The organism is Pseudomonas sp. B7, from assembly GCF_016735645.1.
Taxonomy (GTDB): domain Bacteria; phylum Pseudomonadota; class Gammaproteobacteria; order Pseudomonadales; family Pseudomonadaceae; genus Aquipseudomonas; species Aquipseudomonas glycinae.
Genome location: NZ_JAERRE010000004.1, coordinates 400,888 through 458,558 on the forward strand (window position 1 = coordinate 400,888; position 57,671 = coordinate 458,558).

The 57,671-nt window shown below is 62.1% G+C and carries 35 protein-coding genes (2 of these 35 only partly in view); 14 read left to right on the forward strand and 21 right to left on the reverse strand.

Annotated elements, in window-relative coordinates; all coding sequences use genetic code 11:
• From JKA62_RS12780 to JKA62_RS12790, 3 genes are all read right to left on the reverse strand, one after another.
• Window positions 1–1,528 carry the beginning of an Ig-like domain-containing protein gene (locus JKA62_RS12780; protein WP_442962199.1) on the reverse strand. The gene continues 5,693 nt to the left of window position 1, outside the view, so the window shows 1,528 of its 7,221 coding nt (coding positions 1–1,528); it begins with the start codon at window positions 1,526–1,528; the stop codon falls past the left edge of the window.
• 139 nt (window positions 1,529–1,667) lie between these two features.
• Window positions 1,668–2,513, reverse strand: a complete 846-nt coding sequence (locus JKA62_RS12785; RefSeq protein WP_201818016.1) for a sulfotransferase family protein — start codon at window positions 2,511–2,513, stop codon at window positions 1,668–1,670.
• A gap of 137 nt (window positions 2,514–2,650) precedes the next feature.
• Entirely contained in the window at window positions 2,651–4,246 is a 1,596-nt protein-coding gene (locus JKA62_RS12790; RefSeq protein ID WP_201818017.1) for a glycosyltransferase family 39 protein, read from the reverse strand.
• 242 nt (window positions 4,247–4,488) lie between these two features.
• Here JKA62_RS12790 and JKA62_RS12795 point away from each other — a divergent pair, with 242 nt between their 5' ends.
• The 7 genes from JKA62_RS12795 to JKA62_RS12825 all read left to right on the forward strand — a co-directional run bounded on the left by JKA62_RS12795 (window position 4,489) and on the right by JKA62_RS12825 (window position 12,323).
• On the forward strand, window positions 4,489–5,076 hold the full coding sequence (locus JKA62_RS12795; RefSeq protein WP_011331870.1) for a phage tail protein: 588 nt from the start codon (window positions 4,489–4,491) through the stop codon (window positions 5,074–5,076).
• Between the two features lie 56 nt (window positions 5,077–5,132).
• A complete protein-coding gene (locus JKA62_RS12800) occupies window positions 5,133–5,444 on the forward strand; it encodes a DUF6916 family protein (RefSeq protein WP_011331869.1) in 312 nt (103 codons plus the stop codon).
• A 161-nt stretch (window positions 5,445–5,605) separates the two neighbouring features.
• Complete coding sequence (locus JKA62_RS12805; RefSeq protein ID WP_201818018.1) at window positions 5,606–7,675, forward strand: type VI secretion system Vgr family protein; 2,070 nt, start codon at window positions 5,606–5,608, stop codon at window positions 7,673–7,675.
• The gene (locus JKA62_RS12810) at window positions 7,672–8,520 is read left to right on the forward strand and encodes a DUF4123 domain-containing protein (RefSeq protein ID WP_201818021.1); all 849 of its coding nucleotides are present in this window, start codon (window positions 7,672–7,674) and stop codon (window positions 8,518–8,520) included. The genes JKA62_RS12805 and JKA62_RS12810 overlap by 4 nt, the downstream gene beginning before the upstream one ends.
• Window positions 8,517–9,290, forward strand: coding sequence for a hypothetical protein (locus tag JKA62_RS12815; RefSeq protein ID WP_011331866.1), 774 nt, complete (start codon window positions 8,517–8,519; stop codon window positions 9,288–9,290). The genes JKA62_RS12810 and JKA62_RS12815 overlap by 4 nt, the downstream gene beginning before the upstream one ends.
• 12 nt (window positions 9,291–9,302) lie before the next feature.
• Window positions 9,303–10,127: a hypothetical protein gene (locus JKA62_RS12820; RefSeq protein ID WP_011331865.1), complete on the forward strand. Its 825-nt coding sequence runs from the start codon at window positions 9,303–9,305 to the stop codon at window positions 10,125–10,127.
• Between the two features lie 12 nt (window positions 10,128–10,139).
• Window positions 10,140–12,323 carry a lipase family protein gene (locus JKA62_RS12825; protein ID WP_201818024.1) on the forward strand — a complete coding sequence of 728 codons (2,184 nt, stop codon included), beginning with the start codon at window positions 10,140–10,142 and terminating at the stop codon, window positions 12,321–12,323.
• Between the two features lies 1 nt (window position 12,324).
• Here JKA62_RS12825 and JKA62_RS12830 read toward each other — a convergent pair whose 3' ends face one another.
• From JKA62_RS12830 to JKA62_RS12900, 15 genes are all read right to left on the reverse strand, one after another.
• On the reverse strand, window positions 12,325–12,816 hold the full coding sequence (locus tag JKA62_RS12830) for a GNAT family N-acetyltransferase (protein ID WP_011331863.1): 492 nt from the start codon (window positions 12,814–12,816) through the stop codon (window positions 12,325–12,327).
• Between the two features lie 11 nt (window positions 12,817–12,827).
• Complete coding sequence (locus tag JKA62_RS12835) at window positions 12,828–14,924, reverse strand: HlyD family efflux transporter periplasmic adaptor subunit (protein ID WP_108558990.1); 2,097 nt, start codon at window positions 14,922–14,924, stop codon at window positions 12,828–12,830.
• Entirely contained in the window at window positions 14,925–16,244 is a 1,320-nt protein-coding gene (locus JKA62_RS12840) for an efflux RND transporter periplasmic adaptor subunit (RefSeq protein ID WP_011331861.1), read from the reverse strand.
• On the reverse strand, window positions 16,241–17,020 hold the full coding sequence (locus tag JKA62_RS12845) for an efflux RND transporter periplasmic adaptor subunit (RefSeq protein ID WP_011331860.1): 780 nt from the start codon (window positions 17,018–17,020) through the stop codon (window positions 16,241–16,243). The genes JKA62_RS12840 and JKA62_RS12845 overlap by 4 nt, the downstream gene beginning before the upstream one ends.
• A gap of 83 nt (window positions 17,021–17,103) precedes the next feature.
• Complete coding sequence (locus JKA62_RS12850; protein WP_201818027.1) at window positions 17,104–18,555, reverse strand: efflux transporter outer membrane subunit; 1,452 nt, start codon at window positions 18,553–18,555, stop codon at window positions 17,104–17,106.
• Window positions 18,552–19,622, reverse strand: a complete 1,071-nt coding sequence (locus tag JKA62_RS12855; RefSeq protein WP_201818030.1) for an HlyD family secretion protein — start codon at window positions 19,620–19,622, stop codon at window positions 18,552–18,554. The genes JKA62_RS12850 and JKA62_RS12855 overlap by 4 nt, the downstream gene beginning before the upstream one ends.
• Before the next feature lie 19 nt (window positions 19,623–19,641).
• Entirely contained in the window at window positions 19,642–21,177 is a 1,536-nt protein-coding gene (locus tag JKA62_RS12860; RefSeq protein ID WP_201818032.1) for an MFS transporter, read from the reverse strand.
• A gap of 102 nt (window positions 21,178–21,279) precedes the next feature.
• Complete coding sequence (locus JKA62_RS12865) at window positions 21,280–22,197, reverse strand: LysR family transcriptional regulator (RefSeq protein ID WP_201818034.1); 918 nt, start codon at window positions 22,195–22,197, stop codon at window positions 21,280–21,282.
• A gap of 58 nt (window positions 22,198–22,255) precedes the next feature.
• Window positions 22,256–23,122 (reverse strand): ABC transporter permease, encoded by an 867-nt coding sequence (locus JKA62_RS12870; protein WP_201818035.1) that lies wholly within the window; start codon window positions 23,120–23,122, stop codon window positions 22,256–22,258.
• Between the two features lie 20 nt (window positions 23,123–23,142).
• Entirely contained in the window at window positions 23,143–24,003 is an 861-nt protein-coding gene (locus JKA62_RS12875) for an ABC transporter ATP-binding protein (RefSeq protein ID WP_201818036.1), read from the reverse strand.
• A gap of 5 nt (window positions 24,004–24,008) precedes the next feature.
• Complete coding sequence (locus JKA62_RS12880) at window positions 24,009–25,034, reverse strand: ABC transporter substrate-binding protein (protein ID WP_007957722.1); 1,026 nt, start codon at window positions 25,032–25,034, stop codon at window positions 24,009–24,011.
• An 18-nt stretch (window positions 25,035–25,052) separates the two neighbouring features.
• Window positions 25,053–25,949 (reverse strand): TauD/TfdA dioxygenase family protein, encoded by an 897-nt coding sequence (locus tag JKA62_RS12885; protein WP_011331852.1) that lies wholly within the window; start codon window positions 25,947–25,949, stop codon window positions 25,053–25,055.
• A gap of 287 nt (window positions 25,950–26,236) precedes the next feature.
• The gene (locus JKA62_RS12890; RefSeq protein WP_085733431.1) at window positions 26,237–27,604 is read right to left on the reverse strand and encodes an HlyD family type I secretion periplasmic adaptor subunit; all 1,368 of its coding nucleotides are present in this window, start codon (window positions 27,602–27,604) and stop codon (window positions 26,237–26,239) included.
• Window positions 27,594–29,750, reverse strand: a complete 2,157-nt coding sequence (locus JKA62_RS12895) for a type I secretion system permease/ATPase (RefSeq protein ID WP_201818037.1) — start codon at window positions 29,748–29,750, stop codon at window positions 27,594–27,596. The genes JKA62_RS12890 and JKA62_RS12895 overlap by 11 nt, the downstream gene beginning before the upstream one ends.
• Window positions 29,751–29,784: 34 nt before the next feature.
• Window positions 29,785–31,137: a TolC family outer membrane protein gene (locus tag JKA62_RS12900; protein ID WP_011331849.1), complete on the reverse strand. Its 1,353-nt coding sequence runs from the start codon at window positions 31,135–31,137 to the stop codon at window positions 29,785–29,787.
• 358 nt (window positions 31,138–31,495) lie between these two features.
• Between JKA62_RS12900 and JKA62_RS12905 the strand changes: the two genes are divergently transcribed.
• Window positions 31,496–46,531 (forward strand): retention module-containing protein, encoded by a 15,036-nt coding sequence (locus JKA62_RS12905; protein WP_201818048.1) that lies wholly within the window; start codon window positions 31,496–31,498, stop codon window positions 46,529–46,531.
• 146 nt (window positions 46,532–46,677) lie between these two features.
• The gene (locus JKA62_RS12910; protein WP_007960236.1) at window positions 46,678–47,016 is read left to right on the forward strand and encodes a hypothetical protein; all 339 of its coding nucleotides are present in this window, start codon (window positions 46,678–46,680) and stop codon (window positions 47,014–47,016) included.
• Between the two features lie 40 nt (window positions 47,017–47,056).
• Here JKA62_RS12910 and lapD read toward each other — a convergent pair whose 3' ends face one another.
• Together lapD and lapG are read right to left on the reverse strand one after the other, a co-directional pair.
• The gene (gene lapD / locus JKA62_RS12915) at window positions 47,057–49,003 is read right to left on the reverse strand and encodes a cyclic di-GMP receptor LapD (protein WP_201818053.1); all 1,947 of its coding nucleotides are present in this window, start codon (window positions 49,001–49,003) and stop codon (window positions 47,057–47,059) included.
• A gap of 14 nt (window positions 49,004–49,017) precedes the next feature.
• Window positions 49,018–49,710 (reverse strand): cysteine protease LapG, encoded by a 693-nt coding sequence (gene lapG, locus JKA62_RS12920; protein ID WP_007960234.1) that lies wholly within the window; start codon window positions 49,708–49,710, stop codon window positions 49,018–49,020.
• Window positions 49,711–49,904: 194 nt separating this feature from the next.
• Here lapG and JKA62_RS12925 point away from each other — a divergent pair, with 194 nt between their 5' ends.
• The 5 genes from JKA62_RS12925 (at window position 49,905) to JKA62_RS12945 (ending at window position 56,963) form a co-directional block, all read left to right on the forward strand.
• Window positions 49,905–50,615: a GntR family transcriptional regulator gene (locus tag JKA62_RS12925; protein ID WP_011331845.1), complete on the forward strand. Its 711-nt coding sequence runs from the start codon at window positions 49,905–49,907 to the stop codon at window positions 50,613–50,615.
• 754 nt (window positions 50,616–51,369) lie between these two features.
• Entirely contained in the window at window positions 51,370–52,143 is a 774-nt protein-coding gene (locus tag JKA62_RS12930) for a DUF3050 domain-containing protein (protein WP_011331844.1), read from the forward strand.
• Entirely contained in the window at window positions 52,140–53,069 is a 930-nt protein-coding gene (locus tag JKA62_RS12935) for a diiron oxygenase (RefSeq protein ID WP_011331843.1), read from the forward strand. The genes JKA62_RS12930 and JKA62_RS12935 overlap by 4 nt, the downstream gene beginning before the upstream one ends.
• A 13-nt stretch (window positions 53,070–53,082) precedes the next feature.
• Entirely contained in the window at window positions 53,083–56,472 is a 3,390-nt protein-coding gene (locus JKA62_RS12940; RefSeq protein WP_201818056.1) for a non-ribosomal peptide synthetase, read from the forward strand.
• Between the two features lie 23 nt (window positions 56,473–56,495).
• Entirely contained in the window at window positions 56,496–56,963 is a 468-nt protein-coding gene (locus tag JKA62_RS12945; protein WP_201818059.1) for an SRPBCC family protein, read from the forward strand.
• A 58-nt stretch (window positions 56,964–57,021) separates the two neighbouring features.
• Here JKA62_RS12945 and JKA62_RS12950 read toward each other — a convergent pair whose 3' ends face one another.
• Window positions 57,022–57,671 carry the 3' end of a methyl-accepting chemotaxis protein gene (locus JKA62_RS12950; RefSeq protein ID WP_011331841.1) on the reverse strand. It continues 1,231 nt past the right edge of the window, so the window shows 650 of its 1,881 coding nt (coding positions 1,232–1,881); the start codon falls outside the window, past its right edge — the gene reads right to left on this strand; it ends in the stop codon at window positions 57,022–57,024.

Genomic DNA, 57,671 nt, shown 5'->3' on the forward strand with positions numbered 1-57,671 from the left:
GGTTATTGCTACCCTGGCCACTGCCACCACCGCCACCGCCACCCGCGCCGATGTTGTTGCTGATGACCGAGGTGCCGACGATTTTCAGCGTGCCGGTGGAAGCGTTGTAAATGCCACCGGCGGCATTGCCGCCGGCGCCGCCGACCTTGTCCCAACCGGCGCCGCCACCGCCGCCACCGATGGAAATCGTACCGTTGCTGGCCGTGCCGCCATTGCCGCCGTTGCTGTAATAGGACACGCCCACACCGCCCGCGCCGCCAGTGGTCGAGCCGCCGCGCCCGCCCATGTGCGTCGCGTCGTAGCCACCGCCGTAGCCGCCGACACCAGCGCTGCCGGCCTGGCCGCCCAGCGTACCGGTGCCCGGCCCGGCCGTACCGCCATGACCACCGCCCTGACCGCCAAGACCACCGCCACCACCACCGGCACCGCCGTAGAACGCACCGGTGACACCACCGCCACCGCCGCCACCGGCCGCCGCGTTGCCGGTGACCGAGACGTTGTTCAGGGTCAGGATGCCGGCGTTGAAGATCCCGCCGCCCATGGCGCCGGTTGCGCCGTAGCCGCCATTACCGCCGTTGCCCGAAACCAGGCCACGGGTAATGACCAGACCATCCAGGGTCACCGTGCTGCCGGAGGTTATTTCCACCACTCGGGTCCGGTATTGGCCATCGAGCGTGACGTCGGCAACCCCGTCGTTGTTCAGGTCACCATCGACGGTGACGTTCTTGTTGATCAGCAATTCCGAGGTGAGCTGCACCGTCATCCCGGAGCTGAAGGTCACGATGTCGCCGTTCTGCGCAGACGCCAGCGCTGCGCGCAGCGAGCCGACCCCGGTGTTGGCATTGTTGGTGGCGGTCCAGGTGGCCAGGCCCCACTGGTATTCGCTCATCGCCTGGGTCGACAGCACGTTGGCGCTTTCGATGTTGCCGGTGGCGATCTCCAGATCCCAGTCGCCGCCCAAGCCCGTGCGGTTGCTGGAGGCGGCCACGTCGCGGCCGGTCAGCTGCGCCAGCGAGTCGACGAAGCTCAGGCCACGACCACCTTCGGCGGTGTAGCAACCGTAAATCAGGATGTCGCCACCGACGTTCATGTCCTTGCCGATTTCCGCCAGGATCGCACTGCGCTGTGCGACGTTGTCGGCCGACAGATAACTGTTGCCCAGCCACAGGTCGCCGGCATTGCCGTGGGCAATGATCTGCACCGAGCTCACGCCCTGATGCTGATCGAGGTAATCGGCGATCTGCTGCAAACCGTCCTTGCCCGCATCGAGCTTGACCACTTGGGTGCCGGGGGCCACGCCCTTGAGCAGGCTGTCGGTATCCTTGACCCGGGAATCGACGAACACCACGCTCTGCCCCGGCACCGCGACCGGGCTGGCAGCGGGCGTGGCGTCGGCCTGGCCATGGGTGTCCTTGCTGGCGCTCGGGTGGTCGGCGGCCGGTGCTTTCGCGGCATCGGCGGTGGCATGGCTGTCAGCCTGGGCGGCGGTGTCGGCGACGGTGGCCGCGACGGCGCCGTCGAACAGCATGCGCGGTTCGAGCGACATGATCATGGGCGCCGCCAGCGCCCGTTGGCCTTCGGTAACCCGCGACTTCTGCTTGCTCCACCACATGTTGCTCACCCGGACTCGAACACAGTTGTTGACGCATCAATGAAAAACGCCGCGATCAGCTGATCGCGGCGTCGGACTTCATACGAATGACATTGGCAGCGCTGGCTGAGCCATCGAGCCAGAAGGACAGATCGGCGTATTGCTTGAACAGGTCCGGCGGCAGGATCGTGCGCCGCGACTGCAGGGCGACCTTGGGTTTGACCTTGTGCAGGCCAGCCACACCGAGGGCCTGGTCGAACTCTGGCGCGTCATAGGCCAGGTGCTCGAAATCGTGCTCGAACCAGGGTTCGCCGATGAAGTCGTAGACCAGCCGCAGCACCCGCTCCGGGGCCTGGGTCAGCAGGTCATAATCGACGATCAACAGCGAATCGGCGTGCTCGCCGTAATAGGCTTCCTTGAGCGCCGCCCAGGCAAAACCCACCAGGCGATTGCGCTGGGCCAGGGTTTCGCAGCGGCTGTAGACGGTGTTGCGCTCGACCGCATCGCCGAACAGCTTGGTGTTTTCAAAAGGATTGGCGCGGTACAGCCGCTCGAGGCTGTCCATCACCCAGGCGACGTTGCGCACACAGGCGATGACCTTGGCTTGTGGGAACAAATCGTTGATGGCCGGCAGTCGCGCAGACCACTGGCGGTTGGTGTCGAACACCACCGGTTTGTCGGCCTTGTCGGCGTAGTAGGAATCGAACAGGCCGCGCAACAGGCGGCGGCGCATGTCGGTATCGATCACCGCGCCGAATTCGCTGCCGGCACTGCATTGTTCAAGGACACCGGAGAACAGCGCGCCGACCGGACTGGTCATGCCGGCATGAAAACGCGGGTTCTGCAGGAGGATTGCAGAAAGGAGGGTAGAACCTGAGCGCGGCAAGCCGGAGATAAAGTGGAACTGCTGCAATTCCTTCACCGTAGTTGTAAGTCCTTTTGTCTGATGAGCGTAATCCAACAATACCCATTCGACTAGTAGTGTTTTGATATCAGAAAAGAGCAAAACGGACTTAAAAACTTCGTATTTATCGCGAATAAAATGGTGAAGCGTTTAAGTCAGTTTTCTCCCGCTCCATTGGGCGTCTGCAACGAAAAAAGTCGCGCTTTCGCACCACCCGCCTGCATCTGATCCCGCAGGTGCCAGGCCGCTGGCAAGGGCAGAAATGGATCGGGTACTTCCACGTCCAGATCACCGATCAACCAGACCCGGGCACTGTCCTTCGGCAGGTCGCCCAACCGATCAAGGTAAACCTCATCGGACACCAGCGTGCCGAAACCGTAATGGTTCGGGCGAGTCGAGCGTCCCTCGGCAGTGGGCGGCGTAAACAGCCGGACTTGAGCCTCAGTGCGGTTGTAATAGACGTAACTGAGGTACCAGAGCATGTCGCTGGTGACGATGCGGTCGCCGCTGGCGAAGTGGCGGTTGACGTAATCGACCATGACGTTGAACTGGTCGTTGCGGTCGACCGTGGCGTTGTTGTTCACCCCGATCATCTCGACCCCGACCAGCGACAGCAGCACCGCCATCGCCAGCACGCGCACGCTGCTGTAGAGACGGTCGATGGCCAGCGCCGCCAGCATCGGCAACCCCAGCGCGTAGGCAGTCAGGTAACGCTCGATAAACACCGGCGTAATGAAAGACACGGCGAACACCAGCAACAACGGCATGCCGGTGTAGACCGCCAGCAGCACGCTGCCATGGTTCACGCTGCGATCACGGGCAACGGCGACCCCCGCCAGCACCAGCAAAGCCAGGGGCACACCGCCGAACAGCAGCAACGGGAGATGTTCGCCCTCGTCCTGAATCAACCAGAGCCAGATCATCGACGGCAGCGAAGACAGGGTCACCGGATCTTCCCAGCCTACATCGCCGCCGGCCTTGAGCGCGTCCATGTGTTGCAGCAGGTCGATCAGGTTCGGTAGCCACGGCAGGTAGAGCACGACGATGGCGAGATTGGCCAGCCACCAGTCCTTGCGCTGGAGATGCTTCAGGCGATAACCCGGCAACAGGCGGATCAGCCCCAGATACAGCCAATGGCTCAGCGCCGCCAGCACGGCGAAGTAGTGGGTGTACAACGCCGCCGTCATCAGCAGCGCGTAGATCAGCAGATAGCGGTGACGCTGCGGGCGCCGGATCCACTTGACCAGCACCAGCGTCGCACCGATCAGGAGCAAGCCAAGCAACGCGTACATGCGCACTTCCTGGCTGTAGCGTACCGCCGTCGGCAACAGCGCCAGCAACACCCCGGCGATGATCGCCGCGCGGCGAGTGGCCAGCCGGTCGACCAGGCTCACGCCGAGTCCGACCGTGGCGATGCCGGCCAGCGCACTGAAACTGCGAATGGCCAGGAGGCCGTCGCCGAACATCCCGATCCAGCCGTGCAGCAACATGAAGTACAGCGGCGGATGCACATCGAACGCGGCATGCGTCCAGATCACGCCCGGCGAATAGCGCGCCAGCAGCAGGCTCGAACCTTCATCGCCCCAGATCGCGGCAGCGGTCAGATCATAAAAGCGCACCACCGCGGCCAGCAGCAGGATCGGTATCAACCAGTGCTCGCGCGCCCAGCGCAACAGGCGCCGGACACCGGCATTCGGTGCAGCGAACGGGTCCTGGGTATCCCCCAGCGGCGTCTCGCGAAGGACCTCCATCAACCTCCCCTCAGCGTTTTTTGCGAACTCGATTTGCGTCATTGACTGCGAACACTGTAGGCCAGCGCCGAAGTCGATGCGCGGCCGTGACGACGTCCGGCAAGTCCGTCGATCCGGGTCTACGCTACGGCGTGGCGTGACCTGCCCGCGCAAAAGGAAGGAGTCAGCACAACGTTTCGACCGGCCCGACAACAAGGGCGACCGCGCGGCGCGCCGACCACACAACAGAAGGATGAGGAACCATGGAAGTCTTTATGGGTACGATTCAACCGTTTGCCTTCAACTTCGCCCCGAGTGGCTGGGCCTTGTGCAACGGGCAAATCCTGGGCATCTCGCAATACCAGGCGCTGTTCGCCTTGCTGGGCACTTACTACGGCGGCAATGGCACGACCAACTTTCAACTGCCCAACCTGCAAGGTCGCGTGCCTGTCGCACAAGGCACCGGACTGGGCCTGACACCGCGCGTCATCGGTCAGGTGTACGGCACCGAAAACGTCACCGCCACCATCGCCAACATGCCCAATCACACCCACGCCATGACCGGCCTGACGGCCAACACGGCCCTTTCGCTGGCAGTACCCGCCAGCAATCCGGCGACTGTGCCCACCGCCACCAATTCGTACATCGGCGCGTCCGGCGGCGGCCCTGGTTCGGCGAATATCTATTCCGACGCCCAAGGTGCCACACCGGTACCGCTCAAGGGTGTGACCACCACCGTCACCGGGGACATTTCCTCCACCGGCGGCAGCCAGCCACTGCCGATCCTGAACCCGGCCCTGGTCCTTAACTTCAGCATTGCCCTGAACGGTCTGTTCCCGTCGCGCAACTGAGTAAACGCCGGGGGCTTGATGGCCCCCGGCCGTTCTTTTTTCACTGGAGTCAAACCATGCTGCAAGCGGTGCAGATCCAACATGTCCAGCCGTTGCTGGGACAGCAACGCACGCTTTACCTGCCCGATGGCACGGCCTTGCCGATTCGGATCGAATACCTTGATGAGGTTCCCGCGGCGAAAACCCGCTACAGCGAACGCATGCCCTTCTGCCTGGAATTCAACAGCCTGGTACCGACCGAGTTTGTCGACGGTTTGTGCGCGCTGGACCTGCCGGAACTCGGTCGGGTAGAGGACATCTTCGTGTCGCGGGTGCCGGCGCTGGGACGGGATCCGCAGTTGGGTTATTTCTGCATTTCCTTCAACTGATTCGACAAAGTGTAAAACCACGTAGGACATGTCAGTAGGATTAGGCCGCAGTCCTTGTAGGCTGTGTTTTTAAACCCATTTTCTTGGGAAACGTCCGACATAAATTCGCTGGCCATCTTGTTAGCGTTGTTCCGAATCTGTCACAGGACAAGGAACAACGGATGTTCAATGCCAATGCTCGTTTGCGCCTCAATACCGACGACCTCGATCACGATCTGCAGGTGCTGTCCTTCACCGGCACCGAATCCATCAGCCAGCCATATTGCTTCAACGTCAAACTGGTCAGCTCGAGACCGGACATCGATCTTCCCGACCTCATGCACCGGCAGGCCTTTCTGGCCTTCGATGACAACGGGCATGGCGTCCATGGACAGATCCAGCACATTGGCCGGGGCGATATCGGGCACCGGTTGACCCAATACCACCTGACCCTCGCGCCATGCCTGGCGAACCTGGGCCATCGTTTCAATCAGCGGATTTTTCAGAACCTGAGCATTGCGCAAATCATCGGGCAAATTCTTCAGGAACATGGCATCCACGCAGATGGCTATCTGTTTCAGATCGGCCAGGCCCTGCCGGATCGCGAATATTGCGTTCAATACAACGAGTCCGATCTGCATTTCATCCAGCGCCTGTGCCAGGAAGACGGCCTGCACTATCACTTTCGCCACAGCCTCGACAGGCACCTGCTGGTATTTGGCGATGATCAGACCGTATTTCCCAGACTGGCCCGGCCGACACCATTCAAAAAGCGCAACGCGATGGTGGCCGACAGGCCGGTGATTCACCGTTTCGAGTGTGGGCGAAATACCCGCACCAATCGCACCCGTCGGCGCGCCTACGATTTCAAAAAGGCGCACCTCGTGCTGGAGTCCGAGGCGCGAATACCGAACGAACCCCGCCAGCCTGATCTGGAGGACTACCTGTATCCGGACCGGGTCCTCAACCGTGAGCACGGCAAACTGCTGACCCGGCGGGCTCTGGAACGCCATCGCAGCGATGAGCTCACGGGCGAAGGCGACAGCGACGAACCAGCGCTGGTGTCGGGGCATTTTCTGTCGCTGTCAGAACACCCCGACCCCGCGTTAAATGACCTCTGGCTGCTGACCGGAATCCGTCATGAAGGCAAGCAGCCTCAAGTACTTGAAGAAAGCGGTAGCGACATCGCCGTGAAGGATCAAAGCGACTTCGTCCAGGGCTATCGGAACCATTTCGAAGTCACGCCATGGGATGCGATCTATCGCCCGTCATTGCGCTACGACAAACCTTCCATCGGCTGTACTCAGACTGCCGTGGTTACCGGCCCGGAAGGCGAAGATATCCATTGCGACGCCTATGGCCGGGTCAAGGTGCAGTTTTTCTGGGACCGCGAAGGCCGGCACAACGACAAGAGCAGTTGCTGGTTGCGGACCACCACGAACTGGGCCGGCAACGCCCATGGCAGCGTGATCATTCCGCGCGTGGGCATGGAGGTGCTGGTGACGTTTCTCAACGGTGATCCCGACCATCCGGTGATCAGCGGTTGCCTGGCCAACAGCGCCAACCCGGTGCCCTATGAATTGCCGGCGCACAAGACCCGCAGCGTGTTCCGGTCCCGCAGCACGCCCGACAGCAATGGCTTCAATGAGCTGATGATCGAAGACCGCGCCGGTCAGGAGCTGATCTATCTGCGCGCCCAGCGTGATCTGCAGCAGAAGATCGAGCACGACAGTCACCTGGAGGTCGGCAACGAACGTCGGGAAAGCATCCGTGGCAACAGCGTCAGCGTGCTGCACGCAGAAGAACACCGCACCCTCACCGGTCATCGCAAGACCCATCTCAAGGCCAGCGATCATCTGCACGTCAGCGACAGCAGTCACACCCGGATCGGGCAATCACTGACGATGGAAGTCGGGCGGCAGCTCTGTTTCAGTGCCGGGGATCATTTGGTGCTGGAGGCCGGAAAGAGCATCAGCCTGAAAGTCGGTGGCGAGCATTTCGTGCTCGATCACGGCGGTCTTTTCGGGAGCAGCGACCTGCTGATCGGCGGCGTGCCCATACCGTTCCTGCGCGCCCGATTGTTGCAGCCCGAAGACATTGAAGACTTGTCGGCGCCCGCGCCCTTGCCGCCACTGGTGGCGCCCTCACAACAGGCATTGATGGCCGCGAGCAAAAGCCTGGGCGCGGATTTCTGCCCGATCTGCGAAGCCTGCCGCGCGGGCGAGTGCGCCATTGCGGAGGCCGCTGCATGACCGACTCGGTTGTACAACGCTGGCTGTTTGAACAGCACCATGCCGATCGTCTCCTGTGCCTGGTGCTCGACTCGCAGAACGAACGCGACATGCGCCAGCGCTGGCTGAAGAGCAGCCGTTACGAACAGTACGCCAGTGTCTACGGTGAAACCGTGGTCGCCGAACTGGCGGACACCGGCCCGTTCCTGTTCACCTTCGACCAGCCCGACGACCGTCGCCTCGACGCCCTGCTCGACAGGCCCGACAGCCATTGGGGCTGGCTCGCCAGCCTGGGCCAGGGCGAACTGAACGCATGGGTCAGGCACTGGCAGGAGCGGCTGCTCGTCGGCACCCGTCCGCATCAGGCGCTGTACCGCTTTCACGACAACCGGGTACTGGCCCGAGCGCTGGAGCATCTGCCGTCCGAGGCGCTACCGGCGTATCTCGGGCCGGCGATCAGTGTGTGTTACTGGCAGGGTTCGCACTGGCAGAGCACTGACAATCCTGCGCCCGGCACTTACCCGCTGCCGGACTCGCCGCCTTGGCTGCACCTGCCGATGCCCGACGAGCAAGCCATGGAAATCCGGCTGGCCAACGCCCACCGCTTTCTGCTGGCCGAGCATGTGCAGGCCTACGCCGGATTGGCGTGCACGCAGGATCCGCACATCTGGCTACGTGAGCGACTGGCTCAGGCCCAGGCCTGGGGCTGGCTGGCGCCGGAGCGGCTGGAATTTCTGCTGATCCAGAGCCTGCACACCCCGACCATCGTGCCTCACTGGCAACCCCGACCGGACGAAACGCCGGATGAACACTTTGATCGGGTTTACCTGCTTTCGAAGAGCTGGAGCGGGGAGATGCCTTCATGAAGATTCAGCTCAAGAGCATCGTCCTGATCAGCGCCTTCGCGGCACTGGGGGGTTGCCAGGGCAAACCGCCCAACACCTTCAAATTCACAGCCGATCTACCACCGGGGTTTGCCTACGTCGCAGCGGTTTATTACGCACCCGAAAAAGGTAAGACCTGCACCCTCGAGAGACGCGACAACCTTGCCCCGGTGTTCAACAGCAAGTGGCGCACGGACTACAAGCCGGATGCCGAGATCACGATTCGCAAGATTGTTAAGGGGTGTCCGTTGGTCGTGAGGCGAATCGAACTGGAGATCAACTCGGCGTACGGCAAGGATTGGAGCGACTTCAGCCGTGACGAAGCCATGGTTTTCATCCGCGATGATCTGGAGGAGCAGTTCAAAGGCGTATTCAACGAGGCCGGTGAAAGCACCTTCCACGGTCAGTGCGAGTGGTGGTTTCGCACCTCGGGCAAACCGCGAATTCTAAGAAAAATCCTGGATTGCAGAACGGTCGATGCCCAAGGAGCACGTGCCTACGGGAAGACCTTCGGGGCTTTTAACCCTGATCAACTGCCGGGCAAAACGGTGAGGATGAAGATCACCTTGGCAGCGGACGAGCGACCGGCCATCAAGGACACCTGGGTCAAGGTCACTAACGGCTGGAAACGCTGCATGGGCGACAACTTTGAGGATCAATACGCCTTCTGTTACGGCAACTACACCGATTTCAGCACTTTCACCATGCCGGATGGCCAAGTCTGCACCATTTATCCGGGTTGCACGGAATAAGGAGATTTCGCCATGACGTCATTGGAAAAGGATCTGCAATCACCAGCGCTGACTGCCCTGAAAACCAGACTCACGCGGCGTGTTGCAACTTTGGGCTGCTGCCTTGTCTTGATCGCAAGCTGCAAGACCGAACCGCCCAACACCTTCAAATTCACAGCCGATCTACCACCGGGGTTTGCCTACGTCGCAGCGGTTTATTACGTACCCGAGAAAGGTCAGACCTGCACCCTCGACAGACGCGACAACCTTGCCCCGGTGTTCAACAGCAAGTGGCGGACGGAGTACAAGCCAGATGCCGAGATCACGATTCGCAAGATTGTTAAGGGGTGTCCGTTGGTCGTGAGGCGAATCGAGCTGGAGATCAACTCGAGCTATGGCAAAACACGGGGCGACTTCAGTGGTGACGAAGCCATGGTTTTCATCCGCGATGATCTGCAGGAGCAGTTCAAAGGCGTATTCAACGAGGCCGGTGAAAGCACCTTCCACGGTCAGTGCGAGTGGTGGTTTCGCACGTCGGGCAAACCGCGAATTCTAAGAAAAATCCTGGATTGCAGAACGGTCGATGCCCAAGGAGCACGTGCCTACGGGAAGACCTTCGGGGCTTTTAACCCTGATCAACTGCCGGGCAAAACGGTGAGGATGAAGATCACCTTGGCAGCGGACGAGCGACCGGCCATCAAGGACACCTGGGTCAAGGTCACTAACGGCTGGAAACGCTGCATGGGCGACAACTTTGAGGATCAATACGCCTTCTGTTACGGCAACTACACCGACTTCAGCACTTTCACCATGCCGGATGGCCAAGTCTGCACCATTTATCCAGGTTGCACGGAATAAGGAGATTTCGCCATGACTTCATTTGAAAAGGATCTGCAATCTCCGTTGGGCAGTCGCATGCTGACATGTCCTGCAGGTGGAAAATGGACAAGTTTCCAACTCATCGACGAGTTCTGTTCGGGTGAACCCTACGCCGGGTTGGCTTACATCGTTACCGACTCGGAAGGCCATAAGTACACAGGCCGCTTGGACGAAGCAGGCAAGGGCAAAGTGAATAATCACTTTGCGGGACCAGTAACGCTGCTGTTTGATCAAGCATACGAAGGCAAGGAAAAGCTTTACTCATATTTGCAAGGCAGACCACATTACCCTCTGAAAATCACCGAGCTTCAGGTTCGCGCCGAAGCAACCCATTACCTGAACCCTAATGCCACTCGTACGCGGGAACGCCCCGAAATCGCAGACGGTGGGGATTACTTTCAAGTCGAAGTCCGTCACCTGGTCAGACATGCCTCCCACCTTCCACCAGAGGTTTATCGCGATTACCCCCTCGATTCCGGGTGCGCAGCCATCATGCGCGAACACGGCAAACTCGGGGTCGCCCTGATGCCGCAACGTCACACCATTCTGGAAGTGCGACCGCTACGTGCGTTGCGTCCGATGTTATCCACAGCTCCGGCATTCTGTGCACTCAACCTGTACCAGCTCGCATTGATGGCAACCCTGAGTTACTGCCCTTTCGGCCAGAAACCCAAAGTCCCTTCCGTCGAATCCAGATCCGTTAAGTTCCCGCTGCAACCCAGCGTCGGCAACTGGTTCGGCGATGCACTGCCCAAGGGGGAAGAACTGTGGAAAGTCGACAGCGCCCAGACCAAAGCCTATTACCCGCTCTACGAAAATGTTCCGTATTCCGCAAGGTTGGAAATCATCCCGTTTGACCCGAGCCTCTATGCAGTCAACAGACATACGCCAGAACGTGATCCTGAGCACCCGGCCAGCGTTCACTTCCTCGACGACATCGGTAGTAAAGACAGTACAGACACCCAAGCCTTCATCACCCACAACGACGAACTGATCCTGATCGCCGTTCGCGGCACCGCCGAGATCGTCGCCGACGGTTTGCGCGATGCCGATGCCCTTCAAGTTCCATTTGAGGAAGGCGCCGGCCAAGTACACCGAGGCTTTTACGAAGCCGCGAAAAAAACCTATGACTTCGCCGTCAAATACCTGGAAAAGTTCTACACCGGCCAAACACTCCTGATCTGCGGCCACAGCCTCGGTGGCGCAATCACGCTGCTGCTGGCCGAAATGCTCCGCCGTAGGCCTGAGGGCTACAAAATCCAGCTCTACACCTACGGCGCCCCCCGCGCCGGCGACGCGGATTTCGTCAAGGGCGCAGCCGATCTCGTGCATCACCGCATGGTCAACCACAACGACCCGGTGCCCAGCGTGCCCGGCAGCTGGATGAACACCAAGGCCGATATCTACGGCACCGGGGCAGCGCTGACCTTCGTGAATGTCCCGCTCGGTCTGTCGGTGTTCGTCGCGGGCATCACCAACTGGACCGGGGAAGCCTACGACCACCACGGCCGTTTGCGACACGCCATGCCGGTGGAGTTCGGCCGCCAGCAGGTGTCGTCAATCCTCTGGGAGCCGGGCTGCGACACCATCACCCAGCACGCAGCCTGTGATGTGGCGATCCGGCAGCGGCACGGCCTGCCGGATCGGCCGACGTTGCTCAAGCAGATCTTCGACGCCGGGCACCATTCGATGACCGGGGCCTACATCCCGGCGTGCTGGGCGGTGTTGCGGCGTTGGCAGGAGGCACAGGAGTCAAACCGCACGCTGGTTACCGAGCGAGAATTCGCGCTGGTTGAGACAGCGCTGCAGCGCATCACCGATCAGTTGCGCCGCCAGCGCAGCAATTTGCCGGGACGGCCGGACAGCTATGTGCGCAGCCGGAAAAACATCGTCGAAGCGCTCAATCATGAAATCGAGAACATCCGCACGACCCGCGAACGGCTGGCCAGTCTGCGGCACCGGCGCCTGACGACCACGGATGTTTATGGATCGCTGGCAGAACAACCGGAACGCCTGGCCGAAAGCCTGCCGCGCTGGCAGCTGCATCCGGAAAACCTCGCAACGGAACAACTGGCCATGGCACCGGAAGCCGCTGAGGATGACCCGCTGCTGGTAACGCTCTACGGTCACAGAATCGGCGCGCCCCACACTTTCGACATTGACTCGATCATCTGACTCAAGCCTGTGGATACCACACCAGCCGCTCCGCCGCCGGGTTGCGCTCCTCCACCGCAAAACCCAGCGCCAGGTAGTGCTGGCGCGCATGGGGGTTATTGGCCCAGACCACCGTCGCCACCGGGCAGCGCACTTGCTGCGCGGCTTTTTGCACACCTTGCAGCACGGTTCGCCCGTAGCCCTTGCCTCGGGCCTGGGGAATGAAGGCGAGGTACAACACGCGAATTTCATTGGCGCCGAAATCGGTACTGAGTGCACCGATGGCCGTGCCGAGTTTTTCCACGATGTAGTGCATGGCATTCGGATGGTTTTCCCCCATGCCCTGCTCCTGCACCTGAAACTGCTGGGCAACGATTTGCTGCACCTGTTCCTGCTCGCCGTCGATCCATTGCAGATCCGGGCGCGCCGATTGATACAAGCTTTGCAGAAACGGCCCGTCCGACGCCCGCGAAGGCCGCACCACCAATCCGTCCGCCGCCAGGTTTTCCGTCATCTTCACGCTCCCTAGAAACCGCTTTCCCTGACCCCCAGCGCCGCCATCCGGCGCCAGGCCACGCCGAGCACCGACTCGCCACTGCCCTGCAACACCACCACGCCGCGCAGCGGTTGCACCGGGGTCGCTGCCTGATCCAGCGTAGTCAAACGCACGCCATATTGCGCCTGCACCGGTTCCGCTCGATGCTGTTGATCGCGGCGCACGGCAATCGGCCCGTGGTGATCGGAAGTCAGCGCTTCCTGATCGACATAGGCCACACCGTTGGTGTCGATTTCATTGAGTTGCACCGCGATGGCGGCATGCATCGGGTCGTCGGCGATAAACCGCCCGGTGGCGCCGGGCTTGACTCGCCACAGTTCGGCCTCGGCCAGATAACCGCGCAGTCGCGTGCCGTCTTCGACCACCCGCGCCAGCGCATCCTTGCTCGACAGCCAGCGGCCCGGCGTCAGGTTCGGCAGCAGATCACGCACGGTGCCGGCGTGGGGCGCGCGTAACAGCAGACGTTCGCGTTGGGCGGTCAGGCCGCGATATTCCGCCACCGCTTCGGCGAGACGCTGCTCGACGATGCCGGCGTCGGCAGCGGTTTCACTGCGGCCGGCCTGACGGCGCATCAGCAATTGCTGAATGCGGATTTCCCGGCGGACGATGGCCTGCCGCGAATCGAGGTCCGGCGATTCCAATTCGATCAGCACGTCGCCCTGAGCCACGGTCTGACCATCCGCCACCCTCACGGCTTTGACCCGCGCCGCCGTCGGCGCGTGCAAGGCACTGGCGCGACCGCCCTCGAGCATCGTCGGCAATTCGACCGAGCTGCGCCACGGCACGATCAGCACCAGCAACAGGCCGAGTACCGCCAGGCTGCTGAGCACCACGCGAGGGCCGTGAGCCTGTTCGCGGCGGCTCCACCACTGGCGCCACTCACTCATGATTGGCAGGAAGATGAACCACACCAGCTCGACCAGCATCAGGAAGATCCCCAACACCTTGAAGAACAGGTGATAGACCGCCAGCGCGATCCCGAAAAACAACGCCGCACGCCATAACCACGAGCCATACCCCCAGATCAGCAAACGCCGCTGCATCGTCGGCGACCAAGGCTCCGGCGCCGGCGCGCCATAGCCGAACAAGAACTCACGCAGGCGCCAGCGGCAAAAGGCAAAGGCGCGGCCCTGAAGGTTGTCGACCTCCCACAAATCGCTGAGCAGAAAGTAGCCATCAAATCGCATGAACGGGTTGAGATTGACCACCAGCGTGGTGATCCAGGTCGCGCTGGCGAGCATGAACGCCGCCGTGCGACCGGGCCCGTCCGGCAGGAACGACCAGACCAGCAGCGCGATGCTCGCCAACAGCAACTCCGCCAGCACCCCGCCGGCACCGATCAGCAGTCGCGCGCGTCGATCATTGACCCGCCAGGCATCGCTGACATCGGTGTAGAACATCGGCAGCAAGACCATGAACGCCACGCCCATGCTTTGCACCCGACACCCGGCGCGCTTGGCCATGAATGCATGACCGAATTCGTGACAGAGCTTGGCAAAAAACAGCGAGATGCCGAACGCGATCGCGCCACCGAGGCTGAACAGATGCGGAAAGGTGCCGACAAACCGCTGCCAGTCCCGCGACACCAGAAACACCCCGAGCGCCAGGGTCGCCGGCAGACCGTAGCGCAAAACCCTTGGCCCAAAGCGCTCCAGCCACGGCCACGCCCGATTGAGAAAGGCATCCGGCCGCCACAGCGGAATGCGGAAAAACAGGTATTGATGCAGCAGGATTGTCCACAGGCTCTGGCGTTGCGCGAGGGCCTTGAGTGAGTAACTGGCGCGTTGCTGATCGTCGAGGGCGCTGATCAGGTCATGCCCGCGCAGGAACGTCAGCAGTTGCTCCAGCTCGACGCCGTCCAGCGGCAAACCCGGTTCACGATTGGCAGCGCGCAGCACTTGTTCGGGATCGCCCAGCGACCAGTGACGCAACAGGCGCATCGCCGCCGCGCCAAGCTTGAAGTAGCGCCCGCGCACCGGGTCGGCCAGGGTCCAGCGCGGCGAACCGTCCAATGCCGGCGCCGCGGGCGACAATTGCAGGTCGGCACGCAGGTTCGGCAGGGTCATTTACAGACCTACGCTCTGGCGCAGTCCGGCGAGCGGACGCCGCAGCAGGTACAGTGCCAGCGGCGCACGCTCGCCGAAAATTTTTGCGGTGCCGCGCAGGCCGATACGCGGCGGGGCGTCGGCGAAATTGGCGTCCAGCCGATAGGCCAACTGGCCGCCGGCGGTGGGCTGTGCCTCGTAAGCGGAACGCTCGAGGGTGGCGAGGTGGCGTTGCAACGGGTCGCTGTCGAGAAACAGCGCGACTTCGGCGCCCGGCTCCAGCGAGATCGCGTCGCCCACGGCTAGTTCGATGCGCAGTTCGGCCTGGCTCGGGTCGGCGATTTCCATCAGCCGTTCGCCGGTCTGCACTGGTTTGCCGGTCCAGCGCTCGGCATCGGCGAACACCGCAATGCCGTCGCGCTCGGCGCGCACTTCGCTGCGGTTGAGCAGTTCGCGGGCGTAGTCGCGTTCGGCGCGTTTCTGTTCGGCGCGGGCGGCCAGCAGATCGACCCGGGAGCTGGATTCGGCATCAACGAACGAGCGCTGGGAATTGGCTTTGAGTTCCGCTTCGGCGACCCCGAGTGCACGCTCGGCGACATCGGCCTGAGCCTTCAGCGTCGTGCTTTCAAAACGCAGCAACAGGTCGCCGGTTTTCACACTCTGGTTGGGTTTGACCAGAAACTCGGCGATCACCCCGTCCAGCGGTGCGGCGACAACCCGCCCGCCCTGAGGCACCACTTCGGCGGGCGCCAGCACCGACTGGCGCACCGGGATCAACAGCCCGAGCAACAACACGGCGACCAGCGCCACCTGACGTTTGCGGGTCCAGCGCAAGCGCCACGGCTTGCGTGGTTGCAACGCCAGCCAGGCGTGGCTGTAGGTGTCGCCCAGTTGCGACAGCAGCACTTGTTCGGAAGGGTTCCACGGCAGATCACGGGCCAGCCACAAACCGCCGAACACCTGACCCTGACGGTCGATCAACGGCAGCCAGAACACTTGCATGGCCGACAGACTGCGCCAGTCGGCCTGAATCGATTCACCGACCATTTCCGGCGTGATCACCCGCGCCTGTTTCAGCACATCCTGCTTGAACAACTGCGCCACGGCCTGCTCGACGAATGCCACGAACGGCGCATTCGGCTCCACTGCGCTGACCCCGGTCACCGCCTGCACCTTGCCGGCGATCAACAGCGCCGCATGGCGAAAACCGAACAGCGACTGACCGTCATTGACCAGGCTGTAGGCCAGTTGCGAAATATCATGAGCGGCGCGGGTCTGCCGTTCGAGATCGAGAAACCGCGCGAACACCTGCTCGGCGGCGCCGCTCACCGGGGCGTTCACTTAAACTCCGGAAAATGCGCGGTGCCGCTCATGCCGGCGAGCAAGCCTTTGGCTTCGGGGAGTGTTGCTACCAACAACAGCGTCTGGCTGCCTTCATCGATCCGCGCACCGAGGCGCTTGACCGTGGCGTCGATCGGCTGACCGGTTTCATCGGGCACGAAGCTGAACGACTGACCGGGCTTGAGCCTGGCCATCCAGCGCGACGGCACCAACAGATGGATTTCCAGGGTGCGGTTGTCGACCACATCGAGCAGCGGCGCACCGGCCGGCACGCTTTCATAACGCTGCACCTTGCGTTCCACCACTTGCCCATCGAACGGCGCGACCACGCTGCAACGTTTGACCTGGACTTGATAAACCTGAGATTGCGCCTGGGTTTCGCTGACCTTGGCCTCGGCCCGGGCCACTTCGAAACGCCCGACGGAATTGAGCGCCGCCAATTGCCGGTTGTGCGCCAGCTCTTCACCGGCGCCACGGCTGGCGGCCTGCGCGGCATTCAACTGGGCCTGATAGGCCGAACAGTCGAACCGCGCCAGGGTATCGCCCTTCTTGAACGACTCGCCCTCGCTGAACGGCAACTCGACGATTCGCCCGGACAACTCGCTGGCCAGCGTCGCCTGATCCCGCGCCCGCAACACCCCGCGCGCTTCACTGCTGGCCGACGCATTCGCCGCCCCGCCGTTATCCAGCAGCGGATCGTCTGGCGCGGGCGTTTGAGCCTGAACTGCACACGTTACAAAGGTCAATCCGACAACCCAACCACGAAAACGCCGCATAACCGTTACTCCCTGACGGATGCTCGGAGTCTACGACAGCGGCGATTAGCGTCAAGCGAAAGGCCATCATTCGGGTGGGAGAATCAACGCTGCGCCATCTCCCCCACCGGATACACCGACTCCCATCCCCCGCCCAACGCCCGGTACAGCCCGATCATCGCCAGTGAAACGCCGGTGGAGCTTTCCACCCATTGTTCCTGGGTGGCGAGCAGTGCGCCTTGCACGGTGAAGACGTTGACGAAGTCGACCACGCCTTCGACGTATTGCTGTTGCGCGGTGCGCAGGGCGATCTGGTTCTGGCGCACGGCTTCGGCGAGGCTGTCGCGGCGGCGCTGGCTGGCGTTGTAGGCGGTCAGCTGGTCGTCGATTTCGTGCCAGGCGCGCAGGACGGTCTGTTGATAACCGATGGCCGCTTCCTGCTGTTGGGCTTCGCGCAGTTGCAGCACGCCGCGCAAGCGGCCGCCGTCGAACAGCGGCAGGCTGAATTGCGGGCCGATGCCGAAGGCGCGTGAGCCCCAGGAACCGAAATCGCTGAGCTGCATGGCTTGCGAGCCGAGGTTGCCGGACAGGGTGATGCGCGGATAGAAATCGCCCTTGGCCACGCCGATGTTGGCGGTGGCGGCGTGCAGACGGGCTTCGGCCTGGCGGATGTCCGGGCGACGTTCGGCCAGTTGCGACGGCAGGCCGATGGCGACGGTCAGCGGCGACTGCGGCACCGGCGCATCTGTGGATAACTCTTTCGCCAGCGTCTGCGGCGGTTCGCCCATCAACAGGCTGATGGCGTTGATCAGTTGCGCCTGACGTTGCTCCAGTGCTGGCAACCGCGATTCGATGGCCGCCACTTGCGCGGCCGCTTCGGCGACGTCGAGATCGGTGGCCACACCGTCGTTGAGGCGCAGTTGTGAAAGCTTCAGGCTGTGTCGCGCCACATCGAGGTTCTGCTCGGTGACCGCGCGGGTGTTCTGTACGCCGCGCAGCTGGATGTAGTTCTGCGCGGTGTCCGCGAGTACCGCCAACAGCACGCCGCGACGGTCGTTTTCCGCGACTTCGAGGTTGGCATCGGCGGCTTCGGTCTCCCGGCGCACGCGGCCCCAGAAATCCAGCTCCCAGGAGGCCGAGAAACCGGCATCCCACAGGTTGAAGGCCGAATCGCCATTGTGTCCGGACGGGTCGTTCAGGCCTTCGCCGCTGTTGCGTTTGCGGGCATAGCTGCCGGTGGCGGCGGTCGTTGGATAACGGTCGGCGGTGATCACCTGGCGGGCGGCGCGGCTTTGTTGCAGGCGGCTGCTGGCCAGTTGCAGGTCAAGGTTGCTGCGCAAGGCGCGCTGGGTCAGGGCCGAGAGTTGCGCGTCGAGAAAGACTTCCCACCAGCGCTCGTTCAAGGGTTCGCTGACGGCCTGGCTGACGGCGGTTTTTGACGGCTTTGTCCACTCGGCAATCTGCGTGGCTTGGGGTTTCTGGAAGTCCGGGCCGACGGTGCAGGCCGCCAATGCCGACAGACTCAGGACCACTGTCAGGGACTGAAAGCGCTTCATCGCTGCGTCACCTCACGCACCGACGTCGCTGAGCTTTTGGTATCAATGCTCGCCTCCACCGACATCCCCACCCGCAAGCGTTCGGCCAGCGGCTGACCCGGATCCAGCAGAACCTTCACCGGAATTCGCTGCACAACCTTGGTGAAGTTGCCGGTGGCGTTGTCCGGTTTGACCGCCGCGAAGGTCACGCCGGTCGCTGGGGCAATGCTCTCGACGCGGCCGGTGAGGGCTTCGCCGCCGAGGCTGTCGACCCGCACCACAACGTCCTGCCCCGGCTGCACGTCGGTGAGCTGGGTTTCCTGGAAGTTGGCGACCACATAGGCCTGCTTCAACGGCACCACCGCCAGCAGCTTGCTACCCGGTGTCACGTAGGCGCCGACCCGTACGGCACGCTCGCCGATCATGCCGTCCTGGGGCGCGGTGATGCGCGTGTAGGACAGCTCGAAACTGGCGATTTCCAGCGCGGCCTGCGCGTGTTTCAAACTGCCTTCGGCGGCATCGCGCTGCGCCGTGAGGATTTCCACCTGCTTGCGTTCCGCTGCCAGTTTCGCGGTGGCCGTGTCCAGCCGCGCAGAGGCCTGATCGATCCGGGTGCGCGCCTGTTGCGCGTTCTGCACGGTGCCGGCACCGACGCCCGCGAGGTGGTTATAGCGGTTCAATTCCTGCTGGGCGAAAGCCATTTCAGCCTTGGCCGACACCACCGACGCCTGCGCCTGAGCGATCACCGAGGACTGGCGCTCAAGGGTGGCCTTGGCGTTCTGCAACTGCGCGCGGGCGACCAGGGTTTGCGCATCGGCGGCTTCGGCGGCGGCGCGCAAGTCGCGGTCATCGATCAGCGCCAGCAACTGCCCGGCCTTGACCTGTTGATTGTCTTCCACCAGCACCTCTTTGATGAACCCCGCCACACGCGGCACCACCAGGGTGAAATCGGCAGAGACGAAGGCGTCGTTGGTAGTCTGCTGAGTGCGCTTGCCGAACAGGCCGGGCATCGCCAGATACACCAGCACACCGACCGCCAGCGCAGCGGCCACAGCCACCGCGAGTTTTTGCTTTGCTTGAGTCGTCATAAAAAACCTTCTGTTCCAGTCAGGTTGGCGCGCGAGGCGGATAGATCCGCGTCGGCAGCCAGAAAATCAGCAGGATCAGCGCCACCGCGACGCCGGCCATGCACAGATAAAGATCCGAAGAAGTCAGCACCACCGCCTGTTCATGCAGGCGATGGGCGAGGCCGGGGTCGTTGCTGGCGGCCAGCGGCGAGTTGCCGAGGCGATCGACCAGCATCGTCGAGTGAAAATGCAGGCGCGAAGTGGTCAGCGCCTCGATCACGCCGGTGGCGACCACCGCCGCCAGACCTTTTACGGTGTTGAACCACGCCGAGGCGAAAGGCCCGTCCTGTGGCTGGATGCTGCCGGTCGACAGCATCAGCAACGGCAGCACCGCCATCGGCTGGCCGAAAATCTGCAGCCATTGCAGGACATAGAAATCGTCGCGAATCCATTCCGAGGTCAGCTGCGATCCGCCCAGACACGAGAGCGTCAACATGCCCAAGCCGATGCCGAGCACCCAGCGACAATCGACCCAGCGCAGGTTGCACAACGCCGCCACCAGCGGCAGCGCGATCAACTGCGGCAATGCCGCGATCAACATGATCGGCGCAGTCTGTACCGGCCGGTAACCCTGAACCTGAGCCAGGTAACTCGATGGAATCAGCACCACCGCCAGCAGCACAACCAGCACCCCGGCCAGCGTCATCAGCGCGAACGACAGGTTGCGGATGCCGAGCATCTGCAACTTGAAGAATGGAATCGGCTGCGACCATTCATTGATCAGAAACGCCACCAGCAACAGCGAACCGGCGCCGAGCAAAGCGCAGATCAGGTTCGACTCGAACCAATCCAGGCGATTGCCCTGCAACAGACCGATCACCAGCATGCAGATCGCCGGAAAGCCCAGCAGCAGGCCTTTCCAGTTGAACGACTTGAGGCGCTCCAGGCGCAGCGGATCCTGTGGAATGCCCCAGGCAACCATCGCCATGGCAATCAGGCACGGCACGATGATTTGCCAGAACGTCCACTGCCAGCCGACGTATTCGGTCCACAACCCGGCCAGCGGCGTGCCGAGACCAGGACCGAAAGTCGCGGTCAGGGCGTAACCGGCGAGGCCGTAAAGCTTGATGTTGGCCGGCAGGAATCGCAGCGCAACGGTCATCAGCATCGGCGGCAACGCACCGCCAGCCAGGCCTTGCAGGATGCGCATCAGCAGCAGGCTTTCGTAGCTCGGGGCGAACGGGCAGAGCACCCCGAGCAGGGTAAACACGCCGATGGCGCACAGGGTGAAGCGACGCAGGGAAAAGGTCACCGAGCACCACGGCGCGAATGCCATGGCCGCCACCGAGGTCGCGGTGTAGCTGGCGACCAGCCAGGTGCCTTCGTCGTAACCGATGCTCAGGGCGCCGCGAATGTCGGCCAGGGCGACCTTGGTCACCATCTCGTTGAGACCCGACACCAGCACCGCCAGCAGCACGCCGACCAGACCGATGATGATCCGCGCCCCGAACACCGGTGGCGCGGCGGCCATCGGAGCGGCAGCGGCAATCGGCGCCGTGACCGTCAGGGATGTCATGCAGGCAAACTCCGGAGGGAAAAATACCGGAGCATGGTAGTAGGGCTTAGTGCTGACGAAAATTGACTTCTTGGCAGTTTATAAGTGCACCGGACGCAATTGTCAGGGCTGTGCCGCCAGCCAGGTTTCGTCGCAGCAGGTCTTGAGGGTTTCCCGCAGCCAGCGGTGGGCCGGGTCCTTGTCAAAACGCGGGTGCCAGGCCTGGGTCAGCATCAGCGTCGGCAGCGGGATCGGCAGGTCGAACGAGCGCAGCTTCAAGCCCAGCCGCCGCACGCTGAGCAGCGCTTCCTTGGGCACTGGCAGGATCAGGTCGGAGTCCGGCAGGGCGAACATCGCCGCGTGGAAACTCGGCGCAATCACTGCCACCCGCCGCTCCAACCCCAGGGCATTCAAAGCAGTGTCGATGGGGCCACGGGCGATGCCCCGGCGGGACATGCTGATGTGGGAAAACCCGGCATAGCGTTCGGCCGTGATCTCGCCGTCCAGCAGCGGATGATCCTCGCGCACCAGACCGACGAAGTGGGTGGAAAACAGGTTCTGCACTTTGACTTCCGGCGTCACCGGGCGCGTATTGCTGACACTCAGGTCGATGCGCCCTTCGCGCAGCGCTTCATCGTCGCCATCCCCCTCGGGAACGAAACGCAACTCACAGTGCGGCGCCAGTTGATCGAGGGTGTCGAACAGCTTGCCGCCGTACACGCCAACGAAAAAATCGTTGGCGCGAATGCTGAAGCGCCGGCGCAACGTGCCCAGTTCCACCGCATCGGCCGAGCGAAACAGCAGCGCCGCCTGCTCGACCACATCCCGCACCTGCTCGCGCAGCTCCATTGCCTTGGGTGTCGGCACCAGACCGCGACCGGCACGCACCAGAATCGGATCGCCAATGGCTTCGCGGATCCGCGTCAGCGTGCGGCTCATGGCCGCCGGGCTGAGGTTCATCCGCCGCGCGGCGCCGACCACGCTGCCCTCGTCAAGCAAGGCGTCGAGGGCGACCAACAGGTTCATGTCCGGGAGTTGCATGCTGAGCACTCGTGACCGATCAGGATTGATTCGCACGCAATGCTAGCAGATCAGAAAATCAGCGCTGCATCCCCCAGCGTTTCACCGTCACCCGCTCCAGCGTGTCGAACACCAGGTTTTCCACCAGCAAGCCGATGAGGATCACCACCGCCAGACCGGCAAACACCTTGTCGGTGTACAACTCATTGCGATTCTGGAAGATGTACCAGCCCAGGCCACCCTTTCCGCTGGTGGCACCGAACACCAGTTCGGCGGCGATCAAGGTGCGCCAGGCGAAAGCCCAGCCGATTTTCAGCCCGGCGAGGATCGACGGCAGTGCCGCCGGAATCAGGATGAACAACACGAAGCGCATGCCCTTCAAGCCGTAGTTGCGCCCGGCCATGCGCAGGGTTTCCGAAACGCCGAGAAACCCGGCGTAAGTGTTCAGCGCCAGCGCCCACAACACCGAATGCACCAGCACGAATATCAGGCTGTTCTGACCCAGCCCGAACCACAGCAACGCCAGCGGCAACAGGGCAATCGCCGGCAGCGGGTTGAACATTGAGGTCAGGGTGCTGAGCAAGTCCCGACCGACCTGGGTCGAAACCGCCAGCGTGGTCAGGGCGAAGGCGAGGACGATGCCGATCAGGTAACCCTTGATCAGCACCACCAGCGAGATCCACACCTTGCCCAACAATTCACCGCTGAGCAGGCCGTCATACAGCGCGTGACTGGTCTGCAAGAAGCTCGGCAGCAGCAGGTCGTTGTTCTGCACCCCGGCCACAACCTCCCAGAGCACGGCGAGCAAAATCAGGATCACGCTTTTGCGCAGCCAGCCCTGTTGCCACAGACGCTGGCCCAGCGGCAACTCGCGCTCCACCGGGACGCTGGTCAGCGGTTGCAGATCGCTTTCGAATTCTTGACGTACGGATGATGAATGGCTCATCGGGCAATCCTCCAGGCGGTTCAATAAGCGATGCGGATATCAGTGAAATCCAGTTCGCGCTCGGTTTCCGGCGACTGCCCTTCATCGAACAGCAATCGGTGAATGCGCCGCGCCGATTCCTGAAACGCCACACCGCCGAGGCTGTGCAAATCGTATTGATGACTGTGCACTTCCGCCCTCACGCGGCCCGGATGCGGGGACAACAGCAGGATCCGATTGCCGACCACCAGCGCTTCTTCAATCGAGTGGGTGACGAACAACAAAGTGAAACGCACCTCCTCCCAGAGCAGCAGCAATTCCTCCTGCATCTTGCGCCGGGTCAGGGCATCCAGCGCGGCGAACGGCTCGTCCATCAGCAGGATTTTCGGCTGCATCGCCAGCGCCCGGGCAATCGCCACCCGCGCTTTCATGCCGCCGGACAGGGTGTGCGGATAGGCATCGGCGAACGCCGCCAGACCGACTTTTTCCAGATAATGCAGCGCGCGCTCTTCGGCTTCCTTTTTCTTCAGCGTGCGCGAAGCCAGCAGCGGAAACATCACGTTCTGTTTGACGGTTTTCCACGGTGGCAGTTGATCGAACTCCTGAAACACCACGATCCGGTCCGGCCCCGGCGCGTCGACGCGCTGGCCCTGCAGACGGATCTCGCCCTCGCACGGCGTAATGAACCCGGCGACGGCTTTGAGCAACGTGGATTTACCGCAACCGGACGGGCCGAGCAGCACGAAACGATCCTGTTGATCGACTTCGAAACTGACCTGGTGGGTGGCGCGCACGACGCGCTGCGGCGTGCGGTATTCGAGGCTGACCTGGTCGACCGCCAGCAGCGCTTGTGCGGTGGCGATAGGGTTGCTGGCCGCGTGGCCTTGCAAAGGGGCGTTCATGTCGATCAGCTCCCCTGCAACGGTTTGGCGTCCTGGAAGAAGTAGTCCTTCCACGATTCGGGTTTGTTCTTGATCGCGCCGACGCGGTAGAGGAATTCGGCGAGCGGGTAGGTGTTTTTCGGCGTGACACTGAATTCGAATTGCGGGTTGTCGATGATTTTCAGCAACGCAGCGCGGTCGATCTTGGCCTTGGTCACGCGGATGTAAGTGTCCGCCGCCGCGCCTTTATCGTTCTGCGCAAATTGCGCCGCTTCGGTCAGCGCTTCGACGAACGCCTTGTAGGTTTTCGGGTTCTCGTTGCGGAATTTCTCGGTGGCGAACAACACCGTCGGCGAGTTCGGCCCGAGCACGTCATAGGAATTGAGCACCACGTGGACGTTCGGATTTTCCAGCGCCTGATCCTGGAACGGCGGGTTGGAGAAATGCCCGGTCAGCTCGGTGCCGCCGGCGATCAGCGCCGCAGTGGCGTCCGGGTGCGGGACAGCGATGGTGTACTTGTCGAGGCGATTGAATTCCTTGTCGCCCCACTGCTTGGCGGCCGCGTATTGCAGGAAGCGCGACTGCACGGAAACGCCCACCGCCGGCACCGCGATGCGGTCCTTCTCGGTGAAGTCGGCGATGGTTTTGACCTTGGGATTGTTGCTGACCAGGTAGTACGGGAAGTTGCCCAGCGAGGCCACGGCTTTGACGTTCTGCTTGCCGTGGGTGCGATCCCAGATGGTCAGCAACGGCCCGACGCCAGCGCCGGCAATGTCAATGGAGCCGGAGAGCAGCGCATCGTTGACCGCCGCGCCGCCGGACAGCTGGGTCCAGTCGACCTTGATGTCGAGGCCTTCCTGCTTGCCGTACTTCTCGATCAGTCCCTGATCGCGCACCACGTTGAGCAATAAATAGACAATGCCGAACTGTTCGGCGATGCGGATTTCACCTTCGGCGTGGGCCACGGTCGGCGCCACCAGGCTGCCGGCGATCAGGCTGAAACCGAGGCCGATGGCCGCCGCCAGCGGTGCGAATGGAAGACGTTTGGACATGATCGGATCTCCGGCAAATCAGAAAGGCGCGTCGCCCTGGATAGTGGTGCGATACAGCTTGCGGCGCAGGTGCGCGGGGCAACCGGCGGCAAGGTGGATCAGCGAGCGGTTGTCCCAGAACACCAGGTCGTGTGGCTGCCATTGATGGCGATAGATGTTCTGCGGCAGCACGCTGTGGGCGTAGAGCTCGTCGAGCAGTTGTTTGCTCTCGTCTTCCGGCAGGCCGACGATGCGGGTGGTGAAGCCTTCGCTGACGAACAAGGCCTTGCGGCCGTTTTCCGGATGGGTGCGGACCACCGGGTGCACGACCTCGGCAACCTGAGCCAATTGCTCCGGGGTCAGGGTCGGGCGCCAGTTGCCTTCGAATTTGGTTTCGCTGTAGCGCGCGGTGTAGGAATGCGCAGCCGAGCGGCCTTCGACCGCTTTGCGCAGCGCGTCGGGCAGGCTGTCCCAGGCTTTGTGCATGTCGGCGAACAGGGTGTCGCCGCCTTCGGGCGGCAGCTCCTGGGCGTGCAGCATCGAGCCGAGGCTCGGCAGCTCTTTATAGGAAAGGTCCGAGTGCCAGAATTTGCCGGCATCGCCGAGGCCGATGTTCTGGCCGTTTTCGACGATGTTGGAAACAATGAGGATTTCCGGGTGATTGGCCAGCAGGAACTGCTTGAGCACGTGGATCTGCAACACGCCGAAACGGCGGCTGAAATCGATCTGCTGTTGCGGGGTGATGCGCTGGTCGCGGAACACCACAACATGGTGATCGAGGTGCGCGCGGTGGATGCTGGCGAAGTCTTCATCGTTGACCGGACGGGTCAGGTCGAGGCCAATGATTTCGGCGCCGACGGCACCGCTGAACGGGCGGATCTCGAAGGTTTGCGGCGCGGCAGTCGCGGCGCTTGGGGTAGCAGTAGCTGCGGACATCAATCAATCTCCCACGCACGGCACGCTCAAGGGCGCGCGCGTCGATCAGAAACTCACGCTGGATTGCGTGTTGGTTCGTGTCGTGCGGCGCGCCGATTGGTCGGCAGGTACGCAGGAGGCTGACTTTATAGCTATAAGAAGCGGAATTTAAATACTGTTAACGAATAACGATATGGCGATTGTTTAGGAATGGACTGGATGGTGAGTGACCATTTGTGTCACTTCTGGACGGAATGTGTTGGTGCGACGAACGCCTCCGCGAGTCCCTCGAAGGCGTCCGTGAAGATTTACCGTTCGTGCAACGCCTCGGCGCGCGCCCGGATGATTGGCTTGAGCAGATAGCTCAACACGGTCTTCTTGCCGGTGATGATGTCCACCGACGCCACCATCCCCGGGATGATCAGCAACGGCTTCTCGTCGGTGCCGAGATGGCTGCGCTCGGTGCGCAGCTTGATGACGTAGTAGGTGGTTTTCTTGTCTTCGTCGGTGATGGTGTCGGCGCCGATCTGTTCCAGCTTGGCTTTGAGACCGCCGTAGATGGTGTAGTCATACGCGGTGAATTTCACCGTGGCTTCCTGGCCAGGATGCAGGAACGCGATGTCCTGCGGGCGAATCTTCGCTTCGACCAGCAGGGTGTCGTCCAGCGGCACGATTTCCAACAGGTCGCTGCCCGGCTGGATCACGCCGCCGATGGTGTTGACCAGCATCTTGTTGACGATGCCCCGCACCGGCGAAGTAACGAGCGTCCGACTGACCCGGTCTTCCAGCGCCTTGCCGGTGGCCTGGGCCTTGTTCAGGTCGGTGCGGGCTTCGTTGAGCTGAGTCAGGGCTTCGCTGCGGAATTTGCCGCGAGTTTCGTCGATCTTGCGCTGCACTTCCTTGATCGCCGATTCGGCACGCGGGATCGCCAGTGTGGTGGCGTCGAGCTGACCACGGGTTTCCACTTCTGCACGCTTGAGTCGCAGCACTTCCACCGGCGACACCGCGCCCTGGGCCACGAGCGGCTCGGACATGTTGATTTCCTGGCGTTGCAGGCCGAGTTGCTGGCGGTACTGCGCCTGCTTCGAGGTGAACTCGCGCAACTCTTGCTGACGCTGGATCAACTGCTCCTGCAAGCCGCCGACTTCATCGTGCAATTGCTGACGACGGCTGACGTACAGCGATTCTTCGCTCTTGGCCTGACCCGGCACGGCTTTGAGCACGTCCTCCGGGAAATTCAGCGGACGGTCATCGACTTCGGCGCTCAGGCGCTCGACCCGCAGCAGCATCGACAAGCGATCAGCTTCGGTTTCGCCGACGTTGGAAGCGAATCGCGTGTCGTCCAGGCGAACCAGCGGTGCGCCGGCTTCGACAATCTGGCCTTCCTTGACGAACAGCTCGGAGACGATACCGCCCTCGAGGTTCTGGATTTTCTGGATCTTCGACGATGGAATCGCCTTGCCGTCGCCCTTGGTCACTTCGTCGATGACGGCGAAGTTGGCCCACAGCATCAGGAACACGAAGAAACCGATGATCGCCCAGATCGTCAGCCGCACCACACGCGGCGCGTCCTCGATCAAGGCCTTGTTGACCTCCGGCAGCGGCTGGCCCTGCAGCGAGGCAGAGCCTTTGAAGTAGCGACGGATCGAATCCTTGAAACCCGACTTAAGCAACACTGATCTGCCCCTTCTTCAACGCTTCCATCACGGCGGCTTTCGGGCCATCGGCGAGAATCTGCCCGCGATCGATCACCAGCAGACGATCCACCAGCGACAGCAGCGACGCCCGGTGCGTCACCAGCACCACGGTCTTGTTTTCAACGACTGCAGCCAGGCGTTGCTTGAGGCGCTCTTCGCCGGTGTTGTCCATGGCGCTGGTCGGTTCGTCGAGCAACAGGATCGGCGGATTGAGCAACAGCGCCCGAGCCAGGGCAACGTTCTGGCGCTGACCGCCGGACAGGTTCTGTCCACGCTCGCCGACTTGCAGTTCATAACCCTGCGGGTGCAGTCGGGCGAATTCGTGGACGCCGGCCAGTTCAGCGGCCTGCAAGACAAGTTCGTCTTCGACGTAACGGGCGCCGGAAATCAAGTTGTCGCGCAAGGTGCCGGCCAGCAGCTGGATGTCCTGCGGCACGTAGCCGATGTTGTAGCGCAACTCGCTGACGTCGATCTGGCGGATGTCGACGCCGTCCACCAGCAACGCACCGTCGTCCGGCTGATAGAGGCCGACCAGCAATTTCGCCAGCGAACTTTTGCCCGAGCCGCTGCGGCCGATGATGCCGATCTTCTCGCCGGGACGGATCACCAGGTTGATGTTCTTCAGCGCCGGATTCTGTTGCTCCGGGTAGGTGAAGCTGAGCTGGCGGCATTCGATCGCGCCTTGCAGCACCTTGCGGCTCAGCGGGCGCTCTTCGAAATTGCGCTCCTGCGGCAGCTCCATCATCTGGTCGACCGAGGTCATGGTCACCCGCGCCTGCTGATAACGAGTCAGCAAACCGGACAGCGATGCCAGCGGGCTCAGTGCGCGACCGCTGAGCATGTAGCAGGCAATCAGACCGCCCATGCTCAGGTTGCCGGCGATGATCTGGTACACGCCGAAGACGATCATGATCACCCCGGCCAGTTGCTGGATCAGCAGGGTGATGTTCATCGCCAGGCCGGAGAGCATTTTCACCCGCAGCTCGAGGCGGCTGAGAGTGCCAATGGTTTGTTCCCACTGATACTGGCGTTCGCTTTCGGCGTTGTTGACCTTCACCGCGTCGAGGCCGGCGAGGGTTTCGATCAGGCTCGACTGACGCTCGGCCCCCAGCGCCATGGTGCGTTCCATGGTTGCCACCAGCGGCTTCTGCAGTGCGTAGCCGATCAGCAGCGCAATCGGGAAGGCCAACACCGGAATCCACACCAGATGCCCGCCGAGAATCGCGATGACGATGAAGATCAGGAGGGTGAACGGCAGGTCGATCAGGCTGGTCAGGGTCAGCGAGGCAAGAAAGTCACGCAGACTCTGGAACTCGTGGATGTTCTGGGCAAAGCTGCCGACCCGCGCCGGGCGGTATTTCATGGCCATGCCGACGATGCGTTCGAATAGCGTGGCGGAGATGATCAGGTCGGTTTTCTTGCCGGCCAGATCCAGGCACAGGCTGCGCAGGCTCTTGAGGATCAGGTCGAACAGGTAGGCGCCGGTGATGCCCAGTGCGAGCACCCACAGGGTCGCTTCGGCCTGGTTCGGCACCACGCGGTCGTAGACGTTCATCACGAACAGCGGCGCGGCCATGGCGATGATGTTGATCAGGAAACTGGCAGCGATGGCGTCGGCGTACAGCCAGCGCGAACGCTTGAGGGTGTCGCGAAACCACGAGCGTGCACGCGGGATCAGCGTGCCGTGGTTGACGTCGAATTTGTGCTGGGGCTGGGCGAAGAACACTTTGCCGGTGTAGTCGTCGGCCAGCAGTTCGCGGCTGACCAGAGACTCGCCGCCGTCGCTTTCGCTGAGCAGCACCCGCGCTTCGTTCTCACCCTGCCAGCCGAGCAGGACGGCACTGCGGCCATCCTTGAGCAGCAACAGCGCCGGCATGGCAATCGCCGGAATTTCTTCAAGCTTGCGTTGCAGGACTCGCCCTTGCAGCCCGGCGCGCGCCGCTGCACGGGGCAGCAGCTCGACACTCAGGCGTTGTTTTGGCAGCGGCAGGCCGGTGGTCAGCATGGCCGCGCTGGCGGGTTTCTGATGCAGCATGCAGAGAGCGAGCAGACCATCCAGTAACGGATCGTCGTGCAACGCGCGTGGATCATGACTGAGATGAACTCGACTGACTTCTGATTCCACGCTCGACACTCTTTAGCAGTTGAAAAGGGACAACTCAATTCATCCCAGGCAGCTGGACCTTGGGCTTCACGTCGTTCTGCACAACGGATGCCAAGGGTGCGACCACTCCCTGGCTCTTGAGTAACTCGCCCATGGTCGCCTTGATTCGATACTGAGTAAATAACTGAATGTTTTTGATCTCGGCCAGACGGCGCGAAGCGGTGAACAGCTCGTTTTCACTGTCGAGCAAATCCAGCAGGGTGCGTTCGCCGAGGCTGAACTGACGCTGGTAAGCGGTGCGCACCGAGGTGCTGTGATCAACGTACTGCTGAGCGATCGGCACTTGGGCGTTGGCGTTGTTCAGGGCGTTCCAGGCCAGGCCCAGTTCTTCATTCAATTGGCGCAAGGCGTTGTTGCGGATGTCCAGCGCCTGGTTCGACAGGTAGGACTTGGACTCCAGGTCCGCCTTGTTGCTGCCGCCCGAATACAGGTTGAAGCGCATGCGCAGCATGGCCTGCCATTCGTTGTTGTGACCGTTCTGGCCGTCGAGATCGTTGTCGGCGGTGCGGCCCAGCTCGGCGTCGAAGCGCGGGTAGAAGGTCGACTTGGCAGTCTCGTATTGCTTCTCGGCCGCGGCGATGTCGGACTCGGCCGAACGCAGGATCGGGCTGTTTTCCAGCATCTGCTGGCGCGCTTCATTCAGGTTGGCCGGCATCATCGCCATGAACGGCGCCGGACGCTCCAGTTGATCGGGCATCTGGCCGACGGCGCTGAGGAAGTTGGTTTCCGAGTCGGCGAGGTTGGTCTGCTCGGTGATCAGGTTGTTGCGGGCCTGGGCCATCCGCGCTTCGGCCTGATCGAGGTCGGCACCGCTGCCGACGCCGCGCTGGGTGCGCAGCTGGATCTGGTCGTAGATGCGCTGGTGGCTCTTGAGGTTTTCTTCGGCCAGACGCACGAATTCGCGACGGGTCAGCACATCCAGATAAACCTGGGCCACGGTCAGCGCGGTGCGTTCGGAAGTGCCGAGCAAGGAATAGGCGCGGGAGTTGACGGTGGCTTGTTGACGCCCGACTTCGCTGGACGTCGCAAAACCGTCAAAAACCATTTGCGACAGACGCAAACTTGACTCGCTGCGGTTCAGGGTTTCCCAGTGATTGCCGCCACCATTGGCGCGGGTGGTGACGCTGTCGGTGCCTTCACGGCCATAACCGCCCAGCAGATCGACCTTGGGCAGGTATCCACCTTTTGCAGCCTTTAACTGATAATCCGCGGCCAGTCGGCTGTTGACCCCTGCCTGGATTTCCGGATGGACATCCAGCGCCTGCTGCATGGCTTCTGGTAAGGATTGTGCTTGTACGAAAGACGCGGCGAGAGCGAAGGGTAGAGCCTTGAACAGGTGCGAACGCATGGTAAAGATTTCCCAGAACTTCTTGTCTTGAATCACAGCAAATTGGTGAGCTGCGTCGGAAGATGGCAACCGGAATGACCGTATGTCGGAAAGTTTAAAACCGGAACTGGATCACACGCTGAAGGGCAGGTCGCCGCATAAATATCAATGTGACATTACTGGGACGATTGTTTAGGATGGCACCCAGAAGGTCAATAGTTTGGCATAAAGTTAATAGCGAAAGAATCTAGCCAAAATATTGACGAACAGCAGCGTCAACTTTGTTTCATCTTTTTTAAAAGTACGTCCAGACTGAATCGGCGCAGAGAGCCATCAGGTCTATGGAAGTCAACTGAACGTGACACCCGGAGAGTCTTCAATGAGCAGTGTTGTTGCCATCGTCAAAAGCATTGTCGGTCAGGTTTTCGTGGTGTCCCCAGAGGGCGTCCGTCGCGTACTCGTTGAAGGCGACCGGCTGTTTGCCGGCGATCAGGTCGACACCGGCGTTTCCGGCGCCGTGTCCCTCGAACTGGCCGATGGCCGCACGATCGATCTGGGCCGCGACACTCAGTGGAGCGCCGACACTCCGGATTCCAGCACTGACCTGGCCGAAGCCACCGCGCAAGCCGCGCCGTCGGTGGAAGAGCTGCAACAAGCCATCGCCGCCGGTGTCGACCCGACTACCGCCCTTGAATCCACCGCAGCCGGCCCGAGCGCCGCTGGGACTGGCGGTGCCGCTGGTGGCGGCCACAGCTTCGTGATGCTCGATGCGACCGCCGGCCGCGTCGACCCAACCATCGGTTTCCCGACTGCGGGCATCAACGCTGCAGGCCAGGCCGCGCAAAACATCACCGGCGGGCAGAACACCGACACCACCGCCAACGCCCTGCGCGAATCGACCCTGAGCCTCAGCGCCACGCCGAGCATCACCGAAGCCGGCGGTGTGCTGATGTACACCGCGACCCTGACCCAGGCGCCGCTGACCGACCTGACCATCACCCTGTCCAACGGCGCGGTGATCGTGATTCCGGCCGGTTCCACCACTGGCACCGCCAACGTGCCCCTGGCACCGAACGACACTGTTTATAACGACCCGACCCAGATCGACGTGACCGTCACCGGCACCACCGGCGGCAGCGGCATCACCGTGACCCCGCCGACCACCCCGGCCACGACTCAGGTCACCGACACCATCGACACCACCACCGTCACCCTGACGGCCGGCCCAAGCGTGACCGAAGGTGGCCAGATCACCTACACCGCCACGCTGACCAACCCGGCGCAGACGCCGGTGACCGTTACCCTGTCCAATGGCTCGACCATCACCATCGGCGCCGGCCAGACCACCGGCACCGTCAACGTGCCGACCGCGCCGAATGACGTCTATAACAACGGCAGCACTGTCACCACCACCATCACCGGAGCCACCGGCGGCAACTTCGAAAACCTGGTGCCGAACCCGACACCGGCGGTGACCACCATCACCGACTCGATCGACACCACCGGCCTGACCCTGACTGCCACCGGCACCGTGGTCGAAGGTGGCCAGATCACCTACACCGCGACCCTGACCAACCCGGCGCAGACCCCGGTGACCGTCACCCTGTCGAACGGCTCGACGATTACCATCGGCGCTGGCCAGACCACCGGCAGCGTCAACGTGCCGACCGCACCGAATGACGTCTACAACAACGGCGGCACTGTCAGCACCACGATTACCGGTGCCACCGGCGGCAATTTCGAGAATCTGGTGCCGAACACGACGCCAGCGACCACCACCGTCACCGACTCCATCGACACCACCAACCTGTCGCTGAGCGCGACCGGTTCCGTGGCCGAGGGCGGTTCGATCGTTTACACCGCAACCCTGACCAATCCTGCCGGCACCCCGGTGACCGTGACGTTGAGCAACGGCTCCGTCATCACCATCGAGGCGGGTAAAACTACCGGCACCGTGACCGTTCCGGCGCCAGCCGATGACGTCTACAAAGACGCCGGCAAAATCGAAGTCACCATCAAGGACGCCACTGGCGGCAACTTCGAGAACCTGGTGCCAAGCACTGTTCCCGCTGTCACCGAAGTGACTGACACCATCGACACGTCGACGGTCAAACTGACGGCTGATTCTTCGGTTGCAGAAGGCGGCACCGTTACCTATACCGCTACGGTTGGCGCACCAGTCACCGGTTCGCCGGTGACTGTCACTTTGGCCAACGGTCAGACCATCACCATCGAAGTCGGCAAGACCACCGGCACCGTGACCACCACCGCGCCGAATGACGCATTGGCTGGCAACGCACCGCTGACCAACTCGATCACCGGCGTTTCCGGCGGTAATTACGAAAACCTCGTGGCCGACAAAACTCCGGTTTCGACCACGGTTACCGACGTTGCCGACATCACCAACCTGACGCTGAGCGCCACTGGCACCGTCGCCGAGGGTGGTTCGATTGTTTACACCGCGACCTTGACCAATCCTGCGGGCACACCAGTGACCGTGACGTTGAGCAACGGCTCCGTCATCACCATCGAAGCTGGCAAAACTACCGGCACCGTGACGGTTCCGGCGCCAGCCGACGACGTCTACAAGGACGCCGGCAAAGTCGAAGTGACCATCAAGGATGCGTCCGGCGGCAACTTCGAGAATCTGGTTCCGAGCACCGTTCCTGCCGTCACGGAAGTGACCGATACCATCGACACCTCGACCGTGAAGCTGAGTGCCGATACATCGGTGGCTGAAGGCGGCACCGTCACCTACACCGCGACGGTGGGCGCGCCAGTGACCGGCTCGCCGGTGACTGTCACTTTGGCCAACGGCCAGACCATCACCATTGAAGTCGGCAAGACCACCGGTACCATCACCACTACCGCACCGAACGATGTGCTGACCGGCCATGCACCGCTGACCAACTCGATCACGGGCGTTTCGGGTGGTAACTACGAAAACCTGGTGGCCGACAAGACTCCGGTATCGACCACGGTTACAGACGTTGCCGACACCACCAATCTGACCCTGAGCGCGACCGGCACTGTCGCTGAAGGCGGTTCGATCGTCTACACAGCTACCCTCACCAACGCCGCCGGCACTCCGGTGACCGTGACCTTGAGCAACGGCGCCGTCATCACCATCGAGGCCGGTAAAACCACCGGCACCGTGACCGTTCCGGCGCCAGCCGATGACGTCTACAAAGATGCCGGCAAAGTCGAAGTGACGATCAAGGATGCAACTGGCGGCAACTTCGAGAACCTGGTGCCGAGCACTGTTCCGGCCGTGACCAACGTCACCGACACCATCGATACCACCACGGTCAAACTGACCGCGACCGAGTCGGCAGTTGAAGGCGGAACCGTTACCTACACCGCGACTGTTGGCGCGCCTGTGACCGGCTCGCCAGTCACCGTGACCCTGGCCAACGGTCAGTCGATCACCATCGAAGTCGGTAAAACCACCGGCACCATCACCACCACTGCACCGAACGATGCATTGAACGGCCATACGCCGCTGACCAACGCGATCACCGGCGTGAGCGGTGGCAATTACGAGAACCTCGTAGCCGACAAGACGCCGGTCAGCACCACCGTCACCGACACTGTCGACACCACCAACCTGACACTGAGCGCTAGCGATTCTGTGGCCGAAGGCGGTTCGATCGTCTACACCGCCACCCTGACCAACCCGGCCGGCACTTCGGTGACCGTGACCTTGAGCAACGGCGCCGTCATCACCATCGAGGCCGGTAAAACCACCGGCACCGTGACCGTTCCGGCACCAGCCGATGACGTCTACAAAGATGCTGGCAAAGTCGAAGTGACTATCAAGGATGCATCCGGCGGCAACTTCGAGAACCTCGTTCCGAGCACTGTTCCGGCGGTGACCGAAGTCACTGACACCATCGACACCACCACGGTGAAACTGACCGCGACCGAGTCGGCGGCGGAAGGTGGCACTGTCACTTATACCGCTACCGTCGGCGCTCCGGTGACGGGTTCGCCTGTGACCGTGACCCTGGCCAATGGTCAGTCGATCACCATCGAAGTCGGCAAGACCACCGGCACCGTGACCACCACTGCACCGAACGATGCATTGAACGGCCATACGCCGCTGACCAACGCGATCACCGGCGTGAGCGGTGGCAATTACGAGAACCTCGTAGCCGACAAGACGCCGGTCAGCACCAGAGTCACCGACACTGTCGACACCACCAACCTGACCCTCAGTGCTACCGGTACTGTGGCCGAAGGTGGTTCGATCGTTTACACCGCCACCCTGACCAACCCGGCTGGTACTCCGGTGACCGTGACCCTGAGCAACGGCTCGGTGATCACCATCGAAGCCGGTAAAACCACCGGCACCGTGACCGTTCCGGCACCAGCCGATGACGTCTACAAAGACGCCGGCAAGGTCGAAGTGACCATCAAGGATGCAACTGGCGGCAACTTCGAGAACCTGGTGCCGAGCACTGTTCCAGCCGTGACCAACGTCACCGACACCATCGACACATCGACCGTGAAACTGAGCGCCGATACGTCGGTGGCTGAGGGCGGCACCGTCACTTACACCGCCACCGTTGGCGCTCCGGTGACTGGCTCGCCGGTCACCGTGACCCTGGCCAACGGTCAGACCATCACCATCGAAGTCGGCAAGACCACCGGCACCATCACCACCACCGCGCCGAACGATGCACTCAACGGTCATACGCCGCTGAGCAACTCGATCACTGGCGTGACCGGTGGTAACTACGAAAATCTCGTCGCCGACAAAACCCCGGTCAGCACCACGGTAACCGACACCGTCGACACCACCGACCTGACACTGACCGCGACCGACAGCGTGGCCGAAGGTGGCTCAATCACCTACACCGCGACCCTGACCAACGCCGCCGGCACTCCGGTGACCGTGACCTTGAGCAACGGCGCCGTCATCACCATCGAGGCCGGTAAAACCACCGGCACCGTGACCGTCGATGCGCCGAAAGACGACGTCTACAAAGACGCCGGCAAGGTCGAGGTGACCATCAAGGATGCAACTGGCGGCAACTTCGAGAATCTGGTGCCAAGCACCGTTCCGGCCGTGACCGAAGTCACCGACACCATCGACACCACTACGGTGAAGCTCACTGCGACCGAGTCGGCGGCGGAAGGTGGCACTGTCACTTATACCGCTACCGTCGGCGCTCCGGTGACGGGTTCGCCTGTGACCGTGACCCTGGCCAATGGTCAGTCGATCACCATCGAAGTCGGTAAAACCACCGGCACCATCACCACCACTGCGCCGAACGACGCGTTGAACGGTCACACTCCGCTGACCAACGCGATCACCGGTGTGAGCGGCGGTAACTACGAAAATTTGGTGGCCGACAAGACTCCGGTCAGCACCACCGTCACCGACACTGTCGACACCACCAACCTGACTCTGAGCGCTAGCGATTCTGTGGCCGAAGGCGGTTCGATCGTCTACACCGCCACCCTGACCAACCCTGCCGGCACCCCGGTGACCGTGACGTTGAGCAACGGTGCCGTCATCACCATCGAGGCCGGTAAAACCACCGGCACCGTGACCGTCGATGCGCCGAAAGACGACGTCTACAAAGATGCCGGCAAAGTCGAAGCGACCATTTCGACTGCCACCGGTGGCAACTTCGAGAATCTGGTGCCAAGCACTGTTCCGGCTGTCACTGAAGTCACCGACACCATCGATACCACCACGGTCAAACTGACCGCGACCGAGTCGGCAGTTGAAGGCGGAACCGTTAGCTACACCGCGACCGTTGGTGCCCCGGTAACCGGTTCGCCTGTGACCGTGACCTTGGCCAACGGTCAGTCGATTACCATCGAAGTCGGCAAGACCACCGGCACCGTCACCACCACCGCACCGAACGACGTGTTGAATGGTCATGCGCCGCTGACCAACGCGATCACCAACGTAACTGGCGGTAACTACGAGAATCTGGTCGCCGACAAGACCCCGGTTTCGACTACCGTCACCGACACCGTCGACACCACCAACCTGACTCTGAGCGCCACTGACTCGGTGGCCGAGGGCGGCTCGATCGTTTACACCGCGACCCTGACCAACCCGGCCGGCACCCCGGTGACCGTGACGCTGAGCAACGGCGCCGTCATCACCATCGAGGCCGGCAAAACCACCGGCACCGTGACCGTCGACGCACCGAAAGATGACGTCTACAAAGACGCCGGCAAAGTCGAAGTCACCATCAAGGATGCAACTGGCGGCAACTTCGAGAACCTGGTGCCAAGCACCGCTCCAGCCGTCACAGAAGTCACCGACACCATCGACACCTCGACCGTCAAACTGACCGCGACCGAATCGGCTGCTGAAGGCGGCACCGTCACCTACACCGCGACCGTTGGTGCCCCGGTAACCGGTTCGCCTGTGACCGTGACCCTGGCCAATGGTCAGTCGATCACCATCGAAGTCGGCAAGACCACCGGCACCGTGACCACCACCGCACCGAACGACGCGCTGAACGGTCACACCCCGCTGACCAATTCGATCACTGACGTGTCTGGCGGTAATTACGAAAACCTCGTGGCCGACAAGACGCCGGTCAGCACCACCGTGACCGACACCGTCGACACCACCAACCTGACCCTGAGCGCCACGCCGGAAGTCAACGAAGGTGGCCAGATCACCTACACCGCGACCCTGACCAACGCCGCCGGCACTCCGGTCACTGTGACCTTGAGCAACGGCGCCGTCATCACCATCGAGGCCGGTAAAACCACCGGCACCGTGACCGTCGATGCGCCGAAAGACGACGTCTACAAAGACGCCGGCAAAGTCGAGACGACCATTTCGACCACCACCGGTGGCAACTTCGAAAACCTGGTCACCAGCACCGCCCCGGCGGTCACCACCGTCAATGACACCATCGACACGTCCACCGTGTCGCTGACCGCCACCGCCAACGTCGCCGAAGGCGAAACCGTGGTCTACACCGCAACCGTGACCGCGCCAGTAACCGGCTCGCCGGTCGTCGTGACCCTGTCCAACGGCCAGACCATCACCATCGCCGTCGGCGAAACCACCGGCACCGTGAACTTCGTCGCGCCGAACAGCCCGCTGGCGGGCGGCAGCTCGCTGAGCGTGACCATCGACAAGGCCACCGGCGGCAACTACGAAAACCTGGCGGTCGACAGCAAACCGGCAAATACCTCGGTGTCGGACACTGTCGACACCACCAACCTGAACCTGACGGCCACCGATTCGGTGGCCGAGGGTGGTTCGATCACCTACACAGCGACCCTGACCAACCCGGCGGGTACGCCGGTGACCGTGACCCTGTCGAACGGTGCCGTCATCACCATCGAGGCCGGCAAAACCACTGGCACCGTGACCGTCGACGCGCCGAAAGACGACGTCTACAAAGACGCCGGCAAAGTCGAGGCAACCATTTCGACCGCCACTGGCGGTGGTTTCGAGAACTTGGTGCCGAGCACTGTTCCGGCCGTGACCAACGTCACCGACACCATCGACACCACCACGGTGAAACTGACCGCGACCGAGTCGGCGGCGGAAGGCGGCACCGTTACTTACACCGCTACCGTCGGTGCGCCTGTCACCGGTTCGCCTGTGACCGTGACCCTGGCCAATGGTCAGTCGATCACCATCGAGGTGGGCAAAACCACCGGCACTGTGACCACCACTGCGCCGAACGATGCGCTGAACGGTCACACCCCGCTGACCAATTCGATCACTGGTGTGTCTGGCGGTAATTACGAAAACCTCGTGGCCGACAAGACCCCGGTTTCGACTACCGTCACTGATACCGTCGACACCACCAACCTGACCCTGAGCGCCACTGGCTCTGTGGCCGAGGGCGGTTCGATCGTCTACACCGCGACCCTGACCAACCCGGCGGGCACGCCGGTGACCGTGACCCTGTCGAACGGCGCCGTGATCACCATCGAAGCCGGTAAAACCACCGGTACCGTAACCGTTCCGGCCCCTGCCGATGACGTCTACAAGGACGCCGGAAAAGTCGAAGTCACCATCAAGGATGCAACCGGTGGCAATTTCGAGAACCTGGTGCCAAGCACCATTCCAGCCGTAACGGAAGTCACCGACACCGTCGACACGACGACCGTGAAGCTGACCGCTTCCGAAACGGCCGCTGAAGGTGGCACCGTCACTTACACCGCGACTGTTGGCGCACCGGTGACCGGTTCGCCTGTGACCGTGACCCTGGCCAACGGTCAGCAAATCACCATCGAGGTGGGTAAAACCACCGGCACCGTGACCACCACGGCACCGAACGATGTGCTGAACGACCATGCGCCACTGACCAACGCGATCACCGGCGTGAGCGGCGGTAACTACGAGAGTCTGGTGGCCGACAAGACGCCGGTCAGCACCACCGTGACCGACACCGTCGACACCACCAATCTGTCGCTGACTGCGACGGGCACCGTGGCCGAAGGTGGCTCGATCACCTACACCGCCACCCTGACCAATCCTGCCGGCACTCCGCTGACCGTGACCCTGTCGAACGGCGCCGTGATCACCATCGAGGCCGGTAAAACCATCGGCACGGTGACCGTTCCAGCACCTGCCGATGACGTCTACAAGGACGCCGGAAAAGTCGAAGTCACCATCAAGGATGCAACCGGTGGCAATTTCGAGAACCTGGTGCCAAGCACCATTCCAGCCGTAACGGAAGTCACCGACACCGTTGACACGACGACCGTGAAGCTGACCGCTTCCGAAACGGCCGCTGAAGGTGGCACCGTCACTTACACCGCGACTGTTGGCGCACCGGTGACCGGTTCGCCTGTGACCGTGACCCTGGCCAACGGTCAGCAAATCACCATCGAGGTGGGTAAAACCACCGGCACCGTGACCACCACGGCACCGAACGATGTGCTGAACGACCATGCACCACTGACCAACGCGATCACCGGCGTGTCCGGCGGTAACTACGAAAATCTCGTTGCCGACAAAACTCCGGTTTCGACCATCGTCACCGACACCGTCGACACCACCAATCTGTCGCTGACCGCGACCGGGACCGTGGCCGAAGGTGGTTCGATCGTCTACACCGCGACCCTGACCAACCCGGCGGGCACGCCGGTGACCGTGACCTTGTCCAACGGCTCGGTGATCACAATCGAGGCCGGCAAAACCACCGGCACCGTGACCGTTCCTGCGCCAGCCGACGACGTCTACAAGGACGCCGGCACCGTGGAGGCGACAATCAAATCCGCGACCGGTGGCAACTTCGAAAATCTGGTGACCAGCACTACGCCAGCCGTAACCAATGTCACCGACACCATCGACACCACCACGGTCAAACTGACCGCGACCGAGTCGGCGGCTGAAGGCGGCACTGTCACTTACACCGCCACCGTGGGCGCGCCTGTGACCGGCTCGCCAGTCACCGTGACACTGTCCAACGGTCAGTCGATCACCATCGAAGTCGGCAAGACCACTGGCACTGTCACTACCACCGCACCGAACGATGCGCTGACCGGCCACGCGCCGTTGACCAACGCGATTACCGGCGTGACGGGCGGCAACTACGAAAATCTCGTGGCTGACAAAACGCCGGTCTCGACCACCGTCACCGACACGGTCGACACCACTAACCTGACCCTCAGCGCCACCAATTCGGTTGCCGAGGGCGGTTCGATCATCTACACCGCGACCCTGACCAACGCCGCTGGCTCGCCAGTGACCGTGACCCTGTCGAACGGCGCCGTGATCACCATCGAGGCCGGCAAAACCACTGGCACCGTGACCGTTCCTGCGCCAGCCGATGACGTCTACAAGGACGCCGGCAACGTGCAGGCCACGATCACCAATGCCACCGGTGGCAACTTCGAAAATCTGGTCCCGAGCACTGTTCCTGCCGTGACCCAGGTCACCGATACCATCGACACCACCACGGTGAAACTTACCGCCACCGAGTCGGCGGCTGAAGGCGGCACTGTCACTTACACCGCCACCGTGGGCGCTCCTGTGACTGGCTCGCCAGTGACCGTGAACCTGTCGAACGGCCAGAGCATCACCATCGAAGTGGGTAAAACCACCGGCACCGTGACGACCACCGCGCCTAATGACGTGTTGAATGGTCATGCACCACTGACCAACGCGATCACAGGCGTGACGGGCGGCAACTACGAAAATCTGGTGGCCGACAAGACGCCGGTCAGCACGACCGTGACCGACACCGTCGACACCACCAACCTGTCGCTGAGCGCGACTGGCACCGTGGCTGAAGGTGGCTCGATCACCTACACCGCGACCCTGACCAACGCTGCGGGCACCCCGGTGACCGTGACCTTGAGCAATGGCGCCGTGATCACCATCGAGGCCGGTAAAACCACCGGCACCGTGACCGTTGCCGCGCCAGCCGATGACGTCTACAAAGACGCAGGCAATGTGCAGGCCACGATCACCAACGCCACGGGCGGCAACTTCGAAAACCTGGTGACCAGCACCACGCCAGCAGTGACCAGCGTTACTGACACCATCGACACCACCACCGTGAAGCTGACCGCAACCGCAACAGCGGCCGAGGGCGGCACCGTCACCTACACCGCCGCCGTGGGCGCACCGGTGACTGGCTCTCCGGTAATCGTGAATCTGGCCAACGGTCAGTCGATCACCATCGAAGTGGGTAAAACCACCGGCACCGTGACCACCATCGCGCCGAACGATGCGTTGACCGGCCAGGCACCGCTGACCAACTCGATCACCAACGTTTCTGGCGGCAACTACGAAAACCTCGTGGCCGACAAGACGCCGGTCTCGACCACCGTCACCGACACCGTCGACACCACCAACCTGTCCCTCAGCGCGACCGGCACCGTGGCCGAGGGTGGCTCGATCACCTACACCGCGACCCTGACCAACGCTGCTGGCTCGCCAGTCACCGTGACCTTGTCGAACGGTGCAGTCATCACTATCGAAGCCGGTAAAACCACTGGCACCGTGACCGTTCCTGCACCAGCCGATGACGTCTACAAAGACGCCGGCAACGTGCAGGCCACGATCAAATCCGCCACCGGTGGCAACTTCGAAAACCTGGTGACCAGCACCACGCCAGCCGTAACCAGCGTTACCGACACCATCGACACCACCACCGTGAAGCTGACCGCAACCACGACCGCGGCCGAAGGTGGCACCGTCACCTACACCGCTACCGTGGGTGCGCCGGTGACGGGCTCGCCAGTAACCGTGAATCTGGCCAACGGTCAGTCGATCACCATCGAAGTCGGCAAGACCACCGGCACCGTGACCACCACCGCGCCGAACGACGCGTTGACCGGCCACACACCGCTGACCAACTCGATCACCAACGTGACTGGCGGCAACTATGAAAACCTCGTGGCCGACAAGACGCCGGTCAGCACCACCGTCACCGACACCGTCGACACCACCAACCTGTCCCTCAGCGCGACCGGCACCGTGGCCGAAGGTGGCTCGATCACCTATACCGCGACCCTGACCAACGTTGCTGGCTCGCCAGTGACCGTAACCTTGTCGAACGGCGCCGTGATCACCATCGACGCCGGTAAAACCACCGGCACCGTGACCGTTCCTGCGCCAGCTGACGACGTCTACAAGGACGCCGGCAACGTACAGGCCACGATCACCAATGCCACGGGCGGCAATTTCGAAAACCTGGTCACCAGCACCACGCCAGCCGTGACCAGCGTCACCGACACCATCGACACCACCACTGTCAGCATCACCGGCAGCACCTCGGTAACCGAAGGCCAGACCGCCAGCTACACCGTCAGCCTGACCCATCCGGCGCAGACCGAAGTGACCCTGAAAATCGTCTACAGCGGCACCGCCGCCGACGGTTCGGACTTCACCGGCGTGTACACCGTGAAGATCCCGGCGGGTGCCAGCAGTGCGCAGTTCAACGTCGCCACCATCGATGACAAGATCACCGAAGGCACCGAGAACTTCGTGGTCAAGATCGACTCGGCCACCGGTGGCAACTTCGAAAACCTGGCGGTCAGCAGCACCAATGGCAGCGTCAGCACCTCGATCATCGACAACGATGCGCCACCGGTCATCGACCTCGACGCCAACAACTCCAGCGGTGCAACGGGTGCCGACTACAAGGTGACCTTCACCGAGGGCACAACAGGTCCAGGCGTGTCGATTGCCGACACCGACATCAAGATCACCGACCCGGACAGCACCATGCTGACCGGCGCCACCGTCGTGCTGACCAACCGTCAGGACGGCGATGCGCTGAACCTGGGCAACAGCGTCAACGGCATCACCATCAATGCCAACAGCACCAACGGCACCGTCACCCTGACCCTGTCGGGCAACGCGACGCTGGCCGACTACATGCAGGCGATCAAGAACATCAGCTTCACCAACAGCAGTGAAGACCCGAGCACCGTGCCACGGATCATCACCGTGACCGTGACCGATGGCGGCAACTACTCCAATACCGCGACCACCACGGTCAACGTGGTGGCGGTCAACGACGCGCCGGTCGCTGCACCGGTCAACGTCACCGGCACCGAAGACACCCCGCTGATCCTCGGCTGGTCGACCTTCGGCGTCAGCGACGTCGACAGCCCGGCCAGCAGCCTGGGCGTGAAAATCACCCAGCTGCCGGGCGAAGGCAAACTGCAGTATCTGGACGGCTCGACCTGGAAAGACGTCGCCAACAACCAGACTTTCAGCAAGGCCGACATCGACGCCGGCAAGCTGCGCTTCGTGCCGGATACCAACGAGTCGGGTGTGAACGGTTACGGTGGCACTGGCGTTGGTAACAATCAGGCCGACTACGCGCAGATCAAATTCCAGCCAACCGACGGCCAGTTGCTGGGCAATACCGGCACCATCAAGATCGATATCACGCCGGTGGCGGATGCACCGACCCTGTCGGTCGCCGACAACAGCGTGAAGTCCACCGGGCTGATCAAGGAAGTCTGGACCGGTCTGTCGGGCCTGGGCACTGACGGCAGCGGCGCCAACTCGACCACCCTGAAAAACGTGATCGACGGTGCCGGCAAGCCGAACACCAGCGGTACCGTGAACAACGTGCAGTCCGACGGCAGCGTAACCGCCGGCACTGCGTCGAAAACCTCGGGCCTGATTTATCTGGAAGCCGGCAAGACCTACACCTTCAGCGGCACCGGTGATGACAGCCTGCTGGTGACCATCGGCGGCAAGAGCGTGGCGTCCACGACGTGGGGCGCGGGCGGCAACCTCAACGGTTCGTTCACCCCGACCACCAGCGGCTACTACACCCTGGACATCTACCACCACAACCAGAGCGGCCCGGGCAGCTACGACGTCAACCTGTCGGTCAACGGCAGCACGCCGATCGACCTGAGCAGTGCCGGTGTGCCGATCTACACCGGCGTGCAGGATCTGGTGAATGCCGGCGTGACCGTCTCCGATCTGCACGGCAGCAACGGCGAAGGCTATTACGACGGCTACAAGCTCAACACCGGCGCCGAAGGCTCCACGGTGAAACTGTCGTCGATCAGCACCGCGCTAACCGACACCGACGGCTCGGAAACCCTGAGCATCAAGATCAGCGGTGCGCCGGTCGGCTCGGTGCTCAGCGACGGCGCAGGCCACAGCTTCACCGTGACCGCCACCAGCGGCGACGCCAACGTCACCGGCTGGAACCTCGGCACCCTGACCGTGACCCCGCCGACCTACTACAACGGCCAGTTCAACCTGACCGTGACCTCGACCTCCACCGAGCAGGTAGGCGGCTCGGCCAGCACCACAGCGACCATCCCGGTCACCGTGGTGCCGGCGGTCTACAACTCGATTGTCGCCACCTCGGCCGATGACACCGTCACCGGCACCGACGGCAACGACATCATGGTCGCCGACATCGGCGGCCTGACCGTGGTGCCGGGCACCAACTACAACATCGCGTTCATGGTCGACAGCTCGGGCAGCATGAGCGCCTCGTCGATCAACGCCGCCAAGGACTCGCTGACGTCGGTGTTCAACACCCTCAAGCAGAGCCTGGGCGGCAGCAACTCGGGGACGGTGAACATCTTCCTGGTGGACTTCGATACCCAGGTCAACAAGTCCGTATCGGTGAACCTCAACGACCCGAACGCACTGACCTTGCTCAAGGCCGTGCTGGACTCGATGGCGTCCGGCGGCGGCACCAACTACGAGGACGTGTTCAAGGCCACCGCGAACTTCTTCCAGAGCGCTGAAGCGGTGGCCAACACCGGGGCGAAGAACCTCACGTACTTCATCACCGACGGCCAGCCGACCTATTACCAGAGCAACGAGCAGACCAACCCGACGCTGTACGGCAACGTGAAGCTCGACGACGTGGTGAAAACCAGCAACTACAAGCTGGGCAGCAGCTTCGCCACCTACATCGACAGCACTCACTACCTGAGCATCAGCACCTCCGGTGAAGTGGTGCTGCAGACGCTCAAGAACAACAACTGGAGCTGGAACAGCCTGGGCACCATCCACGCCCAGGGCGACGGCACCTACGAGATCTCAAGCCTGGCGGGCAGCGGCAACAGCACCTCGTCGAACACCACCGACAACTCCGCCGCCGGCTTCGCACTGCTGAGCGGTCTGTCGAACGTCGAAGCGATCGGCCTGAACAACGGCGTCAGCCTCAACGACCTGAAACCGTACGATTCGGACAAGACGCCACAGACCAACATCGATCCGAAGGACCTGGCCAACTCGATCATCGGTCACACCGAAGCGACGATGCCGGGCAACGACACCGTCAGCGGTGGCGACGGCAACGACATCCTGTTCGGCGACCTGGTGAGCTTCAACGGCATTGCCGGCGAGGGTTATCAGGCGATGCAGGCGTTCGTGGCCAAGGAAACCGGGGTCGACGTCAGCAAGGTCACCACCAGCAACGTGCACCAGTACATCACCGAGCACTATCAGGCGTTCGATGTGTCCGGTGCCCACGACGGCAACGACACGCTGCTGGGCGGCGCGGGCAATGACATCCTGTTCGGCTCGGGCGGCAACGACCTGCTCGACGGCGGCAAGGGCAATGACATCCTGCTCGGCGGCACCGGCAACGACACGCTGATCGGCGGTCAGGGCAACGACATCCTGATCGGTGGTTCCGGTGCGGACACCTTCGTCTGGAAGGCGGGCGACACCGGCAACGACGTGATCAAGGACTTCAAGGCCAGCGAAGGCGACCGCATCGACCTGCGCGACCTGTTGCAGGGCGAGACCGGCAGCACCATCGACAACTTCCTGAAGATCACCACGGTCGACGGCGTGTCGTCGCTGCAAGTCAGCTCGGGCGGCAAGTTCAACTCAGGCGATGCGGCAGCCGCGACACCGGACGTGACGATCAAACTGGAAGGCAACAACTGGTCGAGTGCCAACATTCATAACCTGATTGCCGGCAGCGATCCGACCATCAAGGTCGACCACAACAACAGCTGATGCGTGAACAACGACCGCCCCACCGGGGCGGTCGTCACGTTTGCGGCACTTGAACCGGTGACGATTGCGTCGGCGCACCGCATACTCGTGCGCAGTTGGCTATGCTGCTGACAGCATGACGCTGGTCCATTTCCGAGGGATGCTCAATGTTTTACGTGCAACGCGATGCGCAGGGTCAGTTGATTCGCGTGGAAGCTGCGGCCTACGCCGAGGCCACGGAAACGCTGCCGGCCGACCACCACGAAATCCAGGCCTGGTACGCCAACGAAGCCGTGGAGAACAGCCTCAAACAGCTCAAGCAGAGCGACCTGGAAATGATCCGGGTACTCGATGACCTGATTCAGGTGCTGACCAGCAAAGGCGTGATCCGCGTCACCGACCTGCCGCCGGCGGCCCAGGCCAAGCTGATGGACCGGACCCAGGCGCGGGAAGCGCTGGGCGGGTTGAGCCAGTTGATCGATGAGGATGAGGGCGGGTTGATCTGATCCGTTGGATCTTTCCCACGCGGAGCGTGGGAAAGATCAGTCAGCCCCAGGGTTTTGGCTCACCGAACAGCTGCCCCTGAACCCCATACAACCCCATCTCGCGAATCACCGACAATTCCCCTTCCGTCTCGACCCGTTCGGCAATCAACGGCAGATCGATGCTGTGCGCCGCACGCTGGATCGCTTCGATGAACAGCCGCTTGTCGCTTTCCTGATCGATCGCCCGGATGTAGCTGCCATCGATCTTCAGGTACGCCAGCCCCAGCCGCGCCAGGTTGCCGATCATGCTGAAGCGTCCGCCGAAGCGCTGCAGGCTCAGGGAGAAACCGAGCTCGCGCAGGCGCCGGGTCAGCTGTTCCAGCACCGCTTGCTCCGGCAATTGTTCCTCGCCGATTTCCAGGGTCAGGCGTGCTCCGAGGTTGGAATGCGCCCGCAGAATCTCGAACACTTTGTTCAACGCCTGCGGATCGGCCAGGGTCGCCGAGGACAGGTTCAGCGCCAAAGATTCTTCATGTCCGGCCATCTGCTCCAGCACCCGCTCGAGCATCAACCGGTCCAGTCGCGCGGTCCAGCCGAAGCGCTCCAGCCAGGGCAGGAAGCGCCCGGCGGGAATGGTCTGACCCTGCTCGTCGAGCAAGCGCGACAGCACCTTGTAATGCAGCACCAGTTGCGTGTCCTGCGCCGCCACCACCGGCTGGAAGAACAGCTCGAAACGCCGCTGATTCAACGCCTGATCGAGCAGGCGATGCCAGGCGTGGTGATCGTCACCGACGTCTGCCACCAGGCTCTGATCGAGGCACGCCCAGTTCTGCTCGCCCTGCCCTTCGGCCTGGGCCAGCGCCTGATCGCCGAGGCTGAGGACCGCTTGCGGCGAATCGCCGTGAGCGAACGGTGCCAGGCCGATAGAAGCCACGGCGGCCACGTCGGTGGCACCCGTCGCGTGCAGGCTGCTCAGGGCACTGTCGAGACTCTGCGCCAGTTGCAGCGCCTCTTCGCGGGTCAGCCCCGGCGCCAGCACGGCGAATTCACCACCGCGAATTCGGGTGACGAGGTTCTGGGTTTCCGGATATTTGGCGCACTCGCGGGACAGTTGCTCGCCGACCGCTTTCAACAATTCATCGGTGCGCTGACCGCCAAGGCGCTGGTTCAGCCCGGCCAGGTCCTTGACCCGCAACAGCAGCAGATAACCGGAACTGGCCTGCTCCGGGTTGCTCACCCGCGCATTCAGCTGCATCTCGAAATAACGCCGGTTGGCCAACCCGGTGAGGTTGTCCTGGTAGGACTCGGTGCGCAGTTTTTCACTGCGCTCGGCCTGCTCCTGGAATAGTGCCTTGAGCTTCTCGACCATCTGGTTCATCGCCAGCACTACGCGGCGCAATTCAGGCGTGCGCGGCAGGTCCGGCAGACTCAGGAACTCACGACGAGCGATGGCGTGGGATTGCTTGACCATGTAATCGAGCGGCTTCAATTGCCGACGCAACAACAACGCGCCCAGCACCGCACTCACCGCGCCGCAGACCAGCAACCAGCCCAGACTGCCCAGTGCGCTCTGCCAGAGCTTGGCCAGGGCGAACATCGGGTGGCTGACTACCTCGACCCGTGCCGCCTGCTCCCAGCCACGGCTGACCAGCGCATCGCCACCGGCCGGCTCCAGGCCGATCAGTTTGACGAACCAATCGGGCACGTTGGTGACCGCCGGAATGCCGTTGCGCTCGACGATGGTCTGGTCGGTCTTCAGATCGACCACGCGGATGCTCGAGTAATAACCGCTGTCGAAGATCGAACTGACCAGCAGCTCGACCATCGCCGGGTCATCGATGTTCGGCGTCAACGACAGCGCCAGCGCCGTGGCCGCATCCTGGGCGTGGGAGCGCAACTGGTTGACGTACTGGGTACGCGAGCTCTCCAGACTGACCATGAAGCTGCCGGCGAAGGCGACCACCAGGAACAGACAGATAGCGATCAACAGCTGTTTGAACAAAGACATCTGAGCGCGTGCTCCTAGTTAGTCGTCTCGACCGGAAATCCTTCGGCCTGCATTTTCTTCAACACATCCTGCCAGCGTGACAGGCGTTTGGTGTCACCGACCTTCTTGTTGCCCTTCGCTCCCGGCAGGTACAAACCTTCGGCATTGAAAGAGTAGACCGGCAGCAAATCGGTTCGCTCGGCGGCCGGCTTGATCGGGTCGATCAGGCTGTCGAGCACCAGCGGCATGGCGTCAGGGCTGGAATAGTAAGTCAGGACCATGTGCGCGCGGTTCTGGCGCAGGGCCTTTACGTAGGTGATGCGCAACTTGTCACTGGCCACACCGAGGTGGCGCAGGCTGAAATACTTGGCGATCGCGTAGTCTTCGCAGTCGCCGGCGCCTTTCCACAAGGCTTCGATGGGGGTTTCCCAATAATCGACCTCGTGCCACAGATCGATGTCTTCGACGTAGCGCATCTGTTTGTTGAAAAACAGGTTAACCACCTTGAGCTTTTCCATCTCGCTGACCTGCTTCTGTGTGGCCAGCAGATTCTGCCAGGCATCGATCCGCTGTTGCCCGGCACCCAACGGCCCGTACAGTGCCGTGGCCTTGCGGCTGATCGCGGAAAAATCCCAATCGGCATGCAGGCCGCCCAGCATGATGCCGGCCAGCAGCAGCGCGCAGGCAAGCCAGCGCGCAATCCGTGGGATTGCGAAACGTACCGCCAATGCAAGGCATCCAGGGCAGAGAAGAAAGCGCTTGATGGTGAAGGTTAGCCCAGCAAAAAACAATGGCACCCTGAGATCATCGCTGGCGCGCTAAACTTCAGATGTGACAGGGTTCTTCTACACGGTTTGACAACCTGTAGAGCAATCACTAGTGTCCTTTGGATCCAAATATCGCAGTCATAGGGTGTGCAGTTGTGACCCAGAAGCCCAAGCCACTCCACAGCATCAAAGTCGACGGCCCGATTCCCGCGCATCTGGCACGCTCGGTCATCGAAGAAACCCTGCGCGCCGCGATTCTCGACGGGCGCCTGCCCTGCGGCACCGCCGTGCGCCAGCAGGATCTGGCCGATCTGTTCGGCGTCAGCCGCATGCCGGTACGCGAAGCCTTGCGTCAACTCGAAGCCCAGGGCCTGCTCAACGTGATTGCCCACAAAGGCGCGGTGGTGGCGCCGCTGATCCAGGGCGATGCAACGGAAACCTACGAGCTGCGCATCCTGCTGGAGTCCGAAGCGCTGCGCCAGTCGATCCCGCTGCTGTCCCCGGCCGATCACGAACGCGCGGCCGGCTACATCGAAGAGCTGGAAATCGAACACGACTACACCGAAATCGGTCGGCTCAACCGTCTGTTTCACATGGCACTCTACAGCAAGGCGCCCAATGGCCGGCTGTTGCGGCTGGTGGAAGACGGCTTGAATGAGGAAGAACGCTTCCTGCGCTTCAACCTCGAGGCCATGGGCCTGGGCAAGCTCTCCCAGGACGATCACCGCGCGTTGTTGCAGGCGGTGAAAGAGCGTGACACACCGCACGCCGTGACACTGCTGGAGCAGCACCTCAATCGCGGTGTCGAGGTGATCACCCGTTACCTGGCCAGCTCCGCCGGCCAAAGCCGCAAAGCGGCGCGCTGAATCCTCCCTCCCGGGTGAGCCTCCACTCACCCGGCGAATAACCCGCTTACAAATCCCCCCACCGGTCACGGTCATTTGCCGTGGCACATCGACGCCTGCGCTCTAACCTCCCCCCTGCTTTGAACAGCCCGGAATTTGCACCGCAAGGAAGTCATTTTCGACGATAGCCGCGGCGCCGATTTACGCGCACCCTTGGATCGCCAACCCAATATAGAACGGGGACGCGCCGCCCCGGCAGCAGTCCCCGCACCAGGAACCTACGGAAGGAGCCTTGTCACGGGAACAGGAAGAAACGGCGCCGTTACAGCCCGACTTCATCCCCTCATATTCATTCAAATACTCAATTGGAAAGTTGCTTCGAGTGAGGCATTCACTCTTGTCGTTCAATTTTGGCCATTAACCGCCGAAAGGAGTAACTACGCCCAAATAAAACTTAACTTATAAGTTTTATCAGGCCCACTCATACTTCAAAAACTACCAACTAAAAATAATTAAAAATAAACTTGTTAAGTTGTTTTGCGATGTATTAGTTTTTCTTCGCCGAGTTTGGATCCGAAATGACAAACCCGGCACAACCTTGCAGTACGGCCTCGATTGCTACGGCTTGACCGTCCGCTGCTGTATCGGGCCCTTCAGACATTGCCTGTTTTCATCGAAACCGAATGAGGCTGTCGTTCGCCTGGAGAAACTTGTTCAACGTTATTAGCAATTGATTGAACAATCCCTATTCCCTATTAGCCAGAGTCTCGCAACCATGCCAACCAAAGAGCAACTTACACTAAAGAAAGCCGAACTCAGCGTTCATCCGATCTTTTCCGAAATCGATTCTTTGGCGACATTGCGCCGGTTCATGGAATCCCATGTATTTGCCGTCTGGGACTTCATGTCACTGACCAAGCGCCTGCAGCAGGAACTGACTTGCACTCGCCTGCCGTGGTTGCCGCCACGGGATCCGCGCGCGGCACGACTGATCAATGAAATCGTGCTCGGCGAAGAATCGGACGATCGGCTGTCACACGGGCATTACAGTCACTTCGAACTGTACCTCGATGCGATGCGCGAAGTCGGTGCGGACACGACAGCGGTGGAGCGCTTCGTGACACTGCAACAGGAAGGCGTGAGTTACGACGTCGCCCTGCAAAGCGTCGAGGTTGATCCAGCGGCGGCGCGATTCGTCCGTGACACCTTGCACACCGCACTGAATGCACCCGGTCACAGCGTTGCCGCCGCATTCCTGCATGGTCGCGAGAGCGTGATCCCGACCATGTTCCAGCGCATGCTCGATGCCTGGGGCATTGGCGTCGAGCAGGCACCGACCTTCCGTTACTACCTGGAGCGACACATCGAGGTCGACTCCGAAGACCACGGCCCGGCCGCCGAGCAACTGCTGGATCGACTGGTGGACGGCGATCCGCAGCGCGAAGCCGAGGTCTACGCCAGCGCCATCGCCGCCGTGGAAAGCCGCATCGCCCTGTGGGACGGTCTGCGCCTGAGCATGCGCGAACCGCTGGCGGAGGTGGCCCAATGAACGCCGCCGACTACCAGTCTTTCGCCGACGCCTGGGAAAGCCGCGCGACCATTCGCACCAGACCACGCCGCGTGCTGGAGGGCGACGCGCGGCTGATCTATCCGCTCAGCCGCCAGCCGTTGGTGCTCAGCGAAACCTTCCTGCGCGAATGCCCGGAACAGCGTGATTTCGCCTTGGTGCAGACGCTGTACAAATTCATCAACGACGTGGTGATTTTCGAAACCGAGATCGTCGACAAAACCGCGCGCAGCATCGCCAAGAACCGCTTCGCCGTGGCCTTCCCGTTCGCCTGTCGCTACGACGCCATGACCGTGGTGGTGGACGAGGATTACCACGCGTTGGTAGCGATGGATTTCATGCAGCAGACCGTGGCCATGACCGGCGTCGAGCCGATCGAGCTGCCGAATGAAATCGAACTGAGCCGGGCGATTCCGGCTGCCGTCGAACTGGCCCCGGAGCACCTGCGCAGCGCCGTGGAACTGATCTGCGTCGCCATCGCCGAGAACACCGTGACCGGCGATGTCGCAGCGTTCGCCCGGGACGACACGGTCAAGCCGTCGATCAAGGGCCTGATGGCCGACCACTTGCTCGACGAGGGCCGGCACTCGAATTTCTGGGCGCGGATGGTGCGTATCTACTGGCATACCGCGAGCGATGCGGATCGCGAATGCATCGCGCAGATCCTGCCGGTGTTCATCGGCCATTACCTGACCAACGACATCCAGAAGTCCTTCGACCTGCGCCTGATCGATGCCTTGCCGGTCAACGATGCAACGCGTCGAGCGCTGAAGGACGAGATGGCCGGACTGGCCTTCCCGATCAATCGTCATCACCCGCTGGTGGGCAACATCGTGCGCTTTTTCCACAACAGCTCACTGCTCGACACTCCGTGCGTGCAGCACGCCCTGCGCGACTACCTGGTTTGACAAGGAGGCTGACATGAGACGTCTCGACATTTTGCTGAGGGGCCGCAGCCAGGCCTTGACCGACCTGGCGCAGGAGCTCGAACAACACGGTCATTCATTGCTGACAGAAACCGCTCCGTCGATGGACCTGGTGATCGATGACGGCAGCCTTGCGCCGCAGGATCATGGCACGACACCGTACCTGACCTTGCGTCTGGGCATCGGTGCAACGGGCGCCGGCGGTTTGCCGGTGCTTGATCTGCTGTGCCTGTGCAACTCGACGCTGCTGAGCCGCGTGCCCATCGCCGACGAACCGTCCGGCAACGGTCAGGCCCTGCGCCAGCGAGCACTGGCGCAGGTGGTGGACGAAGTGGCGCTGCTGGTCAGTCGTTTTTCCCGCGATGCCGAGTATTTCCAGCACGCAGAGACGGCTCGTGCGCCGGACTTCGAGCAGGTGGAAAACCTGCTGTTTCTCGACAGCCTGGCTTATGTCCATCGCTTCAATGCCACGGCCAATGCGGCGTTGTTGCAACAGGCGCAGATCCCGGTGATCGAGCGGCTGCAACGGAGCCTGATCGAACACGCGGAACGCCCGGCACTGCACCTCGCAGAGCAGTCGATCAGCTATCGCCAGTTGCATGATCACAGCCGGGCGATCCAGCAACGGTTGCTGGCAATGCTGGAGGCACAACCGCAACCGTGGGTGGTGGGGATTTGCCTGCCGAAATGCGATGCGCTGTTTGCTTCTATCCTGGCCATTCTCGGCAGCGGCGCGGTGTACCTGCCGCTGGAACCGAGCCATCCGCTTCAGCGCCAGCAGTACATTCTGGAAAACGCCGGGGCGGTGCTGTTGCTGCACGACGGCGAACACCCGCTGAGCGGTTCGATGCCGGGGCTGGATGTCTGTCGCATCGACAGCACCGACGCCGATCTGTCGCAACCGTTGATGCACCACCGGCCCGAGCTCGACACGCCGTGCATGGCGCTCTACACCTCGGGCACCACCGGGCATCCGAAGGGTGTGCTGCTCAGTCAGGCAAACCTCGCGCACTTCACCGCGTGGTACGCCGACTATGTGCAGTTGCACGCCGAGAGTCGGGTGTTGCAGTTCTCGTCGCTGAGTTTTGACTCGTCGCTGATCGATATTTTCCCGACCCTGCTCGAAGGCGCGGAACTGGTAGTGCCCGATGACAACCAGCGCCGCGATCCGCTGCAACTGGTGGCGCTGATCCGCCGCCGGCAACTGACCCACGCGTTCCTGCCGCCGGCGCTGTTGAGCATCCTGCCGCTGGAGCAATTGCAAAGCGTCGGGCAGATCATGACCGGCGGCGACGTGTGTGAACCGTTCGTGATCGAGCAACTGACGCGTCAGGGCAAGCTGCACAACCTCTACGGCCCGACCGAAGCCACGGTGCTGATCACCGCGCGGCAACTGCAACCGGGCGACAGCAATCGCACCCTCGGCGGGCCGATTGCCAACAGTCAGGTGCTGATCCTCGATGACGACCTGCAACCGGTGCCGGAGCAAACGGTGGGCGAGCTGTTCATCGTCGGTCCCGGCGTATGCCTGGGTTACCTGAACAACCCACAGCAGACGGCGGAGCGCTATCTGGATCTGGAATTGCCTGACGGCCAACGTCTGCGCGCCTACCGCAGCGGCGACATGGCCAAGTGGGGCGAGGATGGCATCGAGCTGTGCGGACGCCGCGACAATCAGGTGAAGATCCGCGGCTTCCGGGTCGAGCCGGAAGAAATCGAGCGGTGCCTGCGCGAGAGCCAGCTGTATCGGCAGATCGCCGTGGTGATCGACAGTCAGCGGCGAATTCTGGCGTTCCTCGCCCAGCCGCAATCGGATGCCGCACGGGAGTCTTTGAAAGCTCACGCGCAGCAGTTTTTGCCCGACTACATGCAACCGGTGGCATGGACGGAACTGCCGAACATGCCATTCGCCGCCAACGGTAAAGTCGACCGTAAGGCGCTGCTGGAACTGCCGGTCAGCGTGCAGGACAGCGGCCCGAAATGCCTGCCGGCCAACGCCGACGAAGCGCTGCTGCTGGAAATCTGGGGCGAGTTGCTGGAGCTGCCGATCAGCGACATTTCCACCGACGAAAGCTTCTTCAATCTCGGCGGTCACTCGATTCTGCTGTCACGCATGCTCCTGCGTCTGCGGGAAGAGTTCGGCCGCAGCATTTCGATCAACCGCTTCATTGAACTGCCGACCATCACCAAGCTCGCCACCCTGGTACGCGGCACCGATGACAGCGCGGTGCTCAGCGCCCAGGCGATGGCCGACGCCGAGCGACCATTGGAAATCGAGCCATTGCCGATCAGCCGCATGGGCGATGTGCACAAGGTGATCGTCACCGGCGCCAACAGTTTTGTCGGTGTGCACATCGTCGAGGCGCTGCTGGGATGGGGCGCCAGCGAGGTGGCGTGTCTGGTGCGCGACGGCGGCGGGCAAACCGCGGCGCAGCGCTTTGCCCAATCGTTGCGAGAGAACCGGCTGGAGCATCTGGACCTGAGTCGGGTGCGGATCTATTCGGCAGACATTACACAGCCGCAACTGGGCCTGGCTGATGGGGACTTCGAGCGACTGGATCGCGAGTTCGGCGCGCTGGTACACAACGCCGCCAACGTCAATCACGTGCTCGATTACGAGTCGCTGGCGGCGGACAACGTCGAGCCGATTTTCGAACTGGTGCGGCTGTGCGAAGGGCGCAGCAAGAAGGTGTTCAATTTCGTCTCGACGCTGTCGGCGTCCAGTACCGTCGACGACGCAGGCCGGGTGCTGGAACTGCCCGCCGCACCGACGCCGCCGATCTACATCCGCAACGGCTACAACCTGTCGAAATGGGTCGGTGAACGCATCCTCGAACGGGCGCGGGAACGCGGGGTGCGGGTCAATCTTTATCGGCCCGGCAACATCAGTTTCAACAGCCTCAGCGGCGTCTGCCAGCCGCACAAGAACCGTTTGATGCTGATGCTCAAGGGCTCGATCCAGCTCGGTCAGGTGCCGGCCTTCGCGCTGAATTTCGACCTGATGCCGGTGGACTTCCTCGCCCGTTTCATCGCCTTCCACGCCAGCCGTTATTCGCCGGAACGAGCGGTGTTCAACCTGCACAACCCGGAGCCCCTGAGCTGGGATGCCTACGTCGCGTCGTTTCGCGAAACCGGCAGCGAGTTTTCGCTGGTCAGCGTCGCCGACTGGCAGCAGCAACTGGGCCGGGTCGATGCGGATAACGCGCTGTTCGGCGTGCTCGGTTTCTACCTCAACGGCTTCGAGGAAGACATCGGCGACATCTCCCTGATCGGCCACGCCAACGCCCAGGCCGGCGTGCAGCAGATGGGCGCGCACTACCCGGAAAAATCCCCGGCGCTGCTGCGTCGCGGCTGCGACTACCTGAAAGAAATCAACTTCATCTGACTCATCAACCAAGGAGCAACACCATGAGCAATCTGCAACCCGACACCCTGATCAAAAACCCTCACGGCTGCCACGTCGTATCTTCGGTGGAAGTGCCGGTGGACGCCAGGCAAGTGTGGGCAGTGGTCGGTAAATTCGACGGTTTCGACCGTTTCATTCCGGCGCTGTCGCACATCGAAATGACCGGCGAAGGCGTGTCTTCGCTGCGCAAGAAGTTCTTCAAGGATGGCAACGTCGTGGTCGAGCAACTCAACTCACGGGACGACCACGCGCTGAGCATGACCTGGACCACCATCTACAACACCCTGGGCGTGGCCAATCTGTGGGCGGCGATGAATGTGGAGTCACTGGGCGCGGGCAAGTCGCGGGCGACCTGGACGATCATTGCCGAGCCGGCCAGCGGTGGGCCCGAGGCGCTGCCGGGGTTCAAGGATTTCGTGCAGGGGTTTGCCGATGACGCGATGGGCAATGTGCTGAAGCTGTTTGTGTAAGGCATGAAAGAGCCCGCTGCGGATCACTCCGCAGCGGGCTGTTTTTTACCGCAAGCGATCAGATCTTGAAGCTGTCGACCAGCTGTTTCAAACGGTTGGCCTGCTGCGACAACGCATCGCAATCCTTCAACGTTTCATTGAGGTTGGCCACGCTCTGCTGGTTCAGCAGGTTGATCTGGTTGACGTCGACGTTGAGGGTTTCCACCACGGCAGTCTGTTCCTCGGTAGCGGCGGCCACCGACTGGTTCATGCCATCGATTTCGCCGATGCGCTGGGTCACGCTGACCAGACGCAGACCGGCCTGGTTCGCCACTTCAACGGTTTCCTCGCTGGACGCCTGACTGGCGTTCATGGTGGTCACCGCTTCGCGGGAGCCGACCTGCAGCGAAGTGATCATCTTGTGGATTTCTTCCGCCGATTCCTGAGTGCGGTGAGCGAGGTTACGCACCTCGTCCGCCACCACCGCAAAACCGCGTCCGGCTTCACCGGCACGGGCCGCTTCGATGGCTGCGTTGAGCGCCAGCAGGTTGGTCTGTTGGGAGATGCCTTTGATCACGTCGAGAATGTGGCCGATGTTGTCGGTGCTGGCATTCAGGGTTTCGATCTGGGTGCACGACAGGCTGATCTTCTGCGACAGCTCGGTCATGGCCTGAATCGTCTGCTCGACCACCTGACGACCGTCATCGGCCTGCTCGCTCGCGCCACTGG

What these genes read in the sequence shown, in the direction of transcription:
- JKA62_RS12790 (WP_201818017.1), bottom strand. Translation starts at nt 4,246, where the DNA reads ATGGAGGTCCTTCGCGAGACGCCGCTGGGGGATACCCAGGACCCGTTC.
- JKA62_RS12795 (WP_011331870.1), top strand. Translation starts at nt 4,489, where the DNA reads ATGGAAGTCTTTATGGGTACGATTCAACCGTTTGCCTTCAACTTCGCC.
- JKA62_RS12800 (WP_011331869.1), top strand. Translation starts at nt 5,133, where the DNA reads ATGCTGCAAGCGGTGCAGATCCAACATGTCCAGCCGTTGCTGGGACAG.
- JKA62_RS12805 (WP_201818018.1), top strand. Translation starts at nt 5,606, where the DNA reads ATGTTCAATGCCAATGCTCGTTTGCGCCTCAATACCGACGACCTCGAT.
- JKA62_RS12810 (WP_201818021.1), top strand. Translation starts at nt 7,672, where the DNA reads ATGACCGACTCGGTTGTACAACGCTGGCTGTTTGAACAGCACCATGCC.
- JKA62_RS12815 (WP_011331866.1), top strand. Translation starts at nt 8,517, where the DNA reads ATGAAGATTCAGCTCAAGAGCATCGTCCTGATCAGCGCCTTCGCGGCA.
- JKA62_RS12820 (WP_011331865.1), top strand. Translation starts at nt 9,303, where the DNA reads ATGACGTCATTGGAAAAGGATCTGCAATCACCAGCGCTGACTGCCCTG.
- JKA62_RS12825 (WP_201818024.1), top strand. Translation starts at nt 10,140, where the DNA reads ATGACTTCATTTGAAAAGGATCTGCAATCTCCGTTGGGCAGTCGCATG.
- JKA62_RS12830 (WP_011331863.1), bottom strand. Translation starts at nt 12,816, where the DNA reads ATGACGGAAAACCTGGCGGCGGACGGATTGGTGGTGCGGCCTTCGCGG.
- JKA62_RS12835 (WP_108558990.1), bottom strand. Translation starts at nt 14,924, where the DNA reads ATGACCCTGCCGAACCTGCGTGCCGACCTGCAATTGTCGCCCGCGGCG.
- JKA62_RS12845 (WP_011331860.1), bottom strand. Translation starts at nt 17,020, where the DNA reads ATGCGGCGTTTTCGTGGTTGGGTTGTCGGATTGACCTTTGTAACGTGT.
- JKA62_RS12850 (WP_201818027.1), bottom strand. Translation starts at nt 18,555, where the DNA reads ATGAAGCGCTTTCAGTCCCTGACAGTGGTCCTGAGTCTGTCGGCATTG.
- JKA62_RS12855 (WP_201818030.1), bottom strand. Translation starts at nt 19,622, where the DNA reads ATGACGACTCAAGCAAAGCAAAAACTCGCGGTGGCTGTGGCCGCTGCG.
- JKA62_RS12860 (WP_201818032.1), bottom strand. Translation starts at nt 21,177, where the DNA reads ATGACATCCCTGACGGTCACGGCGCCGATTGCCGCTGCCGCTCCGATG.
- JKA62_RS12865 (WP_201818034.1), bottom strand. Translation starts at nt 22,197, where the DNA reads ATGCAACTCCCGGACATGAACCTGTTGGTCGCCCTCGACGCCTTGCTT.
- JKA62_RS12870 (WP_201818035.1), bottom strand. Translation starts at nt 23,122, where the DNA reads ATGAGCCATTCATCATCCGTACGTCAAGAATTCGAAAGCGATCTGCAA.
- JKA62_RS12875 (WP_201818036.1), bottom strand. Translation starts at nt 24,003, where the DNA reads ATGAACGCCCCTTTGCAAGGCCACGCGGCCAGCAACCCTATCGCCACC.
- JKA62_RS12880 (WP_007957722.1), bottom strand. Translation starts at nt 25,034, where the DNA reads ATGTCCAAACGTCTTCCATTCGCACCGCTGGCGGCGGCCATCGGCCTC.
- JKA62_RS12885 (WP_011331852.1), bottom strand. Translation starts at nt 25,949, where the DNA reads ATGTCCGCAGCTACTGCTACCCCAAGCGCCGCGACTGCCGCGCCGCAA.
- JKA62_RS12900 (WP_011331849.1), bottom strand. Translation starts at nt 31,137, where the DNA reads ATGCGTTCGCACCTGTTCAAGGCTCTACCCTTCGCTCTCGCCGCGTCT.
- JKA62_RS12905 (WP_201818048.1), top strand. Translation starts at nt 31,496, where the DNA reads ATGAGCAGTGTTGTTGCCATCGTCAAAAGCATTGTCGGTCAGGTTTTC.
- JKA62_RS12910 (WP_007960236.1), top strand. Translation starts at nt 46,678, where the DNA reads ATGTTTTACGTGCAACGCGATGCGCAGGGTCAGTTGATTCGCGTGGAA.
- lapD (WP_201818053.1), bottom strand. Translation starts at nt 49,003, where the DNA reads ATGTCTTTGTTCAAACAGCTGTTGATCGCTATCTGTCTGTTCCTGGTG.
- JKA62_RS12930 (WP_011331844.1), top strand. Translation starts at nt 51,370, where the DNA reads ATGCCAACCAAAGAGCAACTTACACTAAAGAAAGCCGAACTCAGCGTT.
- JKA62_RS12935 (WP_011331843.1), top strand. Translation starts at nt 52,140, where the DNA reads ATGAACGCCGCCGACTACCAGTCTTTCGCCGACGCCTGGGAAAGCCGC.
- JKA62_RS12940 (WP_201818056.1), top strand. Translation starts at nt 53,083, where the DNA reads ATGAGACGTCTCGACATTTTGCTGAGGGGCCGCAGCCAGGCCTTGACC.
- JKA62_RS12945 (WP_201818059.1), top strand. Translation starts at nt 56,496, where the DNA reads ATGAGCAATCTGCAACCCGACACCCTGATCAAAAACCCTCACGGCTGC.